Origin of the sequence: Paludibacter sp., from assembly GCF_009712605.1 — a bacterium.
In the GTDB taxonomy this organism is placed as follows: domain Bacteria; phylum Bacteroidota; class Bacteroidia; order Bacteroidales; family Paludibacteraceae; genus Microbacter.
Map to the genome: position 1 here is coordinate 1 of NZ_WASO01000003.1, position 50,647 is coordinate 50,647.

28 protein-coding genes and 1 tRNA gene are annotated in these 50,647 nt (G+C 44.9%); 10 read left to right on the forward strand and 19 right to left on the reverse strand.

The features are described from left to right. The 4 genes from F8N35_RS04210 to F8N35_RS04225 form a co-directional block, all read left to right on the forward strand. Window positions 1–1,404 (forward strand): Ig-like domain-containing protein (locus tag F8N35_RS04210; protein ID WP_293050108.1); only part of this gene is annotated, 1,404 nt, incomplete at its 5' end. A 76-nt stretch (window positions 1,405–1,480) separates the two neighbouring features. Next, on the forward strand, window positions 1,481–2,446 hold the full coding sequence (locus F8N35_RS04215; RefSeq protein WP_293050109.1) for a type IX secretion system membrane protein PorP/SprF: 966 nt from the start codon (window positions 1,481–1,483) through the stop codon (window positions 2,444–2,446). Between the two features lie 51 nt (window positions 2,447–2,497). After that, window positions 2,498–4,705 (forward strand): OmpA family protein, encoded by a 2,208-nt coding sequence (locus F8N35_RS04220; protein WP_293050110.1) that lies wholly within the window; start codon window positions 2,498–2,500, stop codon window positions 4,703–4,705. A gap of 101 nt (window positions 4,706–4,806) precedes the next feature. Next, window positions 4,807–5,649, forward strand: coding sequence for a hypothetical protein (locus tag F8N35_RS04225; RefSeq protein ID WP_293050111.1), 843 nt, complete (start codon window positions 4,807–4,809; stop codon window positions 5,647–5,649). A 5-nt stretch (window positions 5,650–5,654) separates the two neighbouring features. On the opposite strand, the gene folD is transcribed toward F8N35_RS04225, so the two are convergent. The 9 genes from folD to F8N35_RS04270 all read right to left on the reverse strand — a co-directional run bounded on the left by folD (window position 5,655) and on the right by F8N35_RS04270 (window position 16,986). Then, window positions 5,655–6,530, reverse strand: a complete 876-nt coding sequence (gene folD, locus F8N35_RS04230) for a bifunctional methylenetetrahydrofolate dehydrogenase/methenyltetrahydrofolate cyclohydrolase FolD (protein ID WP_293050112.1) — start codon at window positions 6,528–6,530, stop codon at window positions 5,655–5,657. A gap of 110 nt (window positions 6,531–6,640) precedes the next feature. Next, window positions 6,641–7,462 carry a 3-methyl-2-oxobutanoate hydroxymethyltransferase gene (panB, locus tag F8N35_RS04235; RefSeq protein WP_293050113.1) on the reverse strand — a complete coding sequence of 274 codons (822 nt, stop codon included), beginning with the start codon at window positions 7,460–7,462 and terminating at the stop codon, window positions 6,641–6,643. A gap of 425 nt (window positions 7,463–7,887) precedes the next feature. After that, a complete protein-coding gene (locus tag F8N35_RS04240; RefSeq protein WP_293050114.1) occupies window positions 7,888–8,886 on the reverse strand; it encodes a TlpA disulfide reductase family protein in 999 nt (332 codons plus the stop codon). Between the two features lie 8 nt (window positions 8,887–8,894). Then, the gene (locus tag F8N35_RS04245) at window positions 8,895–10,319 is read right to left on the reverse strand and encodes a SusD/RagB family nutrient-binding outer membrane lipoprotein (protein WP_293050115.1); all 1,425 of its coding nucleotides are present in this window, start codon (window positions 10,317–10,319) and stop codon (window positions 8,895–8,897) included. A 12-nt stretch (window positions 10,320–10,331) separates the two neighbouring features. Beyond that, the gene (locus tag F8N35_RS04250; RefSeq protein WP_293050116.1) at window positions 10,332–13,550 is read right to left on the reverse strand and encodes a SusC/RagA family TonB-linked outer membrane protein; all 3,219 of its coding nucleotides are present in this window, start codon (window positions 13,548–13,550) and stop codon (window positions 10,332–10,334) included. Between the two features lie 85 nt (window positions 13,551–13,635). Next, window positions 13,636–14,571 (reverse strand): hypothetical protein, encoded by a 936-nt coding sequence (locus F8N35_RS04255; RefSeq protein ID WP_293050117.1) that lies wholly within the window; start codon window positions 14,569–14,571, stop codon window positions 13,636–13,638. 720 nt (window positions 14,572–15,291) lie between these two features. Further along, window positions 15,292–15,519, reverse strand: coding sequence for a hypothetical protein (locus tag F8N35_RS04260; protein WP_293050118.1), 228 nt, complete (start codon window positions 15,517–15,519; stop codon window positions 15,292–15,294). A gap of 565 nt (window positions 15,520–16,084) precedes the next feature. After that, window positions 16,085–16,157 (reverse strand) — tRNA-Lys (locus F8N35_RS04265). A gap of 79 nt (window positions 16,158–16,236) precedes the next feature. Further along, window positions 16,237–16,986: a DUF5715 family protein gene (locus F8N35_RS04270; RefSeq protein ID WP_293050119.1), complete on the reverse strand. Its 750-nt coding sequence runs from the start codon at window positions 16,984–16,986 to the stop codon at window positions 16,237–16,239. A gap of 241 nt (window positions 16,987–17,227) precedes the next feature. Here F8N35_RS04270 and F8N35_RS04275 point away from each other — a divergent pair, with 241 nt between their 5' ends. The 3 genes from F8N35_RS04275 to buk all read left to right on the forward strand — a co-directional run bounded on the left by F8N35_RS04275 (window position 17,228) and on the right by buk (window position 22,299). After that, the gene (locus F8N35_RS04275) at window positions 17,228–19,747 is read left to right on the forward strand and encodes an ATP-dependent Clp protease ATP-binding subunit (RefSeq protein WP_293050120.1); all 2,520 of its coding nucleotides are present in this window, start codon (window positions 17,228–17,230) and stop codon (window positions 19,745–19,747) included. Window positions 19,748–20,065: 318 nt separating this feature from the next. Then, window positions 20,066–21,109 (forward strand): sugar kinase, encoded by a 1,044-nt coding sequence (locus tag F8N35_RS04280; protein WP_293050121.1) that lies wholly within the window; start codon window positions 20,066–20,068, stop codon window positions 21,107–21,109. A gap of 116 nt (window positions 21,110–21,225) precedes the next feature. Continuing rightward, window positions 21,226–22,299: a butyrate kinase gene (buk, locus tag F8N35_RS04285; RefSeq protein ID WP_293050122.1), complete on the forward strand. Its 1,074-nt coding sequence runs from the start codon at window positions 21,226–21,228 to the stop codon at window positions 22,297–22,299. A gap of 234 nt (window positions 22,300–22,533) precedes the next feature. On the opposite strand, the gene F8N35_RS04290 is transcribed toward buk, so the two are convergent. Together F8N35_RS04290 and ribB are read right to left on the reverse strand one after the other, a co-directional pair. Beyond that, on the reverse strand, window positions 22,534–23,307 hold the full coding sequence (locus tag F8N35_RS04290) for a DeoR/GlpR family DNA-binding transcription regulator (RefSeq protein WP_293050123.1): 774 nt from the start codon (window positions 23,305–23,307) through the stop codon (window positions 22,534–22,536). 5 nt (window positions 23,308–23,312) lie between these two features. Further along, window positions 23,313–23,936, reverse strand: coding sequence for a 3,4-dihydroxy-2-butanone-4-phosphate synthase (gene ribB, locus F8N35_RS04295; RefSeq protein WP_293050124.1), 624 nt, complete (start codon window positions 23,934–23,936; stop codon window positions 23,313–23,315). Window positions 23,937–24,317: 381 nt separating this feature from the next. On the opposite strand from ribB, the gene F8N35_RS04300 reads away from it, so the two are divergent. Together F8N35_RS04300 and F8N35_RS04305 are read left to right on the forward strand one after the other, a co-directional pair. Then, on the forward strand, window positions 24,318–24,896 hold the full coding sequence (locus F8N35_RS04300) for a superoxide dismutase (RefSeq protein ID WP_293050125.1): 579 nt from the start codon (window positions 24,318–24,320) through the stop codon (window positions 24,894–24,896). Between the two features lie 27 nt (window positions 24,897–24,923). Beyond that, window positions 24,924–25,445: a ferritin gene (locus F8N35_RS04305; protein WP_293050126.1), complete on the forward strand. Its 522-nt coding sequence runs from the start codon at window positions 24,924–24,926 to the stop codon at window positions 25,443–25,445. A gap of 79 nt (window positions 25,446–25,524) precedes the next feature. On the opposite strand, the gene F8N35_RS04310 is transcribed toward F8N35_RS04305, so the two are convergent. From F8N35_RS04310 to F8N35_RS04330, 5 genes are all read right to left on the reverse strand, one after another. Next, the gene (locus F8N35_RS04310) at window positions 25,525–26,262 is read right to left on the reverse strand and encodes a shikimate dehydrogenase (protein WP_293050127.1); all 738 of its coding nucleotides are present in this window, start codon (window positions 26,260–26,262) and stop codon (window positions 25,525–25,527) included. A 94-nt stretch (window positions 26,263–26,356) separates the two neighbouring features. Next, entirely contained in the window at window positions 26,357–26,968 is a 612-nt protein-coding gene (locus F8N35_RS04315; RefSeq protein ID WP_293050128.1) for an L-threonylcarbamoyladenylate synthase, read from the reverse strand. A gap of 151 nt (window positions 26,969–27,119) precedes the next feature. Further along, complete coding sequence (locus F8N35_RS04320) at window positions 27,120–28,265, reverse strand: glycosyltransferase (RefSeq protein WP_293050129.1); 1,146 nt, start codon at window positions 28,263–28,265, stop codon at window positions 27,120–27,122. Window positions 28,266–28,305: 40 nt separating this feature from the next. Then, window positions 28,306–29,007: an LrgB family protein gene (locus F8N35_RS04325; protein ID WP_293050130.1), complete on the reverse strand. Its 702-nt coding sequence runs from the start codon at window positions 29,005–29,007 to the stop codon at window positions 28,306–28,308. After that, window positions 29,000–29,341 (reverse strand): CidA/LrgA family protein, encoded by a 342-nt coding sequence (locus tag F8N35_RS04330; RefSeq protein WP_293050131.1) that lies wholly within the window; start codon window positions 29,339–29,341, stop codon window positions 29,000–29,002. The genes F8N35_RS04325 and F8N35_RS04330 overlap by 8 nt, the downstream gene beginning before the upstream one ends. Before the next feature lie 210 nt (window positions 29,342–29,551). Between F8N35_RS04330 and proB the strand changes: the two genes are divergently transcribed. Next, window positions 29,552–30,637: a glutamate 5-kinase gene (proB, locus tag F8N35_RS04335; RefSeq protein WP_293050132.1), complete on the forward strand. Its 1,086-nt coding sequence runs from the start codon at window positions 29,552–29,554 to the stop codon at window positions 30,635–30,637. A gap of 37 nt (window positions 30,638–30,674) precedes the next feature. Here proB and F8N35_RS04340 read toward each other — a convergent pair whose 3' ends face one another. The 3 genes from F8N35_RS04340 to F8N35_RS04350 form a co-directional block, all read right to left on the reverse strand. Further along, entirely contained in the window at window positions 30,675–32,105 is a 1,431-nt protein-coding gene (locus tag F8N35_RS04340) for a redoxin domain-containing protein (protein WP_293050133.1), read from the reverse strand. 3 nt (window positions 32,106–32,108) lie between these two features. Continuing rightward, the gene (locus F8N35_RS04345) at window positions 32,109–48,725 is read right to left on the reverse strand and encodes a hypothetical protein (protein WP_293050134.1); all 16,617 of its coding nucleotides are present in this window, start codon (window positions 48,723–48,725) and stop codon (window positions 32,109–32,111) included. A 278-nt stretch (window positions 48,726–49,003) separates the two neighbouring features. After that, the coding region (locus F8N35_RS04350; protein WP_293050135.1) for a hypothetical protein at window positions 49,004–50,647 on the reverse strand (1,644 nt) is incomplete at its 5' end.

Sequence of the window (50,647 nt, forward strand, 5' to 3'; positions counted from 1 at the left end):
CTGAGTCCGAGTACCTGCAATACGGTAACGGATCAGGTCACTGTCACAGCGGTTAATAATAATCCAATAACGACGCCATTGTCCATTTCTACTCCTGAAAATACTCCGTTGAACGGGAATGTGATTACAAATGTTACAGATCCGGATGGTGATCCTATAAGCGTAACGGGTATTATAGTAGATGGTGTTAATTATCCGGCAGGAACAACAGTCACAATTCCCGGAGTTGGTACAATGGTAATGAATTCTAGTGGTAATTATACCTTTACTCCTGTAACTAATTATAATGGAAATGTTCCTCCGCTTACGTATAAAGTCAGCGATGGCAAAGGAGGAACTGCAACCGGAATCATTAGCATAACAGTCGAGTTTGTAAATGATCTTCCTGTTGCTAAAGGTGATGTCGTGAGTGTTGTGGAGTGTGCATCAGTTTCGGGTTCGGTAGCTGGAAATGATACCCCTAGCAGAGACGGAGGTAATGCATGGAGCGTAAAAGGAAATCCGTCACACGGAACGGTTACCATGAACGCAGACGGAACATATATTTATATTCCAACCCCTAATTATCACGGAGCAGATACGTTTACTTATGCCATTACGGATGCAAACGGTGATCAGTCAATTGCGACGGTGGCGATCACAGTTATGCCATTGTCTGAGAAGGTTATGGTTATAAAACAATCCACTCAGCCTCAACAAATGAGTGACGGATCGTTTATCTGGAAGTACACCATTGCTCTGGCTAACCTTCAAAATGTCAGGGTGGACAATCTACAGGTGGAAGATGACCTTACGAAGGTCTTTACTCATGGGGAAACTTTCAAGGTGATGAGCATTATAGCATCAGGTAATCTCCGGGCAAGTGGTTTTTATGATGGCATAAGTCATTTGAATACGTTGTCGGATATCAGCTATTTGGCTCCTATGTCTAAAGATTCAATAACAATTGAGTTGAAAGTAGTTTCTAATGGTTATGTTGGCAACGTTTATAATCAGGCATTATTCTCCGGATTCTCGAGCCGTACGGGTCAAATCAGGGATGCCTTTTCGGACGATCCTTCGAATAAAGAATCAAGCATTAATGGTCCACGTGCGACCATCACGGACGTACCTGACGTGGCAATTTATATTCCGGAAGGTTTCTCTCCGAACAACGACAAGTCTAACGATACTTTCGAAATTATCCATTCGGACAATACCATTCTCGGAATAGAGGTATTCAACAGGTGGGGTAACAGAGTTTACCGCAGCGAAGAGTACCATAATGATTGGGATGGTAAGGGAGTAGATAACCTTTTGGGTAGAGATCTGCCGGAAGGTACTTACTACTATATTGTCACCAGTACCAACAAGAAAACTTCGGAGGTTAAGAAAATCACAGGATCACTAACGCTACGTCGTTAATTTCATAATTCAGAAGGATTTCGAAAAGAAATCCTTCTGAATACTAAATTTAAGCAACTAATAAAAACTAATAAACATGTCATCGGCTAAAAAGGTAATTTATCAGTTATCAGTTCTTTTAGGCAGGAAGACGCTTTTCCTTGTTTTGAGCGCATTTACACTAACGGGTGTCCTTCATGCACAGCAGGAGCCTATGTATTCTCAGTATATGTTCAATATGATGAATATCAATCCGGCATATGCAGGTAACCGTGCCTCGGACAATATTACGGTTCTTTACCGCAACCAGTGGGTCGGATTTGACGGAGCACCACGGACAGGAACCGTTTCGTGGGACAGACGCAATGAGGACAGCAATGTAGGTTATGGAATTCAGTTATATGATGACCGCCTGGGTATAGAAAGAACTACAGGAGTACAAGCTTTTTATTCTTATCATGTACCCTTCGAGGAATCTTTCCTTGCTTTTGGATTGAGCGGAGGAGTCCTTAATTATCAAGCCAACTATAGTCAGGTTAGTACCATCAAGGGAGGCGACCCTGTTTTTCAGGATGACGTGAACGGATGGCTTCCTACGGCGGGCTTTGGTATTTTGTACGCTTCGGAATATTGGTACATGGGGCTGTCGGTTCCGGCACTGCTTCATACCAAGATCCACGCTATTAATTATCTTAATCAGAATAATATTGGTGCAAACAATCACTATTTTCTCACTGCGGGCTATACATTTGAGGCCAATGAAAATGTGAAGTTGAAACCTTCGGTATTGCTCAAGGCGGTTAAGGGTGCTCCCTTGCAGTGTGATTTCAGTATGAATGCCTGGTTTCAGAATGTACTGGGGGTAGGGGTGAGTTACCGAACGGGCGATGCTCTGGTGGGTTCCATCGAGTTCCAGCTGTTGCCGGAACTGCGACTGGGGTATGCTTACGACTACACGCTGTCTGATTTGAAAAATTACAACCGTGGAACTCACGAGATCATGCTACGGATTGAACTCAGGAGCAGTCACAATGGGCTAATACTCTCCCCTCGATACTATTAAGCCAGAGTATCGCTATATAATGTTCACAAGAAATATTACCAAACAGTTAAGATGCAACATATCATAGAAAAAAGTAATAAAGCTGTATTAATTCTCTGTTTTTTATTGGGAGTGTCCTATATGAACGGTCAAACTCCGGGACAACTTCAAAAAGCAGATTTGGCCTACCGGGAACTGAAGTTCTCAATGGCCGCTGAATACTATGAAGCATATCTGAGACAGGGAACTACAGCAGGTCCAGAAATACTACAGCGCCTTGCTGACAGCTATTGGCAGATGCGCAACTATCCGGAAGCCCTGCGGGTGTATACCCGGCTTTATCCAAATGGGAAAGGAAATTCCACGTCTCAGGAACAGTTCCGTATTGGAGAGCTCTATGCTCGTCAAGGAGATTATGAAAAGGCAACCAAATGGTTGTCGGGCTTGCCGGGTTACACGAATAAAGTCAGAGCTTACCGTGAAGAAGAGTTGTCAGTCATGAAAGGGGATTCAATGTTGTGGAATGTCAGTTACCTCACAATGAACAGCGCCTACCGAGAATTCTGTCCTTACCTGTACGATCAAACTTTATTGTTTAGCAGTAACCGGCCGATGGTAACAAAAGAGAAAGCCTTCGGTTGGGACGGAGACTTTTATTCCCGCCTGTGGCAGGTTCCGGTATCTCAGTTAAAGGCTCAGGGAACAGCACCCTCTCCAGAACAGGTTGCTAAGGCAAAACAACTAAAAGAATCGCAATCACAGGATAAGCGTCTGGCCGGGGTATTTTCCGGCAGCGACGTCGATGCATCGCCCAGAACAAGGAGTGCCTACCTGAAAGCGGAATACGTAAAAGCGGATGATGCATTTTCGGGAACATTGATTTCGGGTCTTGATAAACTGAACTACAATTCGGGAGGTATTTCCATTGATGGAAAGGGGACTGTTTATTTTTCGGCCAATTATAACAAACCAGATAAGCGCGGGGTGAACCGTATCCGATTGATGGAAGGGTACTATAAAGGCAATGAGATAACCAATGTGAAGGCATTACCCTTTGGAGATCCGCAGAGCTATTCGGTGATGCACCCGGCGATTAACAAAGAAGGCACGATCCTGGTTTTCAGTAGCGACAAAAAAGGCGGTCCCGGCAAATATGACCTTTATTTCAGCAAGAGATCGGACAGAAATCAATATTGGGTGGAACCTTTTGTTGTTCCGGGACAAGTGAATACTCCCGGCAACGAGGTATTTCCTTATATTTCCGGTGATGGCTATCTCTATTATAGCAGTGATGGCAAAGAAGGTTTGGGAGGCCTTGACATTTACCGTATTAAGCTGGAAGATGCTATTGCAGGGGTTGGAACACCTGAACATCTGCCGTACCCGGTCAACAGCACGAGCGACGATTTCGGATGGACGCAAAGCAACGATGGGAAAGTGGGATATTTCACATCTGATCGTGTAAGCAGCGAAGATAATATTTATTCGGCCCGATACGATGAAGACGCAGCGCGTTTAGCTATGTTGGCAAAACAACCACGCAGCATAGAAGGATTTGTTCTTGATCGACAGACAATGGATTCTCTCAAAAACGCGACAGTATTCTTGTTGAACAAATGCGACAACAAGGTATATGTGGCAAAAACCGACGAAAAGGGTAAATATTCATATCCGGTCAATAAAACATGCGAAGTGGTTATACTTGGTACGGATAAGGGTTACAGTAAAGACTGCTTGTCCATGAATGTTGTGCTTGATAAAACAGCTAAGGAGCTGGCTCAGAAGGTACCGCATGATTTGCTGCTAGACAGGTTTCCTCAGGACTTCAAGTGGAAGCTGAGCGATATACATTATGACTTTGACAAGTGGAATATCCGTGCAGATGCCCGTCCGATACTTGATAGTTTGGTTGCTATCCTGAAGACTTACCCAATCAAGGTGGAACTGGGTTCACATACCGACAGCAGGGGAACATTTGCATATAATGATGCCTTGTCGCAACGCCGAGCTGAATCTGCCGTTGCCTATATCGTATCAAAAGGAATTGATCCTTCGCGAATTACAGCCAAAGGTTACGGAGAACATCAGTTGCTGAACAAATGTGCCGACGGAGTGCCTTGTAGTGAGGCAGAGCACCAGGCCAATCGCCGTACCGAAGTTAAGGTGCTGCAAGGTCAGCCTGCTGATATGCCCACCGATTTTGATCCTTCGGAATATAGAAATGGTACTGTGATAGATACAAATAAACTGCCGGCAGACTTTTTTGGAAAGTGTGAATAAAATTTTGTTCTATAACAAGTCAACAGGGTCGTTTCGTAAGAGGCGACCCTGTTTGTTTTGTTATCTCGTCTGTTTGTCATAGCTTTGCAAAAAAGTTCACAATGAAAAAGATCGTTTTTTTATCTCTCATATTGGTTGTTTTCTTATCCTCGTGCAAGAAAGATGATACCGTTCGCGCCAAAGAATATTTGCAAAAAGCTCAAACAGCTTTTTTATCAGGAAATTATAATGTAGCTAAACTCAATCTCGACAGCGTGCATTTGCTTTTCCCCCGTCTGATACCGATGCGTCAGGCTGCCGATACACTTATGTATAAGGTGCAATTGGCAGAATCTAAACGCAACCTTATTTTTGCGGATAAGATGTTACCATTGAAAAAGCATCTGGACGATTCTCTGTTGAGATCGTTTCGTTACGAGAAGAATGCCAAATACGAAGATGTGGGTCGATATATCTACAAAACGCAATCGGGCATGAACCGAATCGGGCTCAAAGCATATGTGACCGAACTGGGAGAGATGACCATCGTGAGCTCGTATACCGGAGCACCGCTGGGATTCACGAAGACAAAAGTGTCGGTGAATGATCTGTTTGCAGAAACGATTGTTGGTAGTGGCGATAGCCGTACTGCATTCTCTAATCAGGGACAATCGTGGGAGAATGTGAGTTATACTGATCCGGAGATCAACGGGGTGGATAATTTTATAGCGCACAACCTGTCGTCAAAAATTGTGGTGACGCTCGAAGGAGGTAAGCGCACCTATAGTTATGCGTTGTCGCAGGGAGACAAGCTGGCAATTACCCAATCCTACTATTTAGCCGAAATGTTGAGAAACGTGGTACGTTTGCAAAAGGACATTGAAAAAGCCAAAAACAAAATAACAATCGTTTGCCCCCATTTACGGCTAAATCCGAAGGATCAGTTGCCTGAAAAATTCAGGTAGAATTTTTATTGCTGAGCTTTATAAGCCAACAAAGTATTTTTGAGCAGTTCTACGCGGGTCATCGGACCGACACCACCGGGAACCGGAGTGATGTAAGAACATTTGGGCGATACTTCGTCGAATCGCACGTCACCGGTCAGCTTGAAGCCGCTTTTGGTCAGTGTAGAAGGCACACGGGTTGTCCCCACGTCGATTACAACGGCACCCTCTTTCACCATATCTTCTTTTACGAAACCGGGAGAGCCGATGGCCGCAATCAGAATATCGGCCTGAAGGCAGATTTCCTTAATGTTTTGCGAACGGCTGTGGCATACGGTAACCGTAGCATCGCCGGGATAGGCTTTTTGCATCATCAGACCGGCAATGGGCTTGCCCACAATGTTGCTACGTCCTATTACCACGCAATGTTTCCCTTTGGTTTCGATTTTGTAGCGTTCCAACAGTTCGATGATACCTGCCGGAGTAGCCGAAACCAGCGAAGGCAAACCAATCAGCATACGTCCCACGTTGATGGGGTGAAATCCGTCAGCATCTTTTGCCGGGTTAATTGCTTCAATGATTTTTTGTTCTGCAATGTGTTTTGGCAATGGCAACTGCACGATAAACCCGGTTACCGAGTTGTCGTTGTTGAGTTCTTCTACTTTTGCCAACAATTCAGCTTCCGTTACATCATCTTCATAACGAATCAGTGTCGATTCAAAGCCAACCTGCTGGCAGTCTTTGATTTTGTGGGCAACATAGCTTTCGCTGCCGCCATCGTGACCTACCAGAATTGCTACCAAATGGGGAACTTTTTTCCCCGCCGCCTTTAAGGCTTCCACTTCCTGAGCAATCTCCTGTTTGATCTGCTCAGAGATAAGTTTTCCGTCAATTAATTGCATAAAATATAGATGGTTTTAGAGTTTTTCGGGTTTGTTATAAACGAACACAAGGTCGCAGGAAATTGAATTCTTAACGACCTTGTATTGTATGTAAACATCATATTAATAGATTAATACTGTTCTTTTTCGTTCGGGAAATCGCCCGATTTCACATCTTTCACATACTGCTGCACGGCGCCGTTCATGATCGAGTGCAGGTCGGCATAACGTCGCAGGAAGCGGGGCGAAAAGCCGTTGGTCATGCCCAGCATGTCGTGTATGACGAGCACCTGTCCGTCGACTCCGTTTCCGGCTCCGATGCCGATAACCGGTATTTTTAATTCCGAAGCAACCTGAGCAGCCAGTGTAGCCGGAATTTTTTCCAGTACAACAGCAGAACATCCGGCTTCTTCCAGCAGATGAGCATCCGACAGTAGTCGTTTTGCTTCTTCTTCTTCGCGGGCACGAACTGTGTATGTCCCGAATTTATTGATCGACTGAGGAGTAAGTCCCAAGTGACCAATAATAGGAATTCCGGCAGAAAGAATACGTTTTACCGAATCGAGAATTTCTTCTCCGCCTTCAAGCTTAAGGCAGTCGGCACCTGTTTCTTTCATAATGCGAATGGCCGAAGCAAGAGCTAGTTTGGAGTTTCCCTGATAGGTTCCGAACGGCATATCTACTACTACCAAAGAACGTTTTACGGCCCGCATTACCGAACGTCCATGGTAGATCATTTCGTCCAGGGTCATCGGTAACGTGGTTACATTTCCGGCAATGACATTTGAAGCAGAGTCTCCAACCAGAATAACATCAAGGCCGGCCTGATCTACGATAGACGCCATCGTATAGTCATATGCAGTAAGCATCGATATTTTTTCTCCCCGTTGTTTCATTTCAAACAAACGGCGGGTGGTCACTTTCCGGGTATCCTCGGATTGATATGTTGACATAAAATATAAGTGTGTGATTTGTGTGCAAAGGTACAACATTTCGGTGAGAATGGTAATTTTTCGGAGTCTATGTCAGGGATTGCGCTTTTAGAAGTGCAGACAAAGACAGGGTCTTAATTTTTCAATGCTGCTAAGTCAGATTAGGAACGGCCTTGTCCGGTGAGCCAAAAAACAAGTGAGCGAAGCGGGCATAGCCTTGAATTTTTTGCTTCCTTTTGGCTTCAAGGCAAAAAGGAAGTCGGGGTCACAGGGGCGAATCGAAGATCAGCGAAGCTAAAGCCCCTTATCAGAATCTTAAATACGTAATTTCTGGAGTGCATGTCAGTCTGCTTGTGTTGCGCTAAAACCAAAAACCGGTACCCGTTCACTTGCGCGATCGGATACCGGAATGGCAAACACACAAAAATATTTATTAATACAAAACGTTATTTAGCTGACTGTCTGAAAATCTCCTCCAGTTTTTGCTCCAGAGCTTCTCCTCTCAGGTTGCGGGCAATAATTTTACCCGTCGGGTCGATCAATACGTTAGACGGAATGCTTCGGATGGCATAGAGTCCGGCTGCCTCGCTGTCCCAGAACTTCAGATCGGACACATGCTTCCAGGTCAGGCCATCTTTGGCAATTGCCTCTTTCCAAGCTGTTTTGTCTTTGTCGAGTGAGATGGAGAAAATATCAAATCCGTTCACTTTGAATTTATTATACACCTTTACCAGATTCGGATTCTCCCGGCGGCACGGTCCGCACCATGAAGCCCAAAAATCGAGAAGCAGATATCGGCCGAAAGATTGCGACAACCGTATGGTTTGATTATCGGGAGTTGTTCCGGCAAAATCTACCGCAGGTTGACCGATCTCCACCCGTTTCTTGATAGCGACAATCCGTTCCAGTTCTTTGATGTAATAAATATCTTTCAACGATGGATCGAACTGCGCCAGATTATCTTCAAGTTCTTTTACCGACAGATCGTTGGAAAATTCACGGTACAGAATGTACGCGGCAACCACCGATTTAGGTTCGGCACGCACAAGCGAATCGATACTGAAGTTATCGTGTTTTGACTGCAATTTGACATACAGATCGTTAGCTTCAGAACCCGAAATACGAGCCGTTCTTCGGTTAGCCACATCAATGGTTACGTCGATCGGTTTGTTCTCAATGAAAATGTAATAGGGACTGAAATTTTCGTTCCGGTCTGTGGTCAGGCCGTATAAGTCGGTACGCGGCACACTCCCTTTAAAGTGAAACTGTCCGTTTACAATTCGGGCGGAGTCAATGGTAAAGAACATTTTGTTCCGGAATTTCTTCAGGTAAACCTTCCCCCCCGAAGCATTGATTTTTCCGTTGATAGTAAACGACGGTGCCGGTTCGAACGAACTGAGGCCGGCAATAGCCAAAAATAGTACGAGTAATTTTAATTGCTTCATAATCAGAATTATTTTACGTCAAACCATAATTTTGTAGTCAACAGGTCTTTGCCCTGAGCGCTGATGGCCGCCTGATAACTAACTCCGTTCAACGATTGCTCGGTGCCGGGATAGAAAAAGCGCGACGGAATCTGTCCATCGAGAACGGTGGCCGGACCGGCCGTCAACACGGGATAATCGAGGCGGCGCCACTCGGCAAAAGCATCCAGCCCTTGTCCGAAAAAGGCAATCCATTTCTGAATTCCGATCGATTTGGCAAAGTTGCTGGCATCGTATTTTACGCTTGCCTGGTTCAAATAGTTGGAAATTACCGTTGCATCTGTTATCCCAAACTGGTTGAACGATGCGGTGATGGCGCTTTTGTACAGTTGTTCGGCATCGCCCGGAATATAGCCACGGGCAACAGCTTCGGCGCGTGCAAACAACACTTCGGAATAGCTGAATATAACCGCCGGCGATTGGGGCGCCAGAAAGTAAGTTCCTGGTTTCGACGTTTTGGCAAAGCCCTGACTGTTGGCATCGCTGTTGGACAAACCATTGGCACCGCCTACGTATTTTCCGACACTGGCATCCGACGGTAGTTGCGCATAAACTGGCAGGCGGGGATCCGACAGCTCATACAGTTTGTCGACCATCGTTTTCGAGATGCGGTAGTCGTCACGGGTATCGAACCAGGCCGAAGCCGGATTTTGCTGCGGCGAACTTGCATAGACAAACTGGAACGTGTCGCTATTACCGGCAAGCAATCCGGCAGCATCGCTCGTCGCCGCAATTGCAGCTAGCTTGGCCAAATCAGGTTCTCTGTCGGAAATCCGGAGGGCAATGCGAAGTCGCAACGAATTGACTAATTTCTTCCACTTGCTGATGTTGCCACTATAAACCACATCCCCGCTGACACTACCATTTGCTGTGGCTAATAACGACTGAGCCTGTGTCAGGTCAGCCAACAAACCGGTGTAGACTTCCTTCTGAGTATTGTATGCCGGTGTTATTTTCAAACCGGCCTCCTGATAGGGAATGGAACCGTAGGCATCCGTCAGTAACAAAAATACCCATGAACGTAACGTCAGGGCGATGCCTTTGTAGTTTGAACTTACCTGATTATCCTGAAAATTGAGAATGGTGTTCAGGTCGGTAATGAGCGTCGAATATCCTGTATTCCAAAGTGATGTAAAACTCGAGTTGGAAACGTCATAACGGTCGGGTTCGGCATACTGAATTTTTGCCCAGTGTTGTACAAACAATAATGAGGAATTGAAGTTGCTCTCCGAACCCCAGTAGAGGTCGGCTCCCTGTTTCAGGGCGCTTGTCAGCAGATACGCCGGCTGAGGCGTTTCGGTGGCGTTGGGGTTTTTATTAATCTCGTCCAACTGGCTGTTGCAGGCAACGGCAAGCAACGCTATGATTAGTAGGGGAAATATTTTCTTTATCATAAGAATGTTTTTTTAGAATTTTACGTTGAGATTGAGGCTATAGTTACGGGTTGTGGGCAATGCCAAACTTTCGAGTCCCTGACCGTTCCCGGTGTTGAGTGCCGTTTCGGGGTCGATATTCGGTACTGCTTTGTAAATAAAGAAGAGATTTCGTCCCGTGAGCGTAAGGCTTGCATCCTGCAATCCGATTTTTTTAATCAACCGCTTGCCAACATTGTAGGTTAGTTTTACCTCTCTGAGTTTCACAAACGTGGAACTATAGATATATGCCTCGCTGATATTGTACGAAGCTTTGTAATATTCCTGTGCGCTGATAACCGTAGTGTTGGGAGTTCCGTCAGCCAAAACACCTTTAAAAATCACGCCGTCATCGTAAATTGTTTCCCCGTTTGGAGCCGAAGTTCCGATGAGTAATTTCTTGCCGTTTGCTGAAAGATTACCCGGATAATAGTAGCTAAGGCCTCCATGGGCGGCATCACGACCAGGAAGTGTTTGTTTCAAAACACCCGTATAGTTTCCTGTTCTGTTGCTTCCCGAATAGAGTTTGCCTCCCACATTGGCATCGATAAGGAACGACAATTGCAGGTTCTTGTATGTCAAGGTGTTGGTGATTCCACCCAGCCAATCGGGAGTGTAGTGACCCAGCACCCGGTTTTGCGGATCGGCTTTGGGCAGTCCGTTAGCTCCTACAATAATATTTCCGTTGGCATCGCGCAAGTAAGCCGTGCCGTAGAGCGTTCCGTAAGCCTGACCCACCGAAGCCAGCACATCGACTCCGTTTGACGAGCCGATGGTATAATTCTGAATCTGACCGGCATAATCGAGAATTTTCACTTTGCTGCTGTTGCTCGAATAGTTCACTCCCACGTTCCATTTGAAATGACGGCTTTGTAACGGCGTACCTTCCACCTGCAATTCGATACCGTGGTTATTGATCTTCCCGGCATTAATCAATTGAGAAGTGTAACCGCTTGATGCCGTTGTCTTTATTTCAAGTATCTGATCAAAGCTGTTGGTGTTATAGTAGGCGAAATCAAGATGCAACCGGTTTTGCCAGAAGCTCGATTCCAGACCGAATTCCACCGAACGGGTAGTCTCGGGTTTCAGATCGGCATTCAACTTTCTCTGTGACGAGGTCTGGATCGGATTCCCGTTGAAAGCAGTTTGAAAATTGTAGACCGTAGCCAACTGATACGGATCGGCATCGTTTCCTACTTCCGACCATCCACCGCGCAATTTCAGAAAATCGAGCGTCTTGCTTTTTATTTTGAGTGCATCCGAAAGCACTAAACTTCCGTTGACAGAAGGATAGAAATAAGACCGGTTGTTGCTCGGCAATGTCGACGACCAGTCGTTACGACCCGTGATATTCAGATAAGCAAAATTCTTGTACGCCAGCTGGGCCGAGGCATATCCGCTGTATGCCCGCTGACGCGAGAAATAGTTGGATGATGCAAGCGCATCACGTGAATTGGTCAGCGTATACAAATCAGGCACTGCCAAACGGGGAGCCTTTTGGTAATTGTTGGCATAACTACGATTGCGCAGATTGAATCCGGCAAGCGCGTCTACGCTAAAATCCTTGTTCAATTTCTTGGTGTACTGCAATATCGCTTCGGTGTTGTTCTCGCTGACCGTGTAGGCATCTTCGGCATACGATCCGTACGGGGTGCCGCTGGTGCCGTACTTGATAATGTATTTACGGCGATCGTTGTAATAGTCGGTGCCGGTACGGAATCTGAAATTCAGGCCGTCTGCGATCTTCGCTTCGAGGTGAATGTCGCCGATGAGCCGGTTTTTATCCTGACTGGTAGTGTTGTAATAAGCATTCCAATAAGGATTGTTGTAGTAACTGTTGTTCCAGTTATTGTTCCAGTTGTTTTTCAGTTCATTGATATCGACCTGACGACCGAACCACAAAAACTGAAGCATAACACCGGCAGCACGGCCACCCGAAGGGCCTCCGGGCAAAGCAGGCGCATTGGTAACAATATAATCGGCTGTTGCTCCTATCTTGATATCTTTAGTCAATTGATAATTGGAGTTGATGCTGAAATTGGTTTTCTTGATTTCCGAATTGGGTACCGTCCCGTTCTGGCGCTGGTTATTCACTCCGAGGCGGAAATCGTATTTCTTATCCGATCCGGCAATAGAGATTCCGTTGTCGAGTGTCACGCCGGTTTGAAAGAAATCTTTCACATTATCGGGATGCGCCACAAAAGGCACTGCCACACCATTGGAAAAGAACTGAGGAATAAGCCGGCCATCCAGTTTCGGGCCCCAGCTTTCGTCCACACCGTCGTTTACGCCACCTCCTTTTCCGTCAACATAACTGAATTTGCCATTCGAGCCCTGTCCGAAAACATTCTGGTATTCGGGCAAAGTAGCTACATTCGACAGGGTAACGCCAGACGTGAGGGTAATTCCCAACCCTTTCTGACCTTTTCCCGATTTTGTAGTGATGAGAATCACACCATGTGCGGCACGTGATCCGTAAAGAGCAGCTGCATTCGGCCCTTTCAGCACATTGAGCGATTCGATATCCTCGGGATTGAGGTCGGCAATGGCATTACGGAAATCGCGGGTAGCTCCTCCTGAGTTCAACTGGGAGTTGTCCACCGGTACGCCATCTACCACAAAAAGAGGTTGGTTGTTACCGGCAATGGAGGTCTCACCACGAATAACAATGCGCGACGAACCCATATCTCCCTGTGAGTTGGTAATGCGAACCCCGGCCAGTTTTCCGGTAAGGTTATTGAGAAGGTTGGTCTCTTTGGTATTTTCCAGGTCTTTGTTTTGTAACGCCTGGACAGTATACCCCAACGATTTTTTCTCTTTGTTGATACCTAATGCCGTCACCACCACTTCGTCAAGAGTATTGGACTGATCTTTTAACGTGATGGTTACCGCCTCGTTTTCATATACATCTACTTCCTGAGTTTTGTATCCGACAGCTCTTACCTGAAGGGTCACCGGCAGAGCATGTTTGATAGAGAAACGGAAAGAACCATCCGCTTCGGATACCGTTCCGTTTGTTGTTCCAGCAATTGTGATGGTGGCACCAATGACAGGAACTCTCTTTGAATCAATTATCTGCCCGTGCAGAGAGATATTTTGTTGCGCATGAAGCAGAAAGGCCGAACCGGGAAGTAGTGCCAAAAAAGCATAAAACCGGAGGTGCTTTCTGGTGGATTGCACACAGGATCTGAGAATTTGGAATAATTTTGTCATACTCTAACTTTTTTAGATAAAGCGCCCTTAATGCCAATTGCAGTCGGATAAAAGGGGCGCTTTTTTGTTACAGATTAATGGTTAGTTATTGAATAGTGGATAGCAATTTTTCATCGATGTGTTCTTTTTGAAAGGCAAGGGTCGCTTCGTCGAGTTGCAGGAACCCGGCTGCATGATTGAATGCCTGTCCTTTCGTCAGAATCCATTTGATAAATGCGGTAACGGTTTTGTTTTCGCGTTGTTCCTGCGAAAGAACGAACCCGATTTTTTCTACCGGAATATTATCTACACTGCTGTGTTCCAGTAGTGATAAGGTATTGTCCAGATCCGGCAAGCTCAGCACCTCTCTTTGTTGTGTCTTTACATTGAGCGGTACCAGGGCAATGCCGTTGCTGAGCTTCCTGCTTTGAGTATCGAAAACATAACTGAGATTATTGAAGGTAATCCCGGTGGTATCTTTTCTGATCGCACTTAACAGGTAAATATCATCTCCTAATACCTTTTTCCCTTTCAACTCTTCCGGTTTTGCTCCGAAATACTTTGCAAGAGCAATGGAAGAAGGGGTGTTGTTGCCGCGGGAATAAACCGTAGCGGCAAATTTGCTTTTCGCCTCATTGTTGTCTTCTGCCAACTCATCGGCCTCTTCGAAGAAAATCTTTTTAAGCTGCTTCTTAGACAATCCGTTTTTCGGTATTCTTTCCAAAATAGGATTCTCCCGGTTGGTAACCGGTACCAGGGCATAACGGCCTACATAAGTAATTTGTTGACTGATTGTTAAGTCAGAGTCGGCTGGTTGCGACGTGATGACACTTAACGGACTCTCTTTTCCGGTGAGCGCTTGTAGTTCTTTGCTTGCCTGAAGTTCAGGGTTTTCCTTTGTGTACTCGGCAACCCATCGTTCAATCAAAGGATAGGTAAAGCGGGCATTTTTCACTGTTTGACCGGAAAGTTTAGTTTGAGCTGTAACTGTGGCAGTAAAAAGAAATGCTGCCGACAATATGTTGATAATTATCTTTTGCATAAATAAATGAGTTTAAATTTGAATCTTGTTGGGTAGCCCGGCGGGCAGGATCAGGGTTCATTATTCCGGGAGGAGATATACCTGAGAAGTTGCTGTTGAAGAAAGCGGTTGTCAGACTAAAAAACTTGTTGCAGACAAAAGCAAAATGATTTCATGATGGAACTTCTCCGGTGCAGGCCTCCGGAATTGTTTCTTGATTATCTCATGTTGTGGCTACAGCCACACATGGACATTCGGGTCATCATGTTCATTTTTGGATGCATAAGTTCTTTTTCTAAAATTTATTCAAAACGTATAATTGTCTTACCTATTAGCAATTAGCAACCTTAAAAATGGGATGTGAAATCGTCAGGTGCTATAAATATGTTTTACAGCACAAAATTCGGGGTTTTATTGCTCTTCCAAAATCCCTTCTGTGTGGTATTTTCATACCATATATGTGGTACGTGTTTGTAAAAATTGATAAAGAAGGTCTGGCTTGGGAAGAAGAAATGAAGAAAAAAAACGTTTGAGGAAAAGAGGGAGGTCCAACGGGACGGAGGCTTTTTAAAAAAGAAGCAGCAGGCAAAACTGCCTGCTTCTGTCAATTCAAAATTGTCCCCGGCTGGCGCAGATTCAGCAAAGGTAATCAGTTACAAACTGATTCTTTTTTGCGTCCAAGCTACACTTCGTTAAGCTTGAACGAGAATCTGCCATACTTGCGCCATCAGGAGATAACAATTATTCTACGAATCTACTCTTATACTTTTCATAATCATTTCTTACATCATGAGCTAGTTCATCTAAAAAAGATTCTCCCATTGCATTAAAAGAGTTAACTTCGTTTTCTGACAAAACTATCTCTCTTTCAAACAAACCTACTGTTCCACATAATACGGATAAAATTATTGCCCCATTTTCATCTTCGTATAGTGAATAATTCCATTTTTTCGTAAAAATATTTTTCATTTTATACTATTTTCTATATATTTCCCTTTCGGTATATTATTTATAACAGCTTCTGAATATCCTGTAGGTAAATAACCACCAGGGATCCATTCTGAGTTTGCCCCCGGCTGGCGCAGGTTTAGCGATAGCGTAACCTGTGGCCAAACCAAGCAATCCTTTTTTAGCAAACCATAAGCTGATTCATTAATTTGTTGTACCAGCACTCGGCTCGGCGTAACCTCTTGCCAATGTCGTTACGACCAGGCAAGCTTCTGCTTCCCAAATACCTATCAAATGTAGCAATATTTCTTATAAACAAAAAAGCAACAGCTTATTATGCTATTGTTCAATGATTCTTTTCATGTTGTTGCTACCGATTGGCTTGTTCAAGCGAAAAATTAACTTCGGTGAATGTTATTTCGCCCGGAAGCAGAGAGAGGATGTTTTGGAATAAGAGGTTCGTCTGGCGGTTGCGGTTTACGTTATGGTTTACCTTTCTGCGCAAAACGAATCAGGGTGAAGGATGGAAATGAGGTTTTGTAAAAATAAAAAAGCACTTAAACTATTGAATTTAAGTGCTTTTGAGTGACCCCGGAGGGGCTCGAACCCTCGACCCATTGATTAAGAGTCAATTGCTCTACCAACTGAGCTACGGAGTCATTTCGGGCTGCAAAGGTAAAATAAATTATTGATTTTTGTTCGTTTTTATGCTGTTTTTTTCAATAAAATCGTGTTGTCTTATTGTTCGGGTCTGTTCGCAAGACTTTCTTTACATATTGCTACCGTAATATGATAACAGCTCTGGTGATGTTCCTTTTTGATAAGGAAACGGCATTGCCGGCGCATATCAATTAAAGTCTCGGCAAAAATGCGAGGTACTTTGGCCGGATAGGCAACCGTGTCGCCATCCATGAATTTATTGTAAGTGATATCGAAGGTGGTGCCGTACCGGTGAGCCGAATTATTGCTGGCGTTACCGTTGTGTCTGCCCAGTTTATGTTGGCTTTCGTCAGTCCGCAATACAGAAGTAACCACAAAACGGTAATCCTTCATCTTGTTTTCTTTTAGTCTCTTCTGGAATTCTACTCCGATATCTTTCAATAAGTTAACGGCTTCAGGGACCAGATACGGATGAGAGTGTCGTAGCTCATCGATATGGAAGAACTTACAATCAACCAGGTGAACCAATATGTCTTTCTTAACCAGCACATCGGCGGCTTTCAAAAAATCACTGTCAGTATCGAATGTTTGTTTTAGTCCTCCTACCTGAGCATGTTCCAGCTGCACATCGTTGAGGTCGTCCAGTAATTCGGACGAACTGATGGGTGCTGCGGCATCTTTGCAGAAGTCGCAGGTGCAGGTATGAACACGAAACATACGTGGTTGCAGGTAAGGTCGTATGAAAAGGGCTGCTATTACTATTGCAATCAGCAGCAAACTTAGTAATATAAAGAGGTGTAGGTGGTATTTCTTTTTTCGTCTCATCATTTTTCTGTCAGATGCAAAAATAGCATTTATTTTCTGTCCGCAGGAAGTAAACCTGCCAAAATTGCCGTTTTTTTTTGTGGCACAGGCTTTGATTGTAATAGTATCTATTTCGGTAAGAAGGTTCAACAGCCTTCTTATAAAAATAAAAAAATGGCCAACTTTGCCCATAAAATGGCCAAAGCATTGGCAAAAGGCAAAAGGATTAGTTATATTTGTGGTATAAACAAGAAAGGGAATAATAATGGAAAACCGATTTTCGGATAAATTAAGAGATGTGCTCAGCTATAGCCGTGAAGAGGCGGAACGGTTGGGTAACAGCTATATAGGACCGGAGCACCTGATGCTTGGGCTGATACGCGATGGCGAAGGAAAGGCCATCGAAGCCCTCAATTTGCTGCATACCGATCTGTCTCAACTAAAAAAGAAGATTGAAGATCAGGTTAAAACAGATAATGTTGTATCAGCCAGCGATTTGACAGTGCCGAGAAATACGGAACGAATACTTAAGATTTTGTATCTCGAAGCTCGTTCGTTGAACAAAAGTATTGCAGATACAGAGCATCTTCTGCTAGCAATATTGAAGGAAAAGGATAATTTACCTGCTCAGCTTCTTGGAGGCGAGGATGTGAATTATGACAATGTACGTGGTTTGATAGAAGAGAAAAAAGACATTCATATGGGTGGTGGATTTCCAAACGATGAGGATGATGATGAAGAACTTAGCGGTTCAAAATTGTCAAACCAAAAATCGGACAAGCCAGGCACGAAAGAGGTTGGCGATACTCCTGTTCTGAATAATTTCGGGAGCGACCTGACCAAAGCTGCGCGTGAAAATCTGCTCGATCCTGTTGTGGGACGTCAGCGTGAAATAGAACGTGTTGCTCAGATTCTGAGTCGCCGTAAAAAGAACAATCCAGTTCTGATTGGCGATCCTGGCGTGGGTAAATCGGCTATTGTAGAGGGACTTGCCATGCGTATTGTGCAGCGTAAGGTTCCGCGTACACTCTTCGAAAAGCGGATCATCGCACTGGATATGGCTTCGATCGTGGCTGGAACAAAATACCGAGGACAGTTTGAAGAACGTCTGATCGCCATCCTGAATGAACTGAAGAAGAATCCTCAGATCATCCTGTTTATCGACGAAATTCATACTATTGTAGGTGCCGGTGGAGCTGCCGGATCATTGGATGCGGCTAATATTTTGAAGCCGGTTTTGGCCCGTGGAGAGATACAGTGCATCGGAGCAACCACGCTGGATGAATACCGTCAAAGCATAGAGAAAGACGGAGCTTTGGAGCGCCGCTTCCAGAAAATTGTGGTGGAACCGACTACACCGGAGGAGACACTGGAAATTCTGAACAACATCAAGTCACGGTACGAAGATCACCACCGTGTGATATATACTCCCGAAGCAATTGCGGCTTGTGTCAAATTGACAGACCGCTATATTACCGAACGTTGTTTCCCGGATAAGGCAATTGACGCCCTGGATGAATCGGGATCAAGGGTTCATATTTCCAATATTGTAGTTCCGAAGGAGATTGAGGCACTGGAAAAAGAACTTGAAGAGGCAAAACAGGCAAAGCAAAAAGCAGTAGAAAATCAGCAATTTGAACTTGCAGCCGAATACAGAGATCACGAAAAGAAGTGCCACGAACGGTTGGAGGAAGCCACTTTGCGTTGGGAAGAATCGACCAAAGAACAACGTCAGGTTGTGGATGCCGATAAGGTAGCCGAAACTGTTGCCATGATGTCGGGCGTGCCTATGCAGCGTATTGCGCAGGCCGAAAATGAGCGACTGATTGAAATGCAGGACGGAATTAACAAAAAAGTGATTGGCCAAACGGCAGCTGTAGAGAAAGTTGTAAAGGCGATACAGCGTAACAGAGTCGGGCTGAAAAACCCGAATAAACCTATTGGCGCATTTATTTTCCTGGGACCTACCGGTGTTGGTAAAACTCACCTTGCCAAACAATTGGCTCAGTTCATGTTCGGATCGGATGACTCGTTGATCCGGGTGGATATGAGCGAATATATGGATAAATACACCGTATCGCGCCTTATCGGAGCACCTCCGGGTTATGTAGGTTACGAAGAAGGTGGCCAGCTGACCGAGAAAGTGAGAAGAAAACCGTACTCGATCATCCTGTTGGACGAAATAGAAAAGGCTCATCCCGATATTTTCAACATTCTGTTGCAGGTGTTTGACGAAGGGCATTTGACTGACGGTCTTGGACGACGCATTGATTTTAAGAATACGATTATCATCATGACCTCCAATGTGGGAACACGGCAATTGAAAGAATTTGGAGCCGGTGTTGGTTTCCGTTTGGAAGAAAACGATTTGTCGACGGCGTCGGAACGTTCACGGAGCGTGATTCAGAAAGCGCTGAACAGAACCTTCGCTCCTGAATTCCTCAACCGTGTGGATGACGTTATTATGTTCGATCAGTTGAGCAAAGAGTCGATCCTGAAGATTGTTGATCTTGAATTACAGGGTCTTTACAACCGGATCGAGAGCCTTGGATATCGCCTGGTGCTGACAGACGAAGCAAAAGAGTTTGTCGCCAACAAGGGATATGACGTTCAGTTTGGAGCACGTCCATTGAAACGGGCTATTCAGAAATACGTTGAAGATGAGATGGTTGATATAATTATGAGGGCAACAATTGCTCCCGGTGACACAGTTACAATGATTGTGAACACCGAAGAGGAAAAACTCTCCGCTCATATTGATCATCCGGAACCACAAACAACATAAATACAGTAAATTAAAGCCATTTCGTTATTCGGAATGGCTTTTTTGTTTACTATTATTGTGTTAGAATATTTGCCGTTTTGGCATTACATTTTGAAAGAAAACTGCTAACTTTGCTTATATTTTAATAGTGAAACCATTGTTTTTGCTATGTGCAGAAAAACAATGTATTAGTTTCTATCCTGCATTGACGGGAGGAGAATAAGAACCGAAAGCAAAGCTCTTTTCTTCTACTTTTCTATGAAGGATAGATTTATTGTTTTGTAGAGCGATGCAAAGCGTCGGGAATTCATGGCATCATTTATCTAAAACTAATCTATAATGAAGAATAAAGTTGTTACGTTTGGAGAAATACTGTTGAGGCTCACAGCTCCGGGATACCTCCGTTTTGCGCAGGCAAAGGAATATGTGGCTACATTTGGTGGCAGTGAAGCAAATGTTGCTGTTTCACTTGCCAATTTCGGAGTTGATACTGAGTTTGTAACACGTTTACCGCAAAATGAAATAGCACAAAGCTGTCTGAGCCAGCTTCGTTCGTACAATGTGGGTACGCAGCACATTGCTTACGGAGGGAAACGTCTGGGTATCTATTTCCTCGAAAATGCTTCTATATCACGTGGATCGAAGGTGGTTTACGACCGTGCCGATTCTTCTTTTGCCACGATTGTTTCGGGCATGATCGACTGGGAAAAGGTGTTTGCCGATGCTACCTGGTTTCACTGGTCGGGTGTGGCAGCAGCTTTATCACCAGAGGCCGCCGATGTGTGCCGCGAAGCTATTCATGCAGCTGATCGGTTGGGTCTGACCATATCCTGCGATCTTAACTTCCGGAAGAACCTTTGGAATTACGGGAAAACAGCTCCGGAGGTATTGCCCGAAATGGTAGCTTACAGCGATGCTGTTTTTGGCAGTCACGACGAATATCTCAAGGTTCTGGGCATTTCAATGGCCGATTTCAAAGCCGTAGATACCAGCTACCAAATGGATCTTGTCAGTTACGAAAAAGCAGCCAAAGAGATGGTGATAAAATTTCCTCGCTGCAAGAAAGTATTTATCGAATTCCGTAATACGATCAACGCCAATCACAACACGCTTGCCAGTGTTCTGTATTCCAACGGAACATTGAAACATACCCGCGTTTACGACATTACTCACGTGGTTGATTGTGTCGGAGTTGGTGACGCATTTGTGGGAGGCATGATTTACGGTATGATTGCTTATCCTGAAGATGACCAAAAGGCATTAGACTTTGCTCAGGCAGCTTCTACTCTGAAAAATACCATTCAGGGCGACTTTAACCTTGTATCGGTTGCCGAAGTGGAAGGCCTCATGAAAGGCGACGGCTCCGGACGTGTTTCAAGGTAAGGAAAATTTATTATATTTGCACAAAAGTTAACCTTAATATAGGCGTACAAAAGAGAACTTTTGTGCAAATTTTCTTCTCTTTGTGGACGAATATATTAATTGATTTTCAATTAATTATGTCATACAATATTTTGTCCATCAATCCTGGATCAACTTCTACCAAAATTGCGCTCTACCAGGACGAGCATTGCGTGTTTACGTTAAATATTGACCATACTTCCGAAGAGCTGAGGCACTTCAAAAAGGTAAACGACCAGTTCGAATTCAGAAAAAATCTGATACTGAATGCGCTCGAAAAGGCTGGTGTCGACCTGCAATCGCTTAATGCGATAGTGGGGCGGGGTGGCATGGTGAAACCTGTAGAATCGGGGGTTTATGAGATGAATGCCCGGTTGCATGAAGATTTGGTGCTGGGTATTCAGGGAGAACATGCCAGTAGTCTTGGAGGCTTGTTGGCTGAAGCAATGGTTGCCGACATTCCGGGTGCCCGTGCTTTTATCGCCGATCCGGTGGTGGTAGATGAAATGACAGATGTAGCCCGGGTCCTGGGACACGCTCTCTTTCATCGCAAGTCAATGTTTCATGCACTAAATCATAAGGCCATCAGTCGTTTGTATGCCAAATCGGTAGATAAACCGTATGAAGAACTGAATCTGGTGGTTGCCCATTTGGGAGGAGGCGTAACGGTAGGTGCTCATCAACGCGGGCGGGTCATCGACGTAAACGATGGCATTAGCGGATCAGGACCTTTTTCGTCCAACCGTTCGGGCCAGCTACCGGCGGTGGATGTCGCAAAGCTTTGTTTTAGTGGCGAATATATGCTAGACGATGTTAAGCAGATGATTAACGGCAAAGGCGGTGTAATGTCGCTGATGGGAACCAGTGACATGCGCAAAGTCGAACATCGTGCATTGCAGGAAAATGACCCGAAGGCAAAGTTGGTGATGGATGCGATGGCTTACAATGTTGCAAAGGAAATTGGCGCTATGGCAACGGTTCTTGAAGGGAAAGTGGATGCTATCCTGTTGACCGGAGGAATTGCCTATTGTAGCTATATCGTGGATGATATCACCCGTCGGGTTTCGTTTATAGCTCCGGTGAAGGTTTATCCGGGCGAAGATGAAATGGGAGCACTTGCAATGAACGGACTGGCCGTATTGCGCGGAGCTCCTGTTAAGGTTTATACCTGAAGCAATTAATATTATATCAATTTCAAGTGCCGACCTCTCCTCTCACGACGACTTCGTGTCGGAGTCAGATATTTATCGTCTGACCCAACCTCCTCCCCCAAGGGGTGGAGGAGTAAGGCAGTGAAATATTTAGAATTCATTTATTTTGCAGATTTTCCCCCTCTCTTCGGGAGAGGTGCTAGGGGAGAGGTCAAATGCGAAAATTAAGAACAGTCTTAAACGGTATAATGTCTGCTATTCTTCTGCTTCAGCAATTACGAACTTAACATCGTTGTTTTTCAGCCATTTGATGTCGTCTGCCGTAATTTTGGAGTCGGTAATCAGATAGTTGATTAATGACAATGCACCCAGACTGGCAAACGAACTTTTACCTATTTTAGAGGAGTCGGCAACCAGAAATGTTTCATTGACCGAATCGATCATGGCTCTCTTTACACAAATGTCGCTAATCCCCGGATAAGTTAAACCCGACTTCAAGGCGATACCTGCAGTGGCTAAAAAGAGCTTGTCTACATGCAGGCTTTGAAAAAAATCAGCGGCTTTTTGCCCGGTTAGCGAAAGAGTGGGGGCCTTGAATTCGCCTCCGGTGACAATCACGGTAATGCCCATTTGCGCTCCTAGGATAAGAGCAATATTCAGTGCATTGGTAATGACAGTGAGATTTCGGTAGTTCGTTAACAGTTTTGCAATTTCTGTCGTAGTTGATCCCGAGTCGAGTATGATAGTGTCGCCGTCGGCAATGAATTCTACGGCTTTGCGGGCAATGGCTATTTTTTCGGCAATATTATCCTGGTTTTGCAGGTTGAAAGTGCGAATATTCGAATCGTTATCTTTCAGGTAGGCTCCACCATGTTCGCGAACGATAATGTTTTCCTTCTCCATTCGTTCAAGATCCTGACGTATAGTTACCTCTGTTACTTTAAATATACGGCTCAGATCTATTACTTTAGCATGACCTTTTTCCCGAATAAGTTCCAGTATTTTTTCGCGTCGTTGGTTTGGGAGCATATTGGTTACTTTTGAAGATAATTTCTGTATTCTTTGATCTGGGTAATGGATATCAATTTTACGGAGTGTTGCTTAGCAACTTCTACAAGGTCATCCCAGCGTGCCATTGTGCCATCGTCGTTCATTACTTCTACTAACACGCCGGCAGGTTTCAAACCTGCAAGACGGGGTAAATCCACCGAGGCTTCGGTGTGTCCCATTCTTCCCAAAACGCCATCAGCATGAGCAATGAGTGGAAATATATGTCCCGGACGCGCCAGATCTTCGGGTTTGGTATTGACATCCACAAGAGCATTGACTGTCATTGCACGGTCGTAGGCTGAAATGCCGGTAGTGCAACCATGCCCTTTCAGGTCGACGGATACCGTAAAGTTGGTGATCATTAAAGCTGTGTTGCTTTGCACCATTCTGTCCAGTTGCAATTCCTTACAGCGTTCTTCTGTAAGAGCTGCACAAATAAGGCCTCTTCCATATTTAGCCATAAAATTGATGATTTCCGGGGTTGCCAACTCGGCTGCGGCAATAAAATCTCCTTCATTTTCGCGGGCAACATCATCAAAAACCAACACAATTTTACCTTGTTTTATATCTTCGATGACCTCTTCTACTGTATTCAGCGGCAGTGACATATCGGCGATTGTATTTAGTATGCAAAGATACGGTTTATTTACCGAAACCCGGTTTCTTGCTTTTGACTGAACAGCTTTTGATGAGTCCAATAACTTGTTATATATCAAATTGTATTGTTTTTTGTCCGGCGAACATGAAACTTCTTTAATTTTCATGTTATTATTAAAAATAAGGAGAACGAGGGTTGATATAGATTTTATCAATATTCATATTTATTTCTATAAAAGTATAATCCGAAGATTTCCGCATTATATTTGCAATCACAATCAGATTTTAACACGTACTGATATCGATAAAAAATAAAGACTGACCGATTGAAGTTCAACGAATTTTGAACTGTTGACCAGGTGGTAAATTACTAACTATTAATATTTTCAACGATGAAATACGAATTACAGGCACTGCCATATGCAGCAGACGCATTAGCACCAAAAATGAGTGAAACAACCGTTAACCTCCACTGGGGGAAACATGTGCAGACATATATCAACAACCTGAACGGGTTGATTCCGGGCACACCGTTTGAAGAAGCTTCGCTCGAGGAAATTGTAAAGAAAGCCGAAGGCCCCATTTTTAATAACGGCGCTCAGGTATGGAACCATACTTTCTTTTTCTGGCAATTTGCCCCGAAACCTGCCGCCTCGAAACCTTCGGGAGCTCTGGCAGCCGCTATCGATAAAAGCTTTGGCTCATTCGACGCTTTCAAAGAACAATTCACAAAAGCCGCAGTTACATTGTTTGGCTCGGGATGGGCATGGCTGGTAAAAAAAGAAGACGGTTCGCTCGAAATCGTTCAGGAAAGCAATGCAGGCAATCCGCTGAAGAAAGGCTTGATCCCTGTGCTTACCTGCGACGTGTGGGAACACTCGTACTATGTTGATTACCAGAATCGTCGCGCTGATTTTGTGGCAACCTTCTGGGAATTGGTCGACTGGTCGGTGGTAGAAAAACGGTACTAATAACCAACCGATAAAAACCAACGAATTATGCTTAGCAAACTGTTAGAAAAGGAAATCAACGACCAAATCAATTACGAATTCTGGTCGGCTCAACTCTATCTCTCCATGTCGGCTCATTTTTCCGATTTGGGATTGCCGGGATTTGCTCACTGGATGTATGTTCAGTATCAGGAAGAGACCACTCATGCCATCAAATTTTTCAACTACGTGATTGAACGTGGCGGCAAGGCAGTGGTTCAGCCTATCAAAGAAGTACCGACAAACTGGGATTCGGTGTTGAGCGTTTTTGAAGAAACGATGGAACACGAACAGAAAGTGACCGCTCGTATCAACCATCTGGCAGATACCGCTGTAGCAGAAAAAGACCATGCCACTCTGAGTATGCTGCGTTGGTTTATTGACGAGCAGGTAGAAGAAGAAGCAAATGCGAAAGCTATTGTCGATACTCTGAAGCTGGTAAAAGACAACGGTTATGCCATTTACTCTCTCGACAAAGAACTGGCTGCCCGTGTATTTGTAGATAGCACACAAACCGGCACTAACGCGTGATGCACTCAGGGTCGGTTTAGCATGTATCTTTACTCATAGGTTAACTCCCGCAGATTAAAATCGTATCTGTGGGAGTTTTTTATCTGTTCCAGATCTCCCAGGCCTCCACGGCCTGACCTTCCAGCATTTCCAGTCCGTTTTTGATGGCAGCACCTTTTTCTTGCCCCAGAGCTAAAAAGCGGGTGAGGGGAGGATTGTACACCAGGTCGTAGAGCAAATGATCGGGGGTGACAAGCTCGTACGGAATAGCCGGAGCTTCGTCGTCGTGCGGGAAGGTGCCCACCGGCGAAGCGTTGACAATCACCGTGTACTCATTCATAATCTCTTCATTCAACTGGTCGTAAGTTAGACCATCCTTGAGGGGAGAACGAGAGACCAGCGTCGAGGAAATGTTCAGTTCTTTCAATCCATAAATAACGGCTTTGGAAGCACCACCGGTTCCCAGTACAAGCGCCTTTTTGTGATGAGGCTTGAGCATGGGGCGGATCGTTTCGCGAAAGCCCACCACGTCGGAGTTGCTGCCTGTGAGCAGGATGTGTTCTCCGTCGCGTACAATGCGGATCACGTTGACGGCGCCGATTTCAGCTGCCCGTTCGTCGAGTGCGTCAAGGAACGGAATTACCTGCTCCTTGTAGGGAATGGTTACGTTGAGGCCGATGAGACGTTCGTCTTTCAGCACCTCCGGCAACAAGGCAATATCGTCGATGTCGAACAATTCGTAGGCGGCATCAATGCCTTCGCGTTCAAATTTCTCGGTAAAATATTTCTTTGAAAACGAATGACCCAGCGGGTGCCCTATTAATCCGAAAAGCAGCATAATGATTTGGGGATTTGAAGATTGGAGAATTGGAGGATGAAAGGCATTCTCAAATTTCAATCTTTGTTCTTTATTCTTTGATCTTTCTTCTATGTTATAATTCCACTTTACCTTTCCCCTGGCGGACAATTTCGGGTTCTTCACCTGTGCAGTCGATAACGGTAGATGGTTTGATATTTCCGAAACCACCATCGATTACCATATCCACTTCATAAATGTACTTTTCGCACATCAGTTCGGGATCGGTCAGATATTCAAGCACATCATCGTCGTCGTCACGAAGAGAGGCAGAAAGAATAGGGTTGCCCAAAGCCTTTACCAGTTCTATAGTGATATTGTTGTCCGGAACACGAATACCGACTTCCGACCGTTCTTTGAACAACTTGGGTAGTTTGTTGCTACGGTTCAGGATAAAAGTAAACGGGCCGGGCAATAAACGTTTCATCAGTTTAAAAGTATTGTTGTCGACCTTGGCAAATTCGCTGAGGTGGCTCAGATCAGAGCAAACGATTGACAAATGCGCTTTGCTCGGGTCAAGGTTACGGAATTTGCAGATTTTTTCTACCGCCCGGGCCTGGAAAATGTCACATCCGAAGGCATACACGGTATCGGTAGGGTAGATAATAACGCCGCCGTTTTTCAATACCTCCACGGCTTGTTCCACGGCTTTTGGGTTGGGATTTTCAGGGTAGATTTTCAGTAGCATAAGGTTATTTACAATTTTTTCATTGACGATTTACGATTTGGGAGCTTTACCATAAAGGAGGCAAAGTGCATCACAAAATAGATAAAGAAAACTTAGTGTTTTTGGTGACATCCTTCGTGAACTTTGTGGTTAATCAAATTTCATTGACACTTTATTGATTCACCTGTTTATAGAGTACCTCAAATTGCTCCGTCATAGCTTCCCAGGTAAAACGCTTGCGTTCTTCGGCAATCGTTTCTGCAAAATGCGGAGCACCCCCGATGGTATAGAATTTCTCAATTGCTGCGGCAATGCTTTCGGGTGAAGATTCGGCAACAAAACCCGAGCGTCCGTCGGAAACAATTTCTGCCAGTCCGCCCACGTTGGTAACAATCATCGGAACCGAGAACTGGTAGGCAATCTGTGTTACACCGCTTTGGGTTGCATCTTTATAGGGTTGTACCACCACATCGACAGCCGAGAAGTAATATTTCACTTCGTCGTCGCGGATAAAGGAATCGTGAACCAAAATATCATTCTGAAGTCCAAGTGCTTCAATTTGAGCGGTATATTTTTCTTTATTGTTGTAGTATTCGCCGGCAACAATCACTTTCTTTCCTTTTGTCAGCCCTTTATCTTTCAATAGTTTCCATGCGTCAATCAACAGGTCGAGCCCTTTGTAGTCCCGGATAATGCCGAAGAAAAGCAGGTATTGTGTATCTTCCGAAAGATTCAGGTGGGTAATGGCTTCTTTTCGTTCCATGCGTTCCCCGAAGTTGGCAAATACCGGATGCGGAGAGAAAAGTGCCGGTTTGGAGGTCGTGAATTTATCGAGATCCTGTTTTACCTGCTGCGACATGTAGACAAACCCGTCGACGGAACGGACAAAATAGTGTGTCAGCCATGAATCGAAAAAGTGAGCTTCGTGCGGCACCACATTGTCGAGTTGCGACAGGATGCGGGTATGTTTGTTGCTTTTTGCAAGATAACAGATAGTTCCGAGGCAGGGAGCCAGAAAAGGTGTCCAGTATTTTACCAGTACCATATCGGGACGTTCTTTTCGGATGCGCAGACCCATACGTATCCAGTTGAACGGATTGACCGAATTTACACAGCGTTCGATGTCGATGCCTTCCGGTGCTACCGATTCGGAGTATTGCGTTTTGCCGGGGAATAGAAAATTGGGATACTGTACGGTAAAGGTTTTTACGTTCACCTGTTTCCCTTTTTTGAGGAAAGTACGAGCCAGCATTTCATTGAACGAAGCTATTCCTCCACGGTAAGGATAAGCTGTTCCAAGTATGGTGATTTTGTTCATAGTATCAGTTATGTTGTTATGAGCAACAAAGTTACGCTATTTATTCGAAAAACCGCATGATGGCTTCAATAACGGGAACCATTACGGCAGTGACTACTCCCATTAATCCGATGGCCAGTCCGCTGATGGCGCCTTCCACAGCACCAAGCTCCATGGCACGGGCGGTTCCTACGGCATGTGCGGCCGAACCAAGTGCCAGTCCGCGTGCCAGTTTGCTTTCAATGCCCAGTTTTTTAAGAACAAACGGCCCGATAACTGCTCCGAAAATGCCGACAAGAATCACTACAATGGCCGTCAGGGCGGGGATGCCGCCCGAATGGGCACAAACCGTAACGGCAATGGGAGTGGTGATGGATTTCGGTTCGAGCGAGGCAACAATGCGTGGATCCGCACCTAAAGCTTTGGCAATGAGGATTACACTTACGATCCCTACCACGCTACCCACTAAAATAGCGGTCACCATAGCAGTGATGTTACCTTTCATGTGAGTCATTTGTTCGTAAAGCAGATAACCCAACGCCACTACTGAAAGGCCAAGCATAAAGTCAATGATTTTTGTTGCTTCGGCATACTCCTGATAGGGAATATCGGCGGTCTTGATTCCGGCAATGATAACCAGTAAGGAAGTGATCAGCGGATGCAGCAACATTATCTTTGTTTTGCGGTAGCTCCACAAAGCAACCACATAGACACCAATGGTAAACGTCAGTAAAAACAGTTGGGAATGAATGAGGTTATGCATCTTTCTTTCCCTCCATCTTTTGAGCGATCAGTGCCACAACGACAAGCACCAGCACAGTGCTGACGGCCGACGCAATGGTAATTGCCGTTAAAAATTTGCCAATCAGGGCATAAGATGCTACCAGACCAACGCCAAGCGGAATGAAAAACAGCATCATGTTGTCCAGAAAAAAAGTGGCTGACTTGCGCACTTGCTCCGGTTTGATGATCTTAAAAACCAATGAAAGAAAGAGCAACAACATGCCCATGATGCTTCCCGGGATAAAATTGCCAATAAGATAGGCAACCAATGTTCCCAGAAAATAGTAGAATAAAAGAATGAAAATCCCTGCCATAAGTCTGAAAATTAATAGAATAAATATGAAGGATTTTATGGTAGAAATTAAGGCGGATAATACAAAACAACTTGTTTGTTTTGCGGTTGCAAAGATACATACAATCTGCCGAAAAGCGTTTCCCTGATTTCGGAGTTGACGTAATATTTTGTTACTTTGCAGAATAAATAGAAATAAAAAGTTTACTCAGGCCCTTAAAGAGCAAACAATATGATAAAGTACAAACGTATAGCGGTAAAAGTAGGCAGTAACGTGTTGACTCGTCCCGATGGGCGGTTGGATGTTACGCGGGTTTCTGCCATTGTCGATCAGATTTCTGTATTGCATAAAGCCGGTGCAGAGATAATTTTGATCTCTTCCGGAGCTGTAGCCTCTGGACGAAGCGAGGTTAAGCCGCACAAAAAACTGGATGCCGTTTCAGCACGACAGCTGTTTTCTGCTGTGGGACAGGCCAAACTGATTAATCGCTATTACGAACTTTTTCGTGAACAGGGCATTGCCTGCGGACAAATTCTTACCACAAAGGAAAATTTTGGGAGCCGTTCGCTTTATTTGAACCAGAAAAACTGCATCAGTGTGATGCTCGAAAATAAGGTGATTCCCATTGTAAATGAAAATGATACGACTTCCATCACCGAATTGATGTTTACTGATAATGACGAACTATCGGGTTTGATGGCAACGATGATGGACGTGGATGCATTGATTATTCTCAGCAATGTGGATGGGATCTACAACGGCAATCCGTCGGATCCGGCCTCTCATGTTATCCGGCAAATACTTCCCGGCCAGCAGGATATGGACGACTACATCTCTGATCAGAAGTCGACCCTCGGGCGGGGAGGAATGCATACCAAATGTGCCATTGCTCAAAAGGTAGCCGCCGAAGGTATTGCGGTAATGATAGGCAACGGAAAGAAAGAGAATATTCTGCTCGACTTGCTTAAAAAGCCGGAAACCACGGTATGTACCTTATTTGTTCCCAGCGAAAAAGAAATTTCTAGCGTGAAAAAGTGGATTGCGCACAGCGAAGATTTCGCCAAAGGTGTTGTTTATGTAAACGCCGGAGCAGAAGAGGCGCTGCTTGACGAATCGAAAGCCAGCAGCCTTCTGCCTGTCGGTATTTCGCGCATTGAAGGTGAGTTTGAAGAAGGTGATATTGTAAAGATCATTGGCGAAAGCGGTCGCACGATTGGGGTGGGGAAGGTTCAATACGACTCTGCTTCAGCGCGAAAGTTCGTCGGTAAAAAGGGGCACAAGCCTTTTATCCATTACGATTACATGAGTTTAGACTAACATGATAAAGGCTCCCAACAGGGAGCCTTTTTTTGTATTATTGAGCGATTGCTTTTTCCAGATCTTCTACTTTTTCGGGCAACGCCACTATTTTATTTGTTTTTGCATCGACCAAAATCATCACCGGGGTTGATAAAATGAAGTAAGCATTAGCTTCGGGGCTGTTGATACCTCCTTCAGCTTTACTGTGTTTCCATCCTGCCAGTTTTGGTTTTGCTTCTTCCCATGCTTTGATTTCAGTTGCGGTATAATCCACACTGATGGCAAAAACTTCCATCAGACGTTTACCACCAACCTGCAAATACCAGGGATAGAGTTTTTGCATCAACTCTTTACAGTGCTGGCAATCGGCTGACCAAAACAGAACCAGTTTATATTTTGAGTTAGTTTTGTAGTTGAGGAAAGATATCTGTTTTCCTGTCGCGTCGGTAGTCATGAAATCAGGCGCGACTGCTCCCGGACGAATCGTTTCAATACCCTGAAGGCGCCGCTCAATTTCCAATCGCTTGGATGTCAGACAACGAGGATCTTCGAGATAAGGCTGCAACATTTGCATCCCTTTTGAAATATTGAAGCCTTCATATCCTTTATAAAAATAATCAACCATCCAACCATACACCAAAGGGTGTCCGTTTTTGGCTTTCTCGATAGCCATTTTTCCGGCCAAAGTGAACAAAGAATCACGGAGAGCCACGTTAGTTGCCATTGCTCCATAGAGATTTACATACTTGTTCATCCAGTCTTTTATGTCAGGTGTTTTGATTATCAGAGGATCCTGAAAATCACTTTCGTCAAAGTAGTGACTGATAAAACTGTTGACTCTTTCTGTTTCTGTCCCATTCCAGTTGATTGGCTGCACTTTCTGAAATCCGAATGTTTTAGATACAAATGTTTCGCTATGCTGTGCAGTTAGTTCATCAATCCATTTATTGTAAGAATTTCTACGGGCTTCGAATTCTTTAGTTCCCATTTTAAAAAATTCAGAGTGGGGTTGGTCATAGGACAAAAGGAAATTCTGCAATAAGACAACCTGCTCTCTTTTTTTAGAGTTGTCTTTCATAAAAGAGTCATAGAGACTATTTTCCAATTCTCCTTTTTGAAAATAGGTACTGTCTGGTTTGCCGATAGCTTTCGGATTTACCCAAAGCTCTATACTCTGTTCGTTGGCAAAAAAATATTTTTCGGAAGGGTAGGGAGTACTGGACTCTTTATCCCGGTAATCGAATCGCAGTACAAATTGACCTGGTAAATAATCCTTTGGAATTAAAATGATTGTTGATTCTCCGTTTTTTACATTTCCTGTTTCGACAACGGGTTTATACGCTTTGGCTCCGGCAAGCGGAAGTAAGCTGATTTTGGTATCGAATACACTATTGACATGAATTTTGATATTCACATCTTGAGACGCACCTGCAAATTGGCCGGCAATTAGAAACAAAAATGAAATAATACTGTTTTTATAAAGCATAGTTTAGTCTTTTATACACCTGACGGGATAAGCATAAGTTTGTAAGTCATTGGTCATAGCCGATGAAGTGGCATTAAAACGTAAAAGATAACTGTAAGCTCCACTACTACAATATGTGGAACTCCAGTAATCACCGACACCTCCTCTTGATTGCAAGCTGCCATTCGAATTAGAAAGATAGCCGGCCATATGCAGTTTCAGGACAGAATTGTAAGCGTCGTTAGCTGTTTGAAAATATTGAGGCGCAGCATTGGCATTATACCATTCGGTATAGGTTGGCAGTCTCCATCCCGATCCGAGTAGCCGGATACAAGGATCGTTTGCAGACGACCAGTTTGGAGTTCCCGAATAGTTAGTGTTCCATGCTGTAGATGGGGTTCGAGAAGTTCCGTAGGCATATCCTTGTGGTTGGTTGAACTGCCAGTACCAACCTGCAGAGGCTTGAGTATTGTCGCTTGCAGATGAGGCTTGTTGATCAGCACCCAAGTTCTGGGTTAACCAGCATTTGGCCGTCCCTGTTATATTACTACTAATCGAATGATAAGTAACAGTTTTCGTTTCTGGAGCCCCATTGGTTCCTGTAGTGTGTGCAATGCTGAAGGTTGTTGGACAAATCTTAAAGCTGGTTGTTGTCGGACTATAGGTTGTTCCTTTGCTATTGATAGCATAGGCTCTTACATAATAAGTGTTTCCAACCGATAAACCTGTAATAGTACTTGTAAAGCTGCCGGTGCCACTACCGTTTATGATTTTATTATCCGAAGTGGAGGGTGCTCCTGTTGTATTCCATACGAAACCGCGTTCGGTTACTGTATCACCTCCATCAAGAGAAACCGTAGCACTACTGGCCGCTGAAGTACTTGTCATCCCTGTAGTTGGAACACTAGCATTACTTACTGTAGGTGTCGATATAGTGACAGCATCTCGAATACATCTTACCGGATAAGCGTAAGTTTGTAAGTCGTTGGTCATAGCCGATGAAGTAGCATTAAAACGTAAAAGATAACTGTAAGCGCCACTACTACAATATGAAGAACTCCAGTAGTCACCGACACTGCCTCTTGAGGAGAGAGCTCCTGATCCATTTGCCAGATAACCGGCCATGTGTAATTTAAGGACAGAGCTATAAGCATCGGAGGCTTTTTGCCAAAATTGGGGCGCATCATCTGCTTTGTACCATTCCGTATAGGTTGGCAGTCTCCATCCTAATCCGAGTAACAGGTTACAGGGGTCGTTTGCAGACGACCAGTTTGGAGTCCCCGAATAGTTAGTATTCCATGGCGTATATGCGTTGGAAGGAGTAAGGGTTGTTCCGTCATGTTTAAATCCTTGAGGAGAGTTAAACTGCCAGTACCAACCTGCCGAAGCTTCCGATGCATCACTCACAGATGTTGGTTGGTTGTCAGCTCCTAAATTTTGAGTTAGCCAGCAGACGGGAGCACCAGAAATATTGGTGCTGATAGAGTGGTAAGTAACCAATTTGCTGACAGGTGCACCGTTCAACCCTGCCGTATGAATAATGTTAAATTCGGTTGGACAAATCTTAAAGCTGGTCACGGTTGGACTATAAGCTGTTCCCTTGCTGTTAGTGGCATATGCTCGAACGTAGTAGGTGTAATTTTGACTAAGACCGGTTAAAGTACTGGTAAATACTCCCAGTCCGTCACCAGTTGGTATTATATTATCTGAGATTGTCGGTGTTGCATTTGAGGTGCTCCAACAGAGCCCACGAGTTGTAACCGTTGCTCCCCCGTTGGATGCAACTGTTGCCGTACCGGCAGCAGTAGTGGCTGTCATGGTAGAGGTTGGAATAGTTACATTGCTGACCGTTGGAATGGATATTGAGACACCATCACGAATACATCTTACGGAATAGGCATAAGTTTGCAAGTCGTTTGTCATAGCAGACGAACCGGCATTAATACGCAAAAGATAACTGTAAGCACCACTACTACAATATGAAGAACTCCAGAAATCACCGACACCTCCTCTTGATTGCAGACTTCCATTCGAATTAGAAAGATAGCCAGCCATGTGCAATTTGAGCACAGAATTATAAGCATCAGCGGCTTTTTGCCAGTATTGAGGTGCAGCATTTGCATTATACCATTCCGTATAGGTTGGCAGTCTCCATCCTAATCCGAGTAGCAGGTTACAGGGATCAGTTGTTGACGCCCAGTTTGGAGTTCCGGAATAGTTAGTGTTCCATGCTGTATATGCGTTTGAAGGCGTCAGGGTTGTTCCGTCATTTTTAAATCCTTGCGAAGAGTTAAACTGCCAGTACCAACCAGCCGATGCTTCAGTTACATCACTTACAGATGAAGGTATACTATCGGCACCGAGGTTTTGAGTTAGCCAACATTTAGCAGATCCTGAAATATTGCTACTGATGGAATGATAGGTAACAGTTTTAGTTACCGGCGCCCCATTTAATCCGGCAGTATGAATCACACTGAATGATGAAGGACAAATTTTGAAACTGGTCACAGCCGGGCTATAAGCAGTTCCTTTGCTATTTGTAGCAAACGCACGGACATAATAGGTGGAACTTTGATCTAGATTTGTAATGGTGTCAGAGAAACTACCCAGCCCGTAACCGAAAACAAAGTTATCGGCAACCACGTGATCGGTAATATAAGGAGTTCCACTGGTATTCCATACCAGCCCACGTGCTGTAACGGTAGCTCCTCCGTCGGAAGCCACTGTTGCCGTACCAATAGCAGTGGATTCGGTCATGCCGGAAGTAGGAAGACTTACATTGCTGACTGTTGGTATAGATATGTTGACAGCATCTCGAATACATCTTACCGGATAAGCGTAAGTTTGTAAGTCGTTGGTCATAGCCGATGATGTAGCATTAATACGTAAAAGATAACTGTAAGCACCACTACTACAATATGTGGAGCTCCAGTAGTCACCGACACTGCCTCTTGAAGAGAGAGCTCCTGACCCATTTGCAAGATAACCCGCCATATGTAATTTGAGCACGGAATTATAAGCATCGGTGACTGTTTGCCAAAATTGGGGTGCATCATCTGCTTTGTACCATTCCGTATAGGTTGGCAGTCTCCATCCTAATCCGAGTAACAGGTTACAGGGGTCGTTTGCAGACGACCAGTTTGGAGTCCCCGAATAGTTAGTATTCCATGGCGTATATGCGTTGGAAGGAGTAAGGGTTGTTCCGTCATGTTTAAATCCTTGAGGAGAGTTAAACTGCCAGTACCAACCTGCCGAAGCTTCCGATGCATCACTCACAGATGTTGGTTGGTTGTCAGCACCTAGGTTTTGAGTCAGCCAGCAGACGGCAGCACCAGATATATTGGTACTGATAGAATGATAAGTGACTGTTTTGGTAACAGGTGCGCCATTCAAACCTGCCGTATGGATTACGTCAAACGAAGTCGGACAAATCTTAAAGCTGGTCACTGTTGGACTATAAGCAGTTCCCTTGCTGTTAGTGGCATATGCCCGAACATAGTAAGTATAATTCTGACTTAAAGCCCCCATTGTACTGGTAAAGGTTCCCAGTCCGTCACCAGTTGGTATTATATTATCTGAGATTGTCGGTGTTGCATTTGAGGTGCTCCAACAGAGCCCACGAGTTGTAACCGTTGCTCCCCCGTTGGATGCAACTGTTGCCGTACCGGCAGCAGTAGTGGCTGTCATGGTAGAGGTTGGAATAGTTACATTGCTGACCGTTGGAATGGATATTGAGACACCATCACGAATACATCTTACGGAATAGGCATAAGTTTGCAAGTCGTTTGTCATAGCAGACGAACCGGCATTAATACGCAAAAGATAACTGTAAGCACCACTACTACAATATGAAGAACTCCAGAAATCACCGACACCTCCTCTTGATTGCAGACTTCCATTCGAATTAGAAAGATAGCCAGCCATGTGCAATTTGAGCACAGAATTATAAGCATCAGCGGCTTTTTGCCAGTATTGAGGTGCAGCATTTGCATTATACCATTCCGTATAGGTTGGCAGTCTCCATCCTAATCCGAGTAGCAGGTTACAGGGATCAGTTGTTGACGCCCAGTTTGGAGTTCCGGAATAGTTAGTGTTCCATGCTGTATATGCGTTTGAAGGCGTCAGGGTTGTTCCGTCATTTTTAAATCCTTGCGAAGAGTTAAACTGCCAGTACCAACCAGCCGATGCTTCAGTTACATCACTTACAGATGAAGGTATACTATCGGCACCGAGGTTTTGAGTTAGCCAACATTTAGCAGATCCTGAAATATTGCTACTGATGGAATGATAGGTAACAGTTTTAGTTACCGGCGCCCCATTTAATCCGGCAGTATGAATCACACTGAATGATGAAGGACAAATTTTGAAACTGGTCACAGCCGGGCTATAAGCAGTTCCTTTGCTATTTGTAGCAAATGCACGGACATAATAGGTGGAATTCTGATCCAGACTCTTGATAGTCGTATTAAATATACCTAAGCCTGATCCGTTTGCAATGACACTATCAGATAAAGTCGGTGTACCGGTAGTATTCCATACCAATCCACGAACTGTAACGTTAGCTCCTCCGCTAGAAGCCACTGTTGCAGTGCCAATAGCGGTCGATTCGGTCATCCCTGAAGTTGGAATCGTTACATTACTAACCGTTGGTATTGATATGGTGACAGCATCGCGAATACATCTTACCGGATAAGCATAAGTTTGCAAGTCGTTAGTCATAGCCGATGAAGTGGCATTAAAACGTAAAAGATAACTGTAAGCACCACTGCTACAATATGTGGAACTCCAGTAGTCACCGACACTGCCTCTTGAGGAGAGAGCTCCTGATCCATTTGCCAGATAACCGGCCATGTGTAATTTAAGGACAGAGCTATAAGCATCGGAGGCTTTTTGCCAAAATTGGGGCGCATCATCTGCTTTGTACCATTCCGTATAGGTTGGCAGTCTCCATCCTAATCCGAGTAACAGGTTACAGGGGTCGTTTGCAGACGACCAGTTTGGAGTTCCCGAATAGTTAGTATTCCATGGCGTATATGCGTTGGAAGGAGTGAGGGTTGTTCCGTCATGTTTAAATCCTTGAAGGGAGTTAAACTGCCAGTACCAACCAGCAGAAGCTTCTGACGCATCACTGACTGATGTTGGCTGGTGGTCAGCCCCTAAATTTTGAGTCAGCCAGCAGACGGGAGCTCCAGATATTTTTGTGCTAATGGAGTGATAAGTTACTGTTTTGGTAACAGGTGCGCCATTCAACCCTGCCGTATGGATTACGTCAAACGAGGTCGGACAAATTTTAAATGTAGATACGGAAGGACTGTATCCGGTACCTATGCTATTAGTAGCATATGCCCGCACATAATAAGTAACTCCTTGTTGAATATCCGGGATCGTAGCAGTAAAGGAACCGGTCCCCGATCCTGATGGTATAATATTGTCGGAGATAGATGGAGTTGCATTCGTTGTACTCCAGCATAATCCCCGTGTTGTAACATTTTCTCCACCGCTGGAACCCACAGTAGCAGTTCCATCGGCAGTAGTAGCTGTCATGGCCGAATCAGGAATCGATACAGCACTAACCATGGGAACTGATTTTACCAAAGATGCGAGAATACATCTTACTGGATAAGCATAAGTTTGCAAGTCGTTGGTCATAGCAGACGAACTAGCATTAAATCGCAAAAGATAACTGTAAGCTCCACTACTACAATATGTTGAACTCCAGTAATCACCGACACCTCCTCTTGATTGCAGGCTGCCATTCGAATTAGAAAGATAGCCGGCCATGTGCAATTTTAATGATGAATTGTACGTACTTGTTGCATTACTCCAATTACTGTTGGAATTCGCAGTATTCCATTCGGTATAAGTTGGTAATCTCCATCCCAATCCGAGCAATAGGTTACATGGATCATTTGTTGAAAGCCAGTTTGGAGTTCCGGCATAGTTAGTGTTCCACGCAGTATAGGCATTAGAAGGAGTAAGCGTTGTCCCGTCATGTTTAAATCCTTGCGGGGAGTTAAACTGCCAGTACCAACCCGCTGATATTTCCCGGGTATCGGTTGCTGAAGATGGCTGTACATCTGCACCTAAATTTTGGGTCAGCCAACAGCGGGCCGCACCTGAAATATTGCTACTTAAGGAGTGATATGTTACCGTTTTGGTAACAGGAGCTCCATTCAAACCTGCGGTATGAATTATATCAAATGAGGTCGGGCAAATAATAAAGCTGAAAGTTGTCGGACTATATCCTGTCCCCTGTGTATTTGTCGCATAGGCTCGGATATAAATAGTTGTTCCTTGACTCAGATTGGTTAATTGTTCTGTAAATGATCCTTTCCCATTCCCACTGGAGATTACATTATTGCTAATGGTAGGAGTTCCTGTGGTATTCCAGCAGAACCCACGAGTTGTTACCGAGGCTCCACCATCCGAAACTACTGTGGCATTGGCTACTGCTGAGGTCGAAGTTTGCGTAGAATCAGGAACTGTTACATTTGTGACAATCGGAACGGAAAGGGTTATTCCATCTCGAATACAGCGTAATGACATAGCAGATGCTTTGGAATTACCGGAAGCTATACTGCTGGAAGCAGATTGTATGGTAAGGTTATATCCTGTGGTTGAGCCCGACTGAGTGGATGTCCAGTAATAGCCGGTTGTGCCACGTTCTGTCAGAGCTCCGGACGCGGCTGTAAGCATACCACCGGCATGCAGTTTCAAGACAGAATTGAAACCATCATTTAAGTTTGCCCAGTTTTGGGGTGCTCCATCTGCAGCCAGCCATTCTGCATATGTTGGAATGCGCCATCCGAGGGCTAAAAGCAAGTTACAAGGATCGTTTGCAGGAAGCCATTGAGAACTTACATTAATACTGGATGCCCACGTATATCCCGGAGTGCGTGTAGTTCCGTTGTGTTGGTAACCCTGTTGATCGTTAAATTGCCAGTACCAGCCGGCAGATGCAGTACTTGCATCGGTTGCTGATATGGGTTGCTGATCGGCTCCGAGGTTTTGTGTTAACCAACAGCGGGCAGCCCCCGATAGATTGGTACTAATTGAATGGTAGACCGTATTTTTAGTTACCGGAGCTCCGTTAAAGCCAGCTAGATGAATGACGGTGAAAGATGACGGACAGCTCTTACTGCTGACATCAGGCCCGTATCCGACTCCGGCACTATTTTTTGCAAAAGCACGCACATAATATGTAACTCCCTGAACAAGTTTTGTTATGGTATCATTGTAACTTCCAAGTCCTGTTCCGGAGTCAATGACGAATGAATTGCTGAGGGTCGGGCTTTCTGCAGTTCCCCAGCAGATACCTCTTTGAATAACGGGGGCTCCTCCATCATCTGTTACGGATGTTGTTCCAATCTGTGTCGAATCGTTCAATGCAGCCAGGGCTACATTAGATAAGGTAGGCACAACTGGGTTTGTTTTAATAGTATCAGTCTGTCCGTAAGCAGTTCCAAGACTATTAGTAGCATAGGCTCGTATGTAATAAATTGTAGAGTGGGTGAGTCCAGTAACCGAGCTTTTGAATTTCCCTAATCCACTTCCATTTACAGTCTTAGTTGTTAGGTCGACAGTAGGCAGCACTGTCGCACTCCAGCAAACCCCACGTGACGTCACTGTTGAACCTCCTGATGCGGTTACTTCACCTCCGATTGCGACGCCGGAGCTCCATATTGAGTCTGCATTGGCAGTGATAACGGTAGGAATGGTCAGGGTTGTAAGAGTGTCAACCTGTCCGTAACCAGTTCCCATGCTATTTGTAGCATATGCTCGTACATAGTATTTGGTTCCTTCTTTTAATCCGGACAAAGACACGGAATAAGATCCGGTGCCACCGGTTGTATATGCTACTTTGGTACTATCAATAGTAGGTAATCCAATGTAGCTGTAGCATACACCTCTTCCGGTAACAGGAACCCCACCATCCTTGGTAACTGTGCCACCGCTAATTGCTGTATAGCGTCCCACAGAGCGAGCCGTCATGGTTACAACAGTCGGTATTGTCGGAGTGGTAAATACTGTTGGTACACTGCTGTATCTTGTACCTTCACTATTTGTTGCGTAGGCCCAAATGTAATAGGTCGTGTTGGGCTGAATCCCATTTACAGTTCCTGTAATCGGACTTCCGATTGCACCTACAGACAATGTACTGTCAACCGGGGTTGGATATACCGGAACTTTTCCGGTTGTATTCCAGTAAAATCCGCTATCGGTAATAGTGGCTCCACCATTCGTTATGACAGTGGCAGTTGCAACTCCGTTTGTCATAGTAAGATTTGACATCGCGACGGCACTCACTACCGGTCGTATGGGTTGTGTGGTTAAGCTATCCAGTTCTCCGTAACCGGTACCCAAACTGTTAGTGGCAAAAGCACGAAGATAATATTTAGTGCCTGGAGATAATCCAGTAACCGTACTGGTAAAGCTACCCAGACCGCCCGAACTATCGTTGAGTTTTGATGCCAGACTGACATTCGGATTCCGGTCAAGACTCCAGCATACACCTCTGACGTTGACTGGCATACCGCCATCATTGATAACTGTACCTCCACTTATCGCTTTCGTACTATCAAGGTATGAATGAGGAGTAGTAGTTATTGTTGGAAGCATAACCGGCAGGGTTTTGAATGTAACCTGACTCCCGTATCCGGTACCTACGGCGTTTGTTGCGTAAGCGCGTACATAATATGTTGTTTCTGGTTGCAAACCAGCCATGTTGGCAGTAAATGTTCCGATTCCGGTTGTAGTGTTATCTACTGTTTTAGTTGTTAATGAAACCGTCGGATTGCTGTATATACTCCAACAGATGCCTCGTGCGATAATTGGAGAACGTCCGTCATCGGTTATTTCTCCTCCACTGGTTCCGGTAGTTGCTACAATATTTGTGACGGGTTTAGTTGCTGTCAGTGTTGGCAGAGCATCAGTAAGGAAGGTTTTTTCCAAACCGTAGGCAGTACCGATTTTATTGATCGCATAAGCCCTGACGTAATATAATGTGTTGGGAGCCAAACCTGTCATAGTGCTGACATAACTATCAGTACCGGAGCCGTTGTAAGTATGGTAGTCGTCTACTGTTGGGTTGGTATGAGTAGCCCAGCAAAGACCTTTTAGTGTAACAGGCGCTCCTCCATCGCTGGTTATTTGTCCGCCACTAAGTGCGGTATAACCACCCACAGAATTGATGTCGACAGTGATGAGTCTTGGAGCTGTCGGGAAGATAGTAACACTTACCTGATTTCCGTACGCAGTTCCTGCACTGTTTGTTGCATATGCCCTGAAATAATAGCTCATGCTCATACTCATGCCGGTAACAATACTTGTGAAGTTGCCGGTACCGGTACCGTCTATCGTTTTATTTATAGTTACTGTATCGGGAACAAAGTTTGCATTTGTACTCCAAAGTATTCCACGGGACGTTACGGCTGCGCCACCATCACTTGTAATATTACCTCCGGATGCCACCGACGAAGTAGACAGAGTGGTTGTATAATTTGTTGTAAGTGTAGGAGGTATAGCCGGAGTTGTAAAGCTTACTTCATTGCCATAACCAACTCCCTGACTGTTTACTGCATACGCTCTTACATAATAGGTAGTAGCAGGTTTCAGACCTGTCAATGTACTGTTGAACGATCCGCTTCCGCTATCATATGTTGTTTTGGTATAAAGGCTTACCGTAGGATTATGTCCTGTACTCCAGCATACACCCTGATTGGTGATGGATCCACCGCCATCACTAATGATAGTACCGCCACCACTTGCAGAAACGCCGTTGGCAGAAGGAGTCACCTCTTTAGTTGTTAAAGAAGGAGTAATGAGAGTTGTGAACGACAATTCGTTTCCATAAGCAACACCTACACTATTGATTGCGAATGCTCTTATATAATAAGTAGTTCCTGGTTTTAACCCATTCATCAATGTGGTGAAATAGCCGTTTCCTGTACCTGTTTGTGATATTTTATTAACGGTCACAGTATCTGGTCTGAAACCGGAAACAGTGCTCCACATCATACCACGGGTAGTGACGGGTTCTCCACCATTATCAGAAATATAGCCGCCACTGTATGCGGTCGTACCCCCAATGTACCATGCATCACGTGTTGTAAGGGTAGCCAGAGTCGGCGGATCTGTAATGAAACTCAGCAGATTTCCATATGCTTTACCGGCGATGTTTGTTGCATAAGCCTTGATATAATAAGTAGTATTACCCCTTAGCCCGGTAATTGTACTGATAAAGTCTCCTGTACCAGAGCCGTTGTAAGTCTTGTTTACAGTAACGGTATCGGCATTAAAGGTCGCAATTGTACTCCATACAACACCTCTTGTAGTGACAGTAGCACCACCATCATCGGAAATTTCACCACCGCTGGTTGCTTTTGTACTCCCTGTTGCAGAGGCATACAATGTTGTAAGTGTTGGCAGAGCCGGAGTTTTAAAGCTGACTTCATCACCGTAGGCCACGCCTGCGCTATTGACAACATACGCTTTAACATAATAGACTGTATTTGGTAGCAGCCCATCCATATTATGAGTGTACGATCCGGTGAAATAACCGGTTTCTGCGGTACGATTATGCTTAATTGTATCCGTGTTGAAGTTTGGAGATGTGCACCAGTATAACCCTCTGGTTGTTACTATAGCACCTCCGTTTGACGTAATTGTACCTCCGCAGGATACTGAAGTGCCCGATAATATCTTAGCTGCATTGGTCACTATTGTGGCAATAGTGGGCGGCTGAGTGGTAAAGCTGATTTCGTTGCCATACGCAGTTCCTGCACTATTGGTGGCATAGGCTCTGGCGTAATAAACCGTGCTCCCAAGCAAATTAGTAATATCTGACGTAAATGCAGCTTCCCCAGGTGCATTATCCAGATGATCATTGCTTAATGTGGGGTTATGCGAAGTGCTCCAGCAAATACCACTTGCAGTAATGATAGTACCTCCGTTCGAAACTATAGACCCACCGCTTCTTGCCGACACGTTGGTTACCATGCTGGCATTGGTTGTCGATACCATTGGCACGTTGTAAGTTGTGAAAGGAACCTCATCTCCGTAACCGGTACCGATTCCGTTCGTAGCATATGCCCTTACATAATAGGTTGTTCCTAACCGCAGTTTGCCAAACGTTGAATTGAAACTTACCGTATCTGTTTGTATGGTTCTGTTGTATAATACAGTATCGGGGATAAATCCGGATACTGTACTCCAACATACTCCGGTTTTCATTATTTGGGCACCACCATTGGATACGATCACACCTCCGGAAACCCCAGAAACCCCATCTGCCCCGCTCTTAGCCGGAACCGTTGTAACCGTCGGCAATTCGGGAGCTCCGGATAAGAATGTAACGACATTGCCGTAAGCAATCCCGGCGCTGTTTATTGCATAAGCTCTGACATAATACCACGTATTACCTCTCAGTCCGGTAAGCTTATGAATGAATTCTCCTATACCAATAGTTCCGGTTGTATGTACATTGTCGATTGTAGGCATACCACTGTTATTCCAGCAGATACCGCTTGATGTGACAGCCGATCCTCCATCGCTTGTAATCGTTCCACCGCCCTGAGCAGTTCCTCCGGTAATTGCAGAAATAGCAGATGTGATAATTGTCGGGGTTGTTACTGTCTTGAAGGTTATGTCATTACCGTAAGCAATCCCTACGCTATTTGTGGCATAAGCTCTGACGTGGTATAGAGTATTTCCTTTTAATCCGGTTAAAATGCCTGCAAAATTTCCGGTTCCGGTTCCACAGGAAACCCTTGCCGAGTCTATTGTAGGATTGGCGGCAATACCCCAACAAATCCCCCGTTCTATAATGTCGGCACCTCCGTTGCTGGAGATATTACCGTCACCTTCGGCTGTTGTTCCGGCAACATTACTCATCCCAACAGTTGTGACGGTAGGAATCATCGGCGATGCCGTGATAAAACTTACTTCATCTCCGTAGGCAATACCAGCACTGTTTACGGCATAAGCCCGCAGGTAATACCTTGTGCTGCCATAGAGTCCGGTTATATTAGAAGTATAAATGCCTGTTCCATATCCATCGGTGGTGTGTGAGTCCGACAAAGTGGGATTTGGGATTGTACTCCAGCAAACACCTCTGCTGCTTACCGGATCACCACCATCACTTGATATACTACCTCCGCTTATTGCAGAAGCATTGGTAACAGACGTTGGAGCTACGGTGGTAAGTGTAGGAGCAACATCTGTCGTAAATACGATGTCATCTCCATAACCTATGCCAATGCTGTTTACAGCGTAAGCACGTGCATAATATGTGACGCCACCTGTAAGGCCACTGACAGAAACATTATAGGTTCCGGCTCCATTGCCATTGCTGGCATGTAGCTTGTCGATTGTGGGACTCGGAGATGTACTCCAGCAAATACCACGTTCGGTGACAGCATCTCCTCCCTCACTGGTTACTTCGCCCGAGATGATGGCCGATGAACCGGAGACAGATGACGTCCCGACGGTTGTGACGAACGGCGCGACAGGAGGAGTGGTTGTCAGGCTGTCCAGATTGCCATATGAAGTACCGGCGCTGTTTGTAGCATAAGCTCTTACATAATATTTTACGCCAGACATTAACCCTGTCATTGTACTTGTAAAGCTGCCTGTTCCATCGGTGCCCAATGATTCGGACGTTTTGGTTGTCAGAGCAACGGTTGGATTGTTGCCAATGCTCCAACAGATACCGCGTGCGGTTATTACGGAGTTGCCGGTATTTGATACGATTCCTCCACTGGAAGCAGTAGAATATGTAATGTTGGAAGGTGTTGTCGTCGTAACAGGTACGAGTGATGCCGTTATGAAACTAACTTCGCTGCTATATGCCGTTCCTGCACTATTGGTGGCAAATCCTTTTACATAATAGGTAGTTCCCGGTGTCAGGCCGGTAATTGTTGTTTTATACGATCCAAGATCAGTCAGGTTTAGTGATTGTGACTGAACATACGTGTAGTTAATGTTGTCAGTACTCCAACAAATACCACGGGCGGTAACAGGGGCACCTCCGTTATTAAGAATAGTAACGGTTCCATCAGCAGAAGTACCTGTAATATTTGTGATGTTTATCGAAGCCGAACTGATAGCAGGGATAACAGGCGGCGGTGTAGTGAACTGAATAATATTACCGTAAGCCTTTCCGTAACTGTTTACAGCATAGGCTCTCACATAGTATGTGGTACTACCCATCAGACTTGTCAGTGTACTGGGGAACAAGCCAACCCCTGATCCGTCGTCGGTAATAATTGCTGAAGGATCGTCAGTTGGATCACCGGTCGTACTCCACATTATGCCTCGTTTTGTGATGGACGATCCACCGTTGCTGGTTATATTCCCCCCGCTTAAAGCAGATATACTTGTGATGTCAGAAGCATCGAGGGTAATAATAGTCGGAGCCTCGGGGATGATGGTAAATGTCTTGTCTTCACCATAAGCATAACCCACACTGTTGAGTGCATATGCACGAACATGGTAAGTGACGTTTGCTGTCAGCCCTGTCATTGTTGAAAAGTACATTCCCAAACCACCCGAACCGGCTGAAGCTGAATAAGAGGAAATTGTCGGATTTTCAGAAGTACTCCAGCATACTCCGCGATCGAGTATGGCAGATCCTCCGTCAGAAATTACATTACCTCCGCACGTTCCAGTATTGTTATAAAACGACGAGGCAGATAATGTTTTTACAACCGGATAATTTAGTGTCTTCAGACTATCCAGGTTCCCATACGATACGCCAGCGGCATTAAACGCATAAGCACGTACATAGTATTTTACTCCGGGAGTTAATCCGGATAAAGAACAGCTATAGGTGCCAACTCCTGATCCATTGGCAACATGACTGTCGGTATAAGATGGAATTCCGGTACTGCTCCAGCAGATTCCTCTTGAAGTAATAACAGAATTACCCGGGTCGGTGATTGTACCTCCACTAACAGCTGAGAATCCTGCAATGCTAGTAGGATGCGTTGTGGTTATGGTTGCCGGGCCTGCCGTTATGAAACTAACTTCGCTTGAATATCCGGTTCCAACACCATTAGTGGCATATCCTTTAGCATAGTACGTTGTATTTGGAGTTAATCCGGTTAAGTTACTTACAAAGGTTCCTACATCCGATCCGGTCACAGTGTTGGACGGCACATAAACATAGTTGATTCTGTCTGTGCTGTAGCAAATACCACGCGACGTAACCGGGGCTCCTCCATTATTGATCACATCCAACGTTCCCACAGCCGACACATCTGTTATGTCTGTTATGGAGATTGCCGCCGAGTTCAGCGCCGGAATAACAGGAGGTAATGTGGTGAATTGTAAAAGATTGCCATATGCTTTGCCAAATGCGTTGACTGCGTACGCTCTTACGTAGTAGGTTGTGCTTCCAAGCAAATTAGTAAGGGTACTCGGGAATAAGCCAACTCCTGATCCGTCATCGGTGATGATTGCCGAAGGATCGTCAATCGGATCGCCTTTTGTACTCCACAAGATACCGCGTTTGGTGATAGAAGCTCCTCCGTTACTGGTGATGTTTCCTCCGCTTTCAGCAGAGATACTGGTTATGTTTGTTATGTCAAGGGTTATGATTTGAGGAGCTTCCGGTATATCGACAAATGTCTTGTCTTCGCCGTATGCTACACCAACACTATTGATAGCGTATGCTCTCACGTGGTATGTAACATTGGTGGCCAGACCAGTAAGCGAACTGAAATATATTCCGGTACCGTTCCCATCTGATGTGTGATAGGAAGATATGGTCGGATTAGCAGAAGTGCTCCAGCAAATTCCTCTGGATGTAACGGGGGCTCCTCCGTCTGAAAGCACATTTCCTCCACCTACGCCAGTGTCATTGAAGAATGATGCAACATTGAGAGTGATTACAGTCGGATAATTTAGCGTGGTTAAACTGTCAAGATTACCGTAAGAGACTCCTGCCGGATTAACAGCATAAGCCCTGAAATAATATTTTGTACCGGGTATCAATGACGTAAGGCTGCTGGTGAAGTTGGCTGATCCGTCGCCGGTAATACTTTCAGATGTTTTTGTCGGTAGATCGACTGTAGGATTTTTGTCGGTACTCCAGCAAACACCTTTCGATGTAATGGCATAAAATCCGATATCAGAGATAATACCTCCGCTGGATGCGCTAGTGCCTGTTACATTTGACGGAGCAACAGTAGTAAGTTTGACATGAGCGGCTGTCACAAAGCTTGTTTCTGTTCCATACCCGATTCCGGCGCTGTTTTTGGCATACGGTTTTACGTAGTAGGTTGTGCCTTCCGTCAGGCCTGTTAGTTTAGTTCTATACGACCCTATATCCGGCACAGATGTTGATGCAACGCATTGATAATTTATGTTGTCGGTGCTGTAACAAATTCCTCTTTCTGTAATTATTGCTCCTCCGTTGTTAAGTATTTTTGCAGTACCAACGGCAGAGCTTCCTGTAATACTGTCCATTACAAGAGTAGCGTCGAAGACAGGAAGACTTGGAGCAGGGGTGACAAACTGTAAAAGATTGCCATAGGCCTTTCCTGCACTGTTTACGGCATATGCCCGGACATAATAAGTAGTGTTTCCAAGCAGACTGGTCAGAGAACTCGGATAGGAGCCTACTCCGGAACCATCGTTAGTAATACTGCACGACGGGTCACTGGCAGGATCACCCAGACTGCTCCAGATGATTCCTCTCTGTGTTACCGGAGCTCCTCCGTCAGCTGTGATGTTGCCGCCACTTTCCGCCGAAATATTGGTTATATTCTTGGGATCCAGAGTTATGATGGTAGGAAGTGCAACAGGAGAAAGGAACGACTCGGTTTGTCCATATACAATTTCATTTGCATTGACGGCATAAGCTCTGACATAATACGTGGTTTTGGGCATTAGGTTGGTGAGCGATCCTGTAAAACTGCCAACGCCACTGCCTGTTACGATTTCTCTTGTTTTCGAAGTGGAAAGAGTGTCAGGATTCGGAAGTGGGCTCCAACAAATTCCGCGGAGCGTAATGTTGGATCCTCCATTGGACAAAATGTTTCCGCCTCCGGTTGCCGTATAGCCGGTTATATTGGTTGGAATGGCTGTGATAACGATCGGGTGGCACATAACGTCTTGCCAGTCGGTGCCGTTATAAAAGCGTATTGTTTTGGATGTTGAATTGACATAGAAAGCTCCGGCAGAGAGTCCTGTGGGTGACGGGTTGTTGCTGATTACAGGTAGTTTGTATGTTTTTACTGCCGAACCGGAAGTGAAACTGTTATTGTCAGTGATGCTGCCCAGCAATAAGTCGGTCATTTTCGACCAGGTAGTGCCGTTATACACCATCACCGATTTGGTAATCGTAGAGTAGTAAACAGAGCCGGATTGCGGGTTTAATGGAGCATCACTCAATGACGGCAGGAACGGAATACCGTTTTTGACTACAAAATAATCCTGCGCAGTTGATGCGGTGATGTTATTGGTACATAGAGTTTCCCATCCTGTGCCGTTAAAAATGAGTGGATTGGCCTCAGTAGTGCTGTATATCAGCATACCGAGTTCAGGAGTGGCGACAGCCGACGGTTCAACTACCGGAAGGTGTGGTATTCCTCCGATAATCCGAAAATAATTTTGTCCTGATGCGGGAATTCCGATCATTAGTAGGACAAAAAATAGAACTGTATGTAGCGCCTTATTCAAAATACACAAATAAAAACCAAAATTTAATAATTCTTCTTTTGATCTGTACTATCAGATAAAATGCCATGTCGGTACTATGCCAACGTTGTTTAGATAGGACACTTGAAGTAGAGGTAGCATCTTAATGTAAATATTTGATAACAAATATTATGGGCAAAACGCCATGCGATGAATAAACACAACAACAAATGAATCCCTCATATTTTGTTAAGATATTGTATGAAAATAATAATAAATTATGGGATCACAAACATTACAACATTCCCGTATATCGTTCCTAAAGGATTTGTAGCATATGCCCTCACATAGTATGTGTTACCCTTTTTTAGTCCGGTTAAACTGCTGGTAAATATTCCACCTCTGGAATAATCTTTTGTAAATGAACTATTGGTAATGGTTGGAGCCGATGTGCTACTACTCCAGCATATTCCTCTTGCAGACACTTCTAATCCTCCTTCATTAGTGACATTACCTCCTCCTGTGGCCATGGATATATCAGTCCCGGAAAGAGTTACATCCCCTGTGGTTACAGAAGGGAGGGCGGGAGTTGTAATATTTCCATAAGAAATCCCGGCCGAATTCTTAGCATAAGCTCTGATATAATACATTTTTGTTGCAACCAATCCTGTAAGCGTACTGGTAAAATCCCCACTTCCCGATCCATCAGAGGAATGACTATCGGCAATTGTAGGAGAAGAGTTTGTCGAACTCCAGCATACTCCTTTTTCTGTAATGCCAGCTCCTCCGTCATTGGTAATTTTGCCTCCCGCAAAAACAATCCCCGGTTGATCTGCAGAAATAGATGGCGTATTGGTAGAGAGCGTCGGCACGACCTTTGTGGTCAGCGGTATATATGGACCGTAAGCGGTACCGTATGCATTAGTAGCATAAGCCCTGAAATAGTATGTTGTTCCGTTTAGCAGTCCGGTTACGGCACTGGAGAAAGCCCCGCTTCTGTCACCATCAGTTGTTTTGGGATTTGCGGTAGTGGGTGTTGCGTTGTTAGGCAGCCAACAGATACCTCTTGCAGTCACTTCGGCCCCCCCTTCATCGGTTACGACTCCACCACCGGAAGCCAGAGAGTTATCGGAAGAAGAGAGAGTCAGCGCTGTTGTTATCACGGAAGGCAAACCAGCCGTCACGACATTCCCGTAAGCCAAACCAGCCGAATTAGTTGCATAAGCTCTGACATAATATTTTTTAGAAGCATCGAGACCAGTCAGGATACTGGAGAAATTTCCGGCACCGGTACCGTCCGAAGAATGTGCATCGGCAATTGTAGGAGAAGAGTTTGTCGAACTCCAGCACACACCCCTTGAAGTAATGTTAGCACCTCCGTCATTTGTAATGTTTCCCCCAGCCGAAGCTACGCCCGGTCTGTCAGTAGAAATAGATGGCGTATTGGTAGAGAGCGTCGGCACGACCTTTGTTGTTAGCGGTATATATGGACCGTAAGCGGTACCGTATGCATTAGTAGCATAAGCCCTGAAATAGTATGTTGTTCCGTTTAGCAGTCCGGTTACGGCACTGGAGAAAGCCCCGCTTCTGTCACCATCAGTTGTTTTGGGATTTGCGGTAGTGGGTGTTGCGTTGTTAGGCAGCCAACAGATACCTCTTGCAGTCACTTCGGCCCCCCCTTCATCGGTTACGACTCCACCACCGGAAGCCAGAGAGTTATCGGAAGAAGAGAGAGTCAGCGCTGTTGTTATCACGGAAGGCAAACCAGCCGTCACGACATTCCCGTAAGCCAAACCAGCCGAATTAGTTGCATAAGCTCTGACATAATATTTTTTAGAAGCATCGAGACCAGTCAGGATACTGGAGAAATTTCCGGCACCGGTACCGTCCGAAGAATGTGCATCGGCAATTGTAGGAGAAGA

What these genes read in the sequence shown, in the direction of transcription:
- F8N35_RS04215 (WP_293050109.1), top strand. Translation starts at nt 1,481, where the DNA reads ATGTCATCGGCTAAAAAGGTAATTTATCAGTTATCAGTTCTTTTAGGC.
- F8N35_RS04220 (WP_293050110.1), top strand. Translation starts at nt 2,498, where the DNA reads ATGCAACATATCATAGAAAAAAGTAATAAAGCTGTATTAATTCTCTGT.
- F8N35_RS04225 (WP_293050111.1), top strand. Translation starts at nt 4,807, where the DNA reads ATGAAAAAGATCGTTTTTTTATCTCTCATATTGGTTGTTTTCTTATCC.
- folD (WP_293050112.1), bottom strand. Translation starts at nt 6,530, where the DNA reads ATGCAATTAATTGACGGAAAACTTATCTCTGAGCAGATCAAACAGGAG.
- panB (WP_293050113.1), bottom strand. Translation starts at nt 7,462, where the DNA reads ATGTCAACATATCAATCCGAGGATACCCGGAAAGTGACCACCCGCCGT.
- F8N35_RS04240 (WP_293050114.1), bottom strand. Translation starts at nt 8,886, where the DNA reads ATGAAGCAATTAAAATTACTCGTACTATTTTTGGCTATTGCCGGCCTC.
- F8N35_RS04245 (WP_293050115.1), bottom strand. Translation starts at nt 10,319, where the DNA reads ATGATAAAGAAAATATTTCCCCTACTAATCATAGCGTTGCTTGCCGTT.
- F8N35_RS04250 (WP_293050116.1), bottom strand. Translation starts at nt 13,550, where the DNA reads ATGACAAAATTATTCCAAATTCTCAGATCCTGTGTGCAATCCACCAGA.
- F8N35_RS04255 (WP_293050117.1), bottom strand. Translation starts at nt 14,571, where the DNA reads ATGCAAAAGATAATTATCAACATATTGTCGGCAGCATTTCTTTTTACT.
- F8N35_RS04260 (WP_293050118.1), bottom strand. Translation starts at nt 15,519, where the DNA reads ATGAAAAATATTTTTACGAAAAAATGGAATTATTCACTATACGAAGAT.
- F8N35_RS04270 (WP_293050119.1), bottom strand. Translation starts at nt 16,986, where the DNA reads ATGATGAGACGAAAAAAGAAATACCACCTACACCTCTTTATATTACTA.
- F8N35_RS04275 (WP_293050120.1), top strand. Translation starts at nt 17,228, where the DNA reads ATGGAAAACCGATTTTCGGATAAATTAAGAGATGTGCTCAGCTATAGC.
- F8N35_RS04280 (WP_293050121.1), top strand. Translation starts at nt 20,066, where the DNA reads ATGAAGAATAAAGTTGTTACGTTTGGAGAAATACTGTTGAGGCTCACA.
- buk (WP_293050122.1), top strand. Translation starts at nt 21,226, where the DNA reads ATGTCATACAATATTTTGTCCATCAATCCTGGATCAACTTCTACCAAA.
- F8N35_RS04290 (WP_293050123.1), bottom strand. Translation starts at nt 23,307, where the DNA reads ATGCTCCCAAACCAACGACGCGAAAAAATACTGGAACTTATTCGGGAA.
- ribB (WP_293050124.1), bottom strand. Translation starts at nt 23,936, where the DNA reads ATGTCACTGCCGCTGAATACAGTAGAAGAGGTCATCGAAGATATAAAA.
- F8N35_RS04300 (WP_293050125.1), top strand. Translation starts at nt 24,318, where the DNA reads ATGAAATACGAATTACAGGCACTGCCATATGCAGCAGACGCATTAGCA.
- F8N35_RS04305 (WP_293050126.1), top strand. Translation starts at nt 24,924, where the DNA reads ATGCTTAGCAAACTGTTAGAAAAGGAAATCAACGACCAAATCAATTAC.
- F8N35_RS04310 (WP_293050127.1), bottom strand. Translation starts at nt 26,262, where the DNA reads ATGCTGCTTTTCGGATTAATAGGGCACCCGCTGGGTCATTCGTTTTCA.
- F8N35_RS04315 (WP_293050128.1), bottom strand. Translation starts at nt 26,968, where the DNA reads ATGCTACTGAAAATCTACCCTGAAAATCCCAACCCAAAAGCCGTGGAA.
- F8N35_RS04320 (WP_293050129.1), bottom strand. Translation starts at nt 28,265, where the DNA reads ATGAACAAAATCACCATACTTGGAACAGCTTATCCTTACCGTGGAGGA.
- F8N35_RS04325 (WP_293050130.1), bottom strand. Translation starts at nt 29,007, where the DNA reads ATGCATAACCTCATTCATTCCCAACTGTTTTTACTGACGTTTACCATT.
- F8N35_RS04330 (WP_293050131.1), bottom strand. Translation starts at nt 29,341, where the DNA reads ATGGCAGGGATTTTCATTCTTTTATTCTACTATTTTCTGGGAACATTG.
- proB (WP_293050132.1), top strand. Translation starts at nt 29,552, where the DNA reads ATGATAAAGTACAAACGTATAGCGGTAAAAGTAGGCAGTAACGTGTTG.
- F8N35_RS04340 (WP_293050133.1), bottom strand. Translation starts at nt 32,105, where the DNA reads ATGCTTTATAAAAACAGTATTATTTCATTTTTGTTTCTAATTGCCGGC.
- F8N35_RS04345 (WP_293050134.1), bottom strand. Translation starts at nt 48,725, where the DNA reads ATGATCGGAATTCCCGCATCAGGACAAAATTATTTTCGGATTATCGGA.